The organism is Paenibacillus sp. FSL F4-0122 (assembly GCF_038002845.1).
GTDB lineage: Bacteria > Bacillota > Bacilli > Paenibacillales > Paenibacillaceae > Paenibacillus_AQ > Paenibacillus_AQ odorifer.
This window is the reverse complement of the sequence record NZ_JBBODI010000001.1, coordinates 2,768,235-2,825,905: the sequence shown is the minus strand read 5'-3', so window position 1 is coordinate 2,825,905 and position 57,671 is coordinate 2,768,235. Positions and strand designations below refer to the sequence as shown.

Genomic DNA, 57,671 nt, shown 5'->3' with positions numbered 1-57,671 from the left:
ACTTTGGGGATCATGCCACCGTAGATTTCCCCACTTTCGATCAAGGCTTCGATTTCCTGTACAGTAACGGAGGGAAGCACAATCTTTTCACCTTCCACTGTACTCATGATGCCTGGCACATCTGTGACGACGATCATTTTGGGAGACTCCACATAGGAAGCAACTGCCCCTGCTGCCGTATCTGCGTTAATATTGTAGCGCTGACCTGCTGCATCTACTCCGATAGGTGCAATGACAGGAATATAACCCATCCCAACAATACCAGTTATGATCTCAGCCTTAACTTCCGTTACTTCTCCTACCAAACCTACTTCGGCGCTGTTCGCCACTGGTTTAGCAATAATCATATTGCCATCGATGCCCGAAAGCCCCAGAGCTAGACCGCCGCTCCCTTGAATTCGCCGGACAATCGCCTTGTTTATACTCCCTGCCAGCGTCATCTCTACAACATCTAGTACTTCCTCGGTGGTTACTCGCAGGCCATTCACAAAGCTGCTTTCAATGCCCAGTTTCGCTAGATTCTCGGAAATGGCTGGCCCTCCACCATGAACAATTACTGGCTGAATGCCCTCCTCCTGCAAATCTCGCAAATCCTCAAAAAAAGAATCAGGTAGAGCCGCAAGCGTACTGCCGCCGCATTTCATTACAAACAATCCACTACCATCTAAAGCATCTATAAGTTCAAGCTCGCTATTTAGCGTCATATAATCGATATCCTTCCCTTATGGGCTTAACACGCCATAAATCAAGTGCGATATGCGGCGTTAATACGCACATAATCGTAAGTTAGGTCACAGCCCCAAGCCGTTGCTTTTCCGCTTCCATCATGCAGATCTACAGTGATCAGCACAGTTTCACTTTTTTGCAAATAGGCCAAAGCCTTTTCCTCGTCAAAAGCAATTGGCTTCGAGTGCAAAAGCACCTCAATATCCCCTAACGAAATATTCACATGCTCCGGCGATACCGGAACACCCGCGCGTCCAACCGCAGCAATAATCCGCCCCCAGTTCGCATCCGCTCCAAAAATAGCAGATTTCACTAGACTAGAACCAACCACTGTCTTGGCAATCGCTGCCGCCGCCTCATCATGAACAGCACCATTCACTTGAACCTCAATCAGGTGAGTTGCACCTTCGCCATCTCGAGCAATCGCTTTGGCAAGCGTCTGGCACACATAAGTGAATCCAGCAGCAAAAGCGTCCCAATCCGGATGCAGCCGTGTCAGCTTCTCATTACCGGCAAGCCCACTCGCCATCGACACTAACATATCATTGGTGCTAGTATCTCCATCGACTGTAATCATATTAAAAGTAACATTCGTAGCTGAACGTAAAAGACTAAGTAAATCCTCCGCTGCAATATCAGCATCCGTGGTCATAAAGCCAAGCATGGTAGCCATGTTAGGATGGATCATCCCTGAGCCCTTTGCAGCTCCGGCAATTGTAACTTCTACACCGCCAATGAGCACCTTCACGGCGATCTCTTTTTTAACTAAATCAGTGGTAAGTATAGCTTGGCAGAATTCTTCCGCGCCAATAGCTCCTCCGTCCAGCTTCTCTGGTATTGCAGTAATTCCGCTACGTACGCAATCCATCTTCAACAGTTCACCGATAACTCCAGTCGAAGCAACTGCCACATCATTAACGGCCACACCTAAATGCTTAGCCGCAGCAGCGCGCATCTCATAAGCATCTGCTTCACCTTGTTCGCCTGTGCAGGCATTGGCATTCCCGCTGTTCACGATAACCGCCTGCAATACTCCGTTCGAAAGGCTTTCCCGAGTCACTTTCAGCGGAGCCGCCTGAAAAACATTCGTCGTATACACAGCCGCAGCCGTTGCCGGAACTTCACACAGAATCACTCCGAGATCGTTGCGATCTGTTTTTTTCAATCCACAATGCAATCCTCCGGACTTAAAACCCTTAGGTGAAGTGATGCTTCCACCCTCCAAGGTGGTAAATAACTCAATCTCGCTCATATTATTTGTACCGCTGATCCTTATGGATACACAGGTGTGTAGCCGAGGCCAAGGGTTTCCTCCCATCCCATCATCAAATTAAGGTTCTGTATTGCCTGCCCTGCCGCACCTTTTACAACATTATCAATGACGGAGACTATGGTCACCCGCCCTGTACGAGTATCTGTTGCAAATCCGATATCACAATAATTAGAGCCGCTAACTTCTTTTGTCGCCGGAATCACACCTACATCACGCACCCGCACATATGGCCGGCCCGCATAATATTCACGGTATAAATTCACAAAATCCTGCTCCGTATAATTGTCCGTCATCCCTGCATACATCGTACTCATAATTCCCCGGCTCATCGGCACGAGATGTGTGGTGAACGTTACCGTTACCTTTTCTCCAGCAACCTCTGTTAGTGTCTGCTCAATTTCTGGTATATGTTGATGCTTATTGATTTTATAAGCTTTAAAGTTCTCATTAATCTCTGAGTAGTGCACCATCAGGCTTGTTCCGCGTCCTGCTCCAGTAACTCCTGATTTCGCATCAATAATAATACTGTCATGCTTAATCCAACCTGCCTGAATTGCAGGAATTAGTCCAAGAAGTGTAGCAGTAGGATAACAGCCTGGATTAGATATAAAATCAACCCCAGCCGCACGCTCTCCAAACACCTCGCAAAGTCCGTATACAGCCTGCTCTAGATATTCATCAGCCGGAGCGGGATGTTTATACCAGTGCTCATACTCTGCACCATCCTTTAATCGGAAATCACCGGACAGATCCACGACCTTAAGTCCAGCTTCCAGCAGCTGCGGTACCAGCTTTGCGCTCACACCCGACGGCGTCGCCGTAAATACCACATCCGCCCGCTCAGCCATCTGAGCCGGGTCAACGCCATCCAGCCTTCGATCAATGATACCCGTCAAATGCGGAAAACCTTCCTCTATAGCATCCCCTGCACTTGATGAGGAAATTACCGAAGTAATCTCTACCTTAGGATGACTTTGTAGCAGCCGAATCAGCTCTACGCCCCCATAACCCGTTGATCCAACAATCGCCGCTCTCAGCTTGCCTTCCACTGTCATCCCCACTTCCTGCTTATCATGAATTATAATAAATAATATAATGCATACCGTCTTAGAAATATGTATTATTATACGACTCAATTAATATAAATACAACACATAGTGTTAACTTTCTTTATTCCTAAATATAATTGTATTTACAAAAAAAGAGAAGCATAGCTTCTCCTTGAGGAGAAATTACACTTCTCTTTTAAACCCTTCACCCAGCACCTCATGCGCCTCAGTTATAATCACAAAAGCACTAGTATCTACCGATTGAACAATCGCTTTTAATCTGGAAACCTCATTCTGGCCTACTACAACCATCAACACCGTACGCTCATCACCAGTATAACCGCCATGTGCATCCAGCTTCGTCAGACCCCGATCCAGATCATTCAAAATCGCCTCAGATATTTCTTCCGTCTTGTCCGAGATTATGTAAGCCACCTTTGTATAACGGAAGCCTACCTCTATCGCATTAATGGCCTTACCTGTAACAAACAGACCGATCAGTGCATATAGTGCTTGTTCCATACCGAGTATAAAAGCAGCCAGCACAATGACCGTCCCGTCCAGCAGCACTACGGAAATCGAGAAGCTGAGACCGGATATCTTTTGAATAATCTGCGCCAAAATAGTAAGTCCACCTGTCGAGCCCCGTCCGCGGAACACAAGACCTAACCCCACCCCCACACAGATACCGCCATAAATGGAAGCTAAGAGTGGATTGGTGGTAGGTGCAGGCAAATCTTTTGTCAACAAGATAAAGAGCGGCAACACAAAGCTCCCAAGCAGCGAGCGAACTCCGTATTGTTTACCCAAGAAGATTACCCCGAGTACAAACAACGGAATATTAAGCGCCCATTGCGTAAATGCCGGTTCAGCCCCAAACCAAGCTTCAGCCAATACCGACAGACCGGATACACCACCAGAAGCAATATGATTAGGCAGAAAAAAAAGATTAAACCCCAGCGCTGTAACTAGCGATCCGAGCAAAATTAACATCGTATCCACCACATGTCGGAGTGGCCCATTCAGAGGAATCAGTGGGGGTTTATTACGTGAATTGACTTTTTGCATTTCAAAGGCTCTCCTTAAAGTGTCATCTTGCTCTACGAAAGAAGAAACGGCCATCCCATCCTAATCCATGAATGGTATCCGTTTCCCCCGAAACTCTCTCTTTTATTCTGCCTCAATCTTGATCTGGCTACGCAGGTAACCATCAATGAATACATCAATATCTCCGTCCATAACAGAACCCACATTCCCCGTTTCCACGGAAGTACGGTGATCCTTAACCATGTTATACGGATGGAATACATAGGAACGGATCTGACTGCCCCAAGCAATATCGGATTGCTCACCGCGAATCTCATCCAAATGCTGCTGCTGCTCTTGCAGTTTGCGCTCATATAGCTTGGAACGCAGCATTTTCATCGCTTGTTCGCGGTTTTTGATCTGTGAACGTTCGTTCTGACAGGTTACCACCACACCCGTAGGTAAGTGAGTAATCCGCACCGCAGAGTCTGTGGTATTGATATGCTGTCCACCGGCGCCGCTCGCCCGATACGTATCGATCTTCAAATCCTCAGTACGAATTTCAACGTCTACATCATCGGCAATTTCCGGAACGACATCACAGGATACAAAAGAAGTATGCCTTCTGCCCGAAGAGTCAAACGGAGAAATCCGTACTAGCCGATGTACACCTTTTTCAGCTTTCAGATATCCGTAGGCGTTGAAGCCTTTAATAAGTAGTGTAACACTCTTAATTCCCGCTTCATCACCCGGTAAGTAGTCCAGCACCTCAACCTTGAATCCACGTTTTTCAGCCCAACGGGTATACATCCGCAGCAGCATCTGGCCCCAGTCTTGGGATTCCGTACCGCCCGCACCCGGATGGAGCTCAAGAATAGCATTCAGCTTGTCATACGGCTGGTTAAGTAGCAATTGCAGCTCGAATTCATCCACTTTGCTGCCTAAACTGCTGATCGTCTCCCCAATCTCTGCTGCAAGACCTTCATCGCCCTCTTCATCCGCAAGCTCTGCCATCATCGCAGCATCGTCGTATTCTTGTTGCAGCTTCTCGTATTGATCCACGGACGATTTCACGGCATTCATCTCGCCGATCACGCTCTGTGCCTGCTCTGGATTATCCCAGAAGCCTGGAGCAGCCATTTTTTCTTCAAAGTTCGAGATCATCTCTTGCTTAAGATCTAAGTCAAAGAGACCCCCTAAGGTCAGTTAGTTTCTTGCCTATTTCACGCAGATCCTGCTTTACATTAGCTTCAATCATATGGTCACTTCACCTTTCAAAATAGGTTGTTACGGTCCTCGCTATTGGAAAGTTAGTAATGAGTGAATGTTCAGCCATTCCGAGAAGGATTGGACTTCCGATCGCTGTTGTTTCCAGATTCCTTGAATTGATAACCGCATAGCGGTTGGAATCCCGAAACAAAGGCGAACACTCCGTTTCTCCAGTTCCAAACCTTCTCTCCATTCCACATTCACTCAAGTGCTAGATATCCAAAAAAGCGACTGGGCCGTAAACGGGGGATACCCCCGGGCCCAGCCGCTCTTTATGGTTAGTATACCCATAGAGATCAGGGTTAAAGACTTACATCTTCAACACCTGAATATGAGCGCTACTAAACGTTTGTCTTATGCGTTTTGACCGTGGCAGTTCTTGTACTTCTTGCCGCTTCCGCAAGGGCAAAGATCATTACGACCAGCTGCCGCCTCAACATGTACCGGACGTTTCTCAGCAGGTTCGCTGTTAGTGGAAATTTTATTTTCCTCTACAACGGATTGACGCTCCTGATTTGTCTCGATGTGAGCCTTCATAATATAAGTAGCTACTTCTTCTTGAATCGTAGCCGTCATAGTATTAAACATTTCGAAACCTTCGAATTGATACTCGCGAAGTGGATCAGTACCACCGTAAGCACGTAGGTGAATCCCTTGACGCAATTGATCCATCGCATCGATATGATCCATCCACTTGCTGTCTACGGAGCGCAGCACGATTACCTTCTCGAATTCACGTACCAATTCTGAACCCAGGCGTTCTTCACGAGCAGCATATTTCTCAAGTACACGTTCAAAGATGTACTCAATAATCTCTTCTGCTTCCTTGCCCCACAGAATATCGCGAGTCAAAGCACCTTCTTCAAGCAGCTTGCTGTTTACGTAATCAGCAACTTCTTGCAGCTCCCAGTTCTCAGGAATATCGTCACTGCAGTGTGCGTGAACAATACGTTCAATAACTGGCTTGATCATTTCAAGTACGATATCTTTAATATTTTCAGACTCCAGAATCTCACGGCGTTGTTTATAAATAATTTCACGCTGTTGATTCATCACGTCATCATATTGCAATACGACTTTACGAATATCAAAGTTATTACCTTCAACACGTTTCTGAGCAGATTCCACAGCACGCGTAATCATGCGGCTCTCAATCGGCTGATCTTCCTCAAACCCAAGGCGATCCATCATACTCAAAACGTTGTCAGCGCCAAAACGCTTCATCAACTCATCACCAAGGGATAAGTAGAATTGTGTAGAACCTGGGTCCCCTTGACGACCCGCACGACCACGCAGCTGGTTATCAATCCGGCGCGATTCATGACGCTCTGTACCAATGATATGCAGACCTCCAAGATCTGTCACACCTTCGCCCAGAACGATGTCCGTACCACGACCTGCCATGTTGGTAGCAATCGTAACTGTACCTGGCTGACCTGCATGTGTAATGATTTCAGCTTCAGCAGCGTGATGCTTCGCGTTAAGCACTTGGTGTCTAACGCCTTTGCGCTTCAGCATTTCAGATACGAGCTCTGAATTCTCAATCGATACTGTACCAACAAGTACAGGTTGGTTCTTTTTGTGACGCTCTACAATTTCTGCCACAACAGCGTTGAACTTACCGTTCTCACTCTTGTAGACGACATCTGGCATATCTATGCGCTGATTTGGTTTATTCGTAGGAACTTGAAGAACTTCAAGACCATAAATCTTCTTGAACTCTTCTTCCTCAGTTTTAGCTGTACCTGTCATACCGCCCAATTTGCGATACATACGGAAATAGTTCTGGAAAGTAATCGTAGCAAGCGTCATGCTCTCATTCTGTACTTCGATTTCTTCCTTCGCTTCAATCGCTTGGTGCAAACCGTCACTATAACGACGGCCTGACATTAAACGTCCCGTAAATTCATCAACAATAACGACCTCACCCTCGTTAACAACGTAGTCTACGTCACGACGCATAATTACGTTTGCTTTCAGGGCTTGGACGATATGGTGATTCAAGGTTACATGACTGTGATCATACAAGTTCTCAATACCAAAAGCGCGTTCAGCAGTAGCTACACCTTTTTCAGTCAAGGCTACGGACTTCACTTTGATATCAACTGTGTAGTCTTCTTCAGCTTTAAGCTTTTTCACAAAACGGTCTGCTGCAAAGTACAATTCAGTAGACTTCTCAGCTTGTCCGGAAATGATAAGAGGTGTACGTGCTTCATCAATAAGAATGGAGTCCACTTCATCAATAATACAGAAATAAAGAGGGCGCTGAACCATTTGTTCTTTATAAAGCACCATGTTGTCACGCAAATAATCGAAACCAAATTCGTTGTTCGTGCCATACGTAATATCGCAGGCGTAAGCATCTTGTTTATCAGCATGGTCCATACCGCTTAGGTTAACCCCAACCGTCATGCCCAGGAAGTTATAGATTTGTGCCATTTGTGCGCTGTCGCGCTGAGCCAAATAGTCATTGACCGTTACTACATGTACGCCTTTACCAAGCAAAGCATTCAGGTAAACCGGCAATGTTCCTACTAGAGTCTTACCTTCACCAGTCTTCATCTCGGAGATTCGGCCTTCATGCAGAGCCATACCACCAATTAATTGTACATCAAAATGCCGCATGCCAAGCGTCCGTTTGGAAGCTTCACGTACGGTTGCAAACGCCTCAGGAAGAATTTCTTCCAAGGTTTCGCCTTTCTCAATACGGGCGCGGAACTCTTCCGTCTTAGCTTTTAAAGCTTCATCGGATAGTGCTACAAATTCCGACTCCAATCCATTAATTACATCGACTGTCTTCATGAGACGTTTAACGTCACGATCGTTTGTGTCTCCGAATATTTTCTTTACAAGTCCTAGCATGGTTAACCCCTTTCATGCAACACAGATGGTGGAACCGAGCCCATCCTCACAAAATTGAAAGGGCCATTTATAAATTCGATTCCGCTGCTTCATAAATTGTAACAGTTTGTAAGAGATGCCGCAATACAAGGTGTAACAGCCACATTTTTCATATATACGCACAAGAGCCCTATTCGCTATAAGCGAATAGGGGCTCGGTTTAAATTTCTTAAGTCCTGACTAACTCTCGAGGCCCTTTATACTTAGAGCATAACTGGCATCATCGTATCTTAGCCCTGTTCAATCAGTCCATATTTACCATCATCACGTTTGTAAACTACGCTAACTTCCGAGGTGTCGATATTGGAAAACACAAAGAAATTATGTCCTACCATGTTCATTTGAAGAATCGCTTCTTCCACATCCATCGGCTTCATCGTAAAGCGTTTGTTCCTAACCACTTCTAAATCATCATAATCTTGTTCTTCTACAGCAACAGCGGCACTAGCTCCATCCACAAACAGCGTCTTGAGTCCCTCTTGACGGAACTTACGGTTCAGCTTCGTTTTGTGTTTGCGAATTTGGCGTTCCAGCTTGTCCACAACGGCGTCTATGGAAGCATACATGTCATCGCTGCGATCTTCCGCACGAAGCGTCACGCCAGCAAGCGGAATGGTTACTTCCACCGTATGAAGGCCGCGAACTACGCCAAGCGTCACAGACCCTTCAGAGGTAGGGGGTGCTTCGAAATACTTCTCAAGTTTGCTGAGCTTCTTATCAACATACTCTCTCAAAGCGTCGGTCACGTCAATTTGTTGACCTCGAATGGTGAATTGCATGGCCACTCCTCCTTTAGTTACACCTTCATTATACCAAATTGTAAGCGCTAAGTAAAAAGCAATTCCTTACAGCCCTTACATTTAGATAACAAATGTTGTCATAGCGTTCACAAATAAAACAAGTCCGGTAAGAGCAACCAATCGCCCTACCGGACCAAAAGTAAACCTGTCGTTATTATAGTACGGATTCCACTCTTATATTCTCCGAATGAAATCACATAAGGTCAGGCTATTTGGTATGAATTTGAATAATTTCTACAGGAGACCATTGAGAACCCGATCCTGCAATAACATATACCTTATAGGCAGTATTTGCTGCTAAACCAGTTAAAGTCTGTGTATGCTTTACACCAGGAGCAAACGTAAGCGTGTTAGTCCATGGAGCAGCCAATGCAGTACCGCTACCATTTTGACCTAAGGCAATCTGCGCTGCAGTAGGTGCCTTCTCATTTGCCGGCAATACTACATATCTAACTGGGGTTGTATCGCCACCTGTTACACCATATTTAACATATACATCTGCTGTAACTGTACTAACTTGTCCCGGCTCAAAAAGCGAAATCGAGCTAGCAGTAGCTTGAGCAGTAGTCAACCGAACTGTCGTTACAGTAGATAAGTTACCAGCTGCATCCGCAAGCGTGATATATGTTGCATATTCTGTACCAGGATTCAATCCGTAAACAGAGAATGTAACCGTTGTGTTAGCTACAGTCGCAACACTACCATGGATACCACTTGCAGTCCCGTTACTAATTTGTCCTTTTTCCACCTGCAATGCAGTTGGAGCAGTTACATCAGCATTATAAGGAGCTACAACATAGTATACTGCACCAGTTACGGAAGGTGTCAGGTATACATCCGCTGTGACCGAACCAACATTACCGTAGGTTGCCCCACTTACTGTTGGCGCTGTGCTACTTCCGCCACCGTTACCACCGCCAGAACCTCCGCCAGTACTACCACCTGGAGCAGCAGTTGGGGTTGGTGTAGCTGTTGGTGTCGGAGTAGCCGTTGGAGTTGGTGTAGGTGTTACACCACCACCTGTGCCACTACCAGGATAATAGATAGCTGAAGTATTGATAATACCTACAGCCTCGGCACGTGTTAACGATCTCTTAGGACCGAAGGTTCCATCTGGATAACCGTTAACAATCTTCTTTTCCACTGCGGCTGCTACAGCACCTTTTGCCCATGCTGCAATTTGTGCATTGTCTTTAAATTTGTTCGAAGTTGTATTGGTGCTCAATTTAAGTAATTTTGCAGTAATTACAGCTGCCTCTTCTCTTGTAAGCGGATTATTAGGACGGAACGTATTATCCTCGTATCCTCCGATATATCCAGCTTCCACGGCTTTAGCCACTTCACTGTAATTCCAGTTTGTGCTCTTCATGTCTTTGAAAGTTACTGTTGCTTTAGTTGTAAACCCTAACAGGCGATTTACCATAGTCACATACTCACCACGCGTAATTGCTTTGTTTGGTTTCACCGTTCCATCTGGGTAGCCTCCAAGGTATCCTCTATCTAGCCATTCCTGCAGCTGACCTTGTGCCCAGTGGCCTTGAATATCCTTAGGTACAGTTGCAGCAGATACGCTGCCGAGAGACCCTAATAACATACTAGTACCTAATATTCCGGTCATAAGACCGCGCCACATCTTCTTCATCCTGCTAATCACCCTCCTAATTGTTTTGATAGCTTAGGCTATATTGAATTTTTTCGTGAATGTAGTAACCTAGGCTAACATAGTGTGTGTCGAGGTAAGATAAACAGCTCAACGTATATCTATTACCCACCTTTTGCAGAGTTCTAACATTTTCCATAAAATGAATTTACAAAATAGGCTATTTTCTTTACTAGGATTGGCTATACTAGACACATATGAACGCACAAAAAAAGGATCTTGGAAGATTCCAAGATCCCTGCTAGCGCTGTCTAAATTGCTAACCATCTACTTATATGTAGTTCGGCTTCGCCGGATGATTATAATTTGATTACGTTAGCTGCTTGTGGTCCACGTGCACCTTCAACGATATCGAATTCTACGGATTGACCTTCATCCAATGTCTTGAAACCATCAGTTTGAATCGCGGAAAAGTGTACGAATACGTCGCCACCGTCTGCAGTCTCGATAAAACCATAACCTTTTTCTGCGTTAAACCATTTTACTTTACCTTCCATTGATTAAACATTCCCTTCGTCATCAGATGAACGTGAGTCTTGCTCACAATTCGACTATACCACCGTAACTTCTTTATTGTCAATTGGAAAAGAAAATGTTTACATTCAATAATTTACCACGTAAAATAAACTATTAAATTTTCCATAAACAAGAAATAGATTCGGTACAATGATCAAAAAAAGGAGCAGACGGTATTTAATACCCGTCTACTCCTATAGTGAAACACCGATAAATTATTTTTTGCGATCCATAAGAAAACTGTCTGGGGTGTAGGCGGCCTCATAGGCGTTGCGTTGGGTTTTGGCCTGTTCTCTCTGTTGAAGCCACTTAGCTGCCTCACTTTTAAGTTGTTGCATTCTTGCAATTATCATAGGATCGGCTTCCAACAACTCTCGTAACTGATGCTGCTGGGTTACACCGATCGACTGTATTTTCACATGCTGTTCGAGTTGATCTATCAAATTTTGACGTTGTTCGACGAAATCAGTTAATTCTTCATATGAACAATTATCTAGTCTAATGATAATATCTTGAGTAATCTTATTTAACTCTAAGATACAATTATCCATGGGTTTTCTCATGTGTTGGTACCAGCTTTGACGCCTCTAACCAAGTTACTCGAAACTCAGTCAAATACTGTAGCGCCTCTTCTGCAGGTACCTTGTCTTTCTTCACATTAGCTTGAATCAACAAATGATTTATATATTCGTATAGATCATTCAAACTTTTAGATATGTCATAGGTAGGATCCAGTGTCGACATCAATTCACTAACAATTGTTTGCGCTTTCCCCAGGTTAATGTTTGTCTTTTGATAGTCAACTGAATCTATTCCTTCCATACCCGCCCTTACAAATCTAATCGCTCCATCAAATAACATAATCAGTAACTGTGAGGGGGTCGATGTTTTTACCGATGACTGACGGTATTTTTCATAAGGAGAATTTATCATTTGTGTCACCCTTTACTAAAAATTAACTAAAGCAATCAAATAAAGCAATCAAAAATCGACTTAACATCTGATGAGTATCTCAATTGAATTAAAATTGCCAACTCTTTTACTCTGATTATCTTCGGTGTAACTTCATTTAAATTAGAACCTTCAGAAACTCTTTATATAACATCTCATCTGATAATTTCAATTTTTCTAAAAAACTATGTGCTAAGGAAGTTTCCCCTACCATAGATAAAGCGTAAGTAAGATTATATAAAACTTCCGCGTTACTACTATTTAGATAATATGCATTTTTCAAAAAAGCAATTGCTTTTGCCGATTTTCCTTCTTCAAAAAATTTAGCTCCTAACTGGTTGAATATTTCTTCCTTCATTTCATTTTCCCAGTTCTTAGTAACAATTATTTCGATAACTTCTTCTACAGAGAAATGATCCACCTTTTCCCAATGTGTTAGATTTACTTCCTCATCTAAAATAAATAAATCTATAAGATCAAACACCTTATTCTTAGAAGCAGAAATCAAATATTGATACACATTAAATTGATCCTTCAAAGCGTCATTGTCATTAATTGTAAGTAATTTCCGAACAAAATCTTCGCTGTCTTTTGATGAACCGATAGAATTCCCACTTAAGTGATCTATTTTGTACCCCGTACTTATGATCATTTTTTTTAATTCATAAAGAGTAAAAAAGCGCATGTGAGTTTTGTCCAATATTCCAGCATCAGTGTAAGTCCAAAAACCATTTAGTAATCCTTGAATAACAGAATGGTGCATGATGTTAGGAATACTAATAAGAATACGTCCAGATGGTTTCAGAGATTTCCTCAGCTTTTCCAATACTGACCATGGGTCAACAAGATGTTCAAGTACATCGGCTAAAATTATATAATCGAATGTATTCTCCTGATAAGGAAGGGCTTCCTTCTCGATATTAACAGTACTGACATCTGCAATTAATGATGAAACCTCTGCAGCTTCTTTATTAATCTCGATTCCGAATACAGTACTATTTTTATAACGATTTTTCACCTCCAATAAAGTCCCACCACATGCGCAGCCTACTTCCAGAATAACAAGTTCAGTATCAGGGGAGTCCTGAATCATATTTAAGACATCAAATCGAATATGTTGCGAATAAAGAGGACTAAATCCCCATTTTTTCTCGAAGAGGACAGCATTTCTGTTTAATAACTTAGCATACTTTTCTTTTTCCTCAATAAAAGAAACACTCCCAAAATGATGAATAAATGTATCTTTGCAAAGTAACAACCGATATCCGGCTTTTCTAATTCTTAAGGAGAAATCATCATCTTCAAAGTTACCTGGAGAAAACTGTTCATCCAACATACCAATTTCATTAATCACAGATTTTTTAATTAAATAGCAAAATCCGATTAATTTAATTCTCTCGTTGTACTCCCCGAGATTATTTGTATTAAAATTCTTAGAAAACTCATGCATTTCTTCTATATTTGCATAACTATAGGGTACACTCTGTGCATATGAACAGTTATTAGTTACACAACTAACCGCACCCACAGAAGGGTCTCCATTTAATGCAACCAATAGATTATCCAACCAATTGTAAGTTACAATAGTATCATTATTTAGTAAGAGAATATTATCCCCAGTCGATATCTCGATTCCTTGATTACAACCCTTAGGAAAGCCCAAATTACTGTCATTCTCAATCAACTTTATATCACTTTGTATTCTTAACCAATCACGAGTTCCGTCACTAGAATTATTATCAATTACAATTAACTCGTATGAATTAAGGTCTGTATATTCCCTTATACTCTCAATACACATCTTAGTATACTCAAGCTGGTTATACGCTAGTATGATAATACTTGTCATCATAAATTGCCATTCTCCATTCTCTACCTCAAGTGAAACTTCAAGTTAACCATTTATTATGCATATCTAAAAATCCCTATAACTATATATATCGGTCAGAGTTTATTTCTTTTTAATCCATTAGCAGAAGTGAAAAAATGAAAAATCTAGAATGCTATTTTTCTATCTTCAACGATCATAACGCTTTATAAATTCATTAATATTATTACTTTGCAATAGTGGAACTGCATTTGCTATTTCCTTAACATCCCAATCCCACCATTTTAATTTATTCATTTTTTTAATTTCATCTTCTTTAAATCTATATTTAATAATCCTTGCAGGATTACCCGCTACCACTGCATAAGGGGGGATATTTTTACTTACTACAGATGATGCACCTATAACAGCACCATCCCCTATACATACTCCAGATAGTATAGTTACTCCTGATGCAATCCAAACGTCATTACCAATGGTGACATCGCCTTTAGTTCTCGGATGCCCTTCTATATAGGAATAATGTTGACTTAATACGTTAAAAGGATAAGTTGTGATCCAATCTGTCCGATGTTCACCTCCTAAAAATATAGTTACTCTATCCGAAATCGAACAAAATTTACCTATTTTCAGAAACGTATTTTCTCCGAAACTTTTCACTTCTGGGGTCCCATATGTAAATGGTCCTATTTGAACCCTACTATTTCCGACTCCAGGATAAGCGTTTTCTAATTCCATTATAGCTTCTTCCTGTTTCAAAAGATTAATCATAAATTCCACCTTTGGAGTCAGGGACTTTGTAAAAATCACCTTTGCTTTTGTGATATTATGATCATTAAAGGCCTCAATTAAATCAACGAGAGTTTCAATAAACTTTTCGACACTATCAGTCAAATTTTTTCCGAAATGGTCTTCATTCATTGAGTTATTAAGTATAACGGCATACTCTGCAATAACATTTATGTTGTCGATAACTTCATTATCAAATTCATTTTCAGCTATTTTATTATAGGTACGGTTTATTAAAGGGATAATTAAGCTAATAACTTGGCCAAACGTTTCGTTGTTACTTTTCATTCATTCATCTCTTTTCCCAAGTTTAAGAGCCACCCTTACAATAAAATAATAATTAAAAACCGAAAGCAGCATCTTATACGCTAGCATTCGGTAGTAATATTTTTTATTAAATATATAGCGTAGCTATCTTTTACAGAAGTTTATCAATATTTCGCATAAATATTTATAGATTAAATTATCCCGATATAAAATTAGTCAAGCTTGTTGATTGTGCATTATACTTACTCATTGCTTGTTCCATGGCAGCATACTGTTTATAGTATCTTGTCTCTAGATCATTCATACGTTGAGTCATATCATCAATCCGTTTATTATAATTCTTCAACATATCTCCCATAATACTGTTTGTTTTAAACACATCTGTAACACTCGTTGAAAATTTAGATGTACCAACTTTGTCAACTAGCTTTTGAAGCTGTCCATCAATTTTAGTGGAAATTTGTGAGAATATACCTTTTTGCTCACCCGAACCTTGAAATAACTGAGTAACAAAGGTAGGATTGTTCTCCAATATTTTATTCAGGTCATCTTCACTTTTAAGAACTAATTTACCGCCTTCGAAATACTGACCAGTATCGATTCCCATTTTACTAAGGTCACCCAAATTTGCAGAAATAATCTCACGCATACTTGCGACCGTTGCCGCCAGAATTGTATCGTTTTTAAGAAGACCACTTTTAGCCTTTGCATCCCAGTTTTTGATATCATCCTCTGACATTTCTTTTCTTTGTTCATCCGTTAGAGGAGGGAAGTCTCTATAAGTTTTCTCACTAGTTTTTTTATTCATCAATTCAATTAACTCATTGTAGTCATTTATAAATGATTTAATTGATTCAATTGCTTTGGTAGGTTCCACCTGAACTGATATTTTAGATGAAGTCGCTTCAGTTGAAGTACTTAGAAGCGAGATGCTTATTCCGTTAATACTAGTTTTATTACCATTGAATTCCACTTTTTGAAAGGAAGCTTCACCTTCAGATTTAACATGTATAATTCCTTTTTTTCCATCAGTTATACTTAATGTATCCGTAGGTGCTGCATTGAACAAACTCAATAAATTCCCACCTACAGCTCCAATCTGTTTGTCACCATATTCTTTTGCAGAGAGAATCAATTTACCTGTCAGTTCATCAAAACTTGCAACTACATTCGCTTTTTTTTCACCTGCATCAGCATTAATTCTCGATAAAACCTGAGATATTGAATAATCCTTGTTAAGGATAAATTCAGCATCACCAATTGTTAATGTATAATTGCCTTGTGCATCGGCATTACTTGTTCCTCCTGGCAAGGCACTTAACAGAGTACTTGATTTATACCCGTTGGCATAACTACCTGTTATACCTGTAGTAGTGATCGTAGTACGCGTAGAAAGTTGTTCTACATACAGTTCCATAGGAACAGGTGTTGCATCTGCATTCGCCTTCGCACTGATAGCCGTACTATTTCCAGTTAATACTGCTTTTTGAGGATTCATCTCTTCGCCCTTATTATATTTAGCTAATTTATTTATTTTGAAATCCACCAGTTTGCTATTGATCTCACGATAACTTTCTCTCTGCCATTCAAAGGTTTGCTTCTGCTGTTTAAGCTTATCCAGTGGAGCCCTTTTGGCCGTCATAATCTCCTTAACAATTGAATCAATATCCATACCGGATCCAAATCCAAAAACCCGCATCTTTAAACCTCCTCTTTATACTTTTTCATCTACTAATATCCCAGCGATCTCCATCATCTTAGCCACTAAATCCAGCGTTTTTTCTGGAGGTATCTCACGTATAAGTTGACCTGTTTCCTTGTTAATAACCTTCACCATAATAGCATGTGTTTTTTCATGAACACTGATTTCTAAGGATGTAGAGGGTCCCTCCAGTGCTTTAACAGCCCTATCTATATTACGTATCAGTTGCTCTTGTCCTACCGGAATCTGAACCCCCTGCTTCTCCAGAACAGATAGTTTCTCTCCACTCTTCACTGCGTTTACTAATCTAGTGTCCTGGTTTTGAATATTACGTTCACTAACCTGGCGCTGATCAATAACAGAATTATCATATTTGTTACTGGTCAAGGAAAATTGCAGATTCATAGAACAACCTCCGATGCATATTTATATTATTTTTATCGGTTAAATATTCAAAATATTAAGAGTACATCAATACGAGAATTTAAATCACCCACAAAGATCTAGGAAATTTAATCTTAATGCTATCTATCGTTCTAGACATGCCAACACGATCGTTCATTTTTTCATATAATCTATAACATCTTTCATAAGAACCGTAATCTGACGCTAACTCTAAAAGCTTGGAATAAAAAAGCTGGGCATCCTCCATATAGTTGCAGGAAAGACACAAATCGCCTAATAATCGTATAATCTCCACATCATTAGGATTATTTTTAAATAGCTTAACAAAAAGATCAATAGCAACCTCATTGAAGCCATAAGATATCAAGAGACTGTAGCTATTAATTTTACTCTTCAAAGAAGTCTCCTCAATGTATTCTAATAGGGTCTGCAAACACTCATATTCCTGAAGCTTAAGTAAATGAGAGGCAATATCCCCGAGAATTTTTTCTGTATAGGAAGTCATTTTATTAGATGAAATCACTTCTTTTCTTATTATTTTTCTAAAGAGTTTTTCTTCCTTTTCACTGAAGTTTAGATGAGGCTTAGCCAGATTAAATAATTCCTCATTATCTAATACAAACGACAGTAAAAGAATGTCTACTGCATTTTCAATCTGTATATCTTCCATACTCAACCACATATCTTTAGCTTCAATATATTTCTTATCATATTGCATTGCTGAAGCTGCAACATTCGGTTGAGCAGTAATGCTATACACTGATATAAATCTATTCAATAAAGGATGTCGTAATCCATACAGAACATCTAGTAAAAGCTGTAAATCATTAATATTCGATATATTATACAGCTGTATAATATTCTGGTACACATCGTCTAGTGGTATATTTGATTTAGTCACAATCTCGAAGTATTTACTTAATCCAGGCGCAAAAGTCTTTTTCTCCTGAAGAACCTCTACTATATATTTATAACTTTCGTCTAATTGATTTTGGTCTTCATATAGTTCCGCTAATACAAATCGGGTCATATATCCCCCGGTTCCTTCTGTAACACTCACACCCAGGTCACCACCGAACTCTAAGCATGATTTAAGAGTTATTTCAGCATCCTTGATGTATCCTGCATCCATGAATATTCTACCCTGCATATAGCGCATATCCGTCTCAAGTGGATATACTTTCACTGCATCATTTAAAATTCTCAAACTATCGTCATATTGATTAAGTTCACCTAAGCAATAACACAGTTTAGTAATAAGCTCAGGTAAAAACATACGTCCAGAGCTTAGTGGATAAGCTCTCTGAAAATATTCAATTGCTTTTGCATTTTCATTAATAGATAAATAAGTTTTTCCCATATTATACAGGTTGTAAGCTCCAGGGTTTTCCTCAACTTCTTGTAACATAAGGGGTAAATTCCGTTTTGTTTTTTCCTTCTCTTGCATAATTTCATCAGTGTATCCAGTATGATGAATAATTACTTCTCCATATTGGCTTTTATAATTCGTTTTAGCATCCAATATGTTTAAATGTTCATGTAGACGGTTATTGTAGTGTAGTCCTCTATTGTTAGCAAAGAGTCGTACCGCAGTATGTGTAAATGCCCTGCCATAGGAAACATCATTATATATTTTCAATAAAAAATAGTCATAGTCAGGCTTTATATCTTTCTGCAAATCTGCATCTGACTCTAAGTATTCGTCTGCATCCAGTACCAAAATATATTCTGAAGTAGCATATTTTAAAGATTCATTTCGAGCAGCTGCAAAATCATCAACCCATTTAAAATGGTGAATCTTCGTAGTATATTCTTCTGCTATTACTAGAGTCCCATCCGTTGACCCGGTATCAACAATTACGATCTCTGACACTTTATCTTTTACACTCTCAAGACATCTCTTCAAATATTTTTCTTCATTTTTTACAATCATGCATAAAGTAATTGTCTTATCCATATCATTATCCTCTCAAACTCATAAATTCTGTTATCTTATATATCGGCTTTGTCATAATCAAACATTAGAATGATAGGAAAAAGGGACCCCTTATGGAGTCCCTTTTTCCTATCATTCTGCTTACTATTAACGAAGCAATTGAAGTACAGCTTGAGGTTGTTGATTAGCCTGAGCCAACATCGCTTGAGCTGCTTGGGCAAGAATATTATTCTTAGTTTGATTCATCATTTCTTTAGCCATATCTACGTCACGAATACGGGATTCAGCTGCAGACAAGTTCTCAGAGGTAGTGCCCAAGTTATTAATCGTGTGATCTAGACGGTTTTGGTAGGCACCTAATTTTGAACGTTCGCCAGATACAGTCTCAATTGCAGAGTTAATAGTCTCAATAGCTGCATCTGCATTTGTTTGACTAGAGATATCAATACCGTCAACTGTAGTAGCGCCAGCACCCGCAACCGCTGAGCTATTGGCTGTCGATGCTCCATTTACTTTAAGCGTTGTAGCATCCATTGCTTTAATGGACAATGCAATGTTTTGGCCTTTATTCGCACCAATATGGAATGTAAGGTCAGAAGCACCTGTAACACCTGATCCAGTAGATGCAGAACCATCCAGCAATTTTTTGGTGTTGAACTCTGTAGTATTGGAAATACGAGTAATTTCTTTAGCCAGTTCATTTACTTCTTTTTGAAGTTCGCCACGGTCTGAAGCGGTATTAGTATCATTTGCAGACTGAACAGCCAATTCACGCATACGTTGTAGAATGCTGTGGGTTTCATTCAGTGCGCCTTCAGCCGTTTGAATCAAAGAAATTCCATCTTGTGCGTTTTTAGTAGCCATATCCAAACCGCGAATTTGACCGCGCATTTTTTCGGAAATCGCCAAACCTGCAGCATCGTCACCTGCACGGTTGATACGCAAACCGGAAGATAGTTTCTCAACGGATTTGTTTGTGTTGGCGGTATTTACACCTAGCTGACGGTGAGTGTTCATTGCTGCAATATTGTGATTGATAATCATAATCTTATTTCCTCCCTGAAATTAAATGATTCCACATCCTTGTGGTGATATTGTTTCCTCAAGGTCGGCCGCCCTTCAGAAACAACCCTACTACTAATATCGACACATGATATTACATAGTTTATAGTGATTCAAATATTTTCCTATAATTTAATGGAATCTAATATTTTGAAGAGTCACATTTCAAAAAAAGGGAAGAGCTTATATAAAGCCCTTCCCTTCAATTCAAATATTAACGAAGCAATTGAAGCACAGCTTGTGGTTGTTGATTAGCTTGAGCCAACATCGCTTGCGCTGCTTGTGCAAGGATGTTGTTCTTCGTTTGGTTCATCATTTCTTTTGCCATGTCTACATCACGAATACGGGATTCAGCTGCAGACAAGTTCTCGGAAGTCGTTCCCAAGTTATTAATCGTGTGATCTAAGCGGTTTTGGTACGCTCCTAATTTGGAACGTTCGCCTGATACAGTTTCGATTGCAGTATTGATAACAGTGATTGCAGCATCTGCAGCTGTTTGTGTAGAAATATCAATACCATCACTTGCTAATGCATCTACTGTCGATGAAGTCGCTGCGTTACTTGCTCCACCACCAGCTACTTTTAGTGTAGCAGCATCCATAGCATTGATATTCAAGGTAATATTTTGACCTTTGTTAGCTCCGATATGGAATGTAAGATCCTTTCCATCGGCACCTGCACCACCAGTACTAGCAGAACCATCCAACAATTTCTTCGTATTAAACTCAGTCGTATTAGAAATACGAGTGATTTCTTTTGCCAACTCATTTACTTCTTTTTGTAGCTCACCACGGTCAGAAGCTGTGTTAGTATCATTCGCAGATTGAACTGCCAATTCACGCATACGTTGCAGAATGCTATGAGTCTCATTCAAGGCGCCTTCTGCTGTTTGAATTAATGAGATTCCATCTTGTGCATTCTTAGTAGCCATATCCAAACCGCGAATTTGACCGCGCATTTTTTCGGAAATCGCCAAGCCTGCAGCGTCATCGCCTGCACGGTTAATACGCAAACCGGAAGATAGTTTCTCAACGGATTTGTTTGTGTTGGCAGTATTTACACCTAGTTGACGGTGAGTGTTCATTGCTGCAATATTGTGATTGATAATCATAATAAATTTCCTCCCTGAAAATAAGTTAATCCACATCCTTGTGGTAATGTTGAACCCTTAAGGTCGGCCGCCCTACCCGTTCAACATCTACAACTTATATCGACTTGAAGCCACCTATAGTTTAGAGTAATTTAATTTTTTTCGAACTTATTTCTCACAAATCAAAAAACCTGAGTCTGCAATTTGCAGCTCAGGTATACTCGATCACATATTAGTGACTATTGGCTTTACGTAACCGATCCATCAATGCGTTCAAATCAGATTGGACAGGGGCAGCAGATTCCCGGTTAGCTTCCTGAATGGACAGATATATCTCTTTCCGAAAAATATCCACATGCTTAGGTGCGGAGATACCTACCCTTACTGTATCTCCTTCTACACTTAAGATAGTCAGCTCAATTTGATCTTGAATGATGATAGACTCTCCTTTTTTACGAGAAAGTACAAGCATATTAGTCTCCACCCTTTCCATCTTCAACAGATTTCTCTGATAATAAGGTATGCTTGGTGAGATAGGATGATTTATGAAGAACGACCTGCTTGCCCTTTCGATTACCAGGATTAAGCACAATTGGGGCCAATAAATTAATAGTAGACTTATCAACTTGATCCTTCAATGTAATAATACAACGAACAATAATATCAGATTGGATTTCCAGTTCCTCAGTCTCATCATCAGGTAGTTCAAATTCGTAAGATGGATAAAAGGCAAAGGGATCTCCAAGCAAAAATGATAACTTCTTTTCTTTCATAGATTGCAAATACCAGAAAGGAGTATCTTCCATAGCAATCAATGCAAAATCAGTTTCTTCATCAAAACCGGGGATTCCTTTATTGAAATGATATACCTGTTCTTCAGTTACTTCAAGTTTACCCCAAGACAGTGTTTCTATAATCAAAATTACCCACTCCTTTAACAAAAATCAACTTCCCCCGAAGACGAACAGTTTAATCTCAATTGCTCTGTTAGCATTTCTTATAGCAATATTCTTTCACCGACCTAGCATGAAAAAACTAACTTTTTCAAAAAATTCTATTATAGTAAAGACAACAGACCGTCTTCCGAAGACGGTCTGTCCAAGTTGCTACGGCATCTCATATTACATCTGAGCATCCACTTCTGGAGGAATAAATCTCAAAGATGCATATTGCTGCATATAGATATCCAGTTTACCACGAGTATATTCTATTTCCGGACGATGAATGTTTACCTGAATATTTACCTTGCTAGGCGAAAATTCGATTTGAGGCGCTCTAGTTTTCACACGCACATCGACATTGTCAAAGGATGCCGGACCACGCATTTCAGGAAACGAGTTGGGTTCAGTATCAGTACCATACACTTCAGCAATTGAGTTACCAGGTTTAAAAAATTCTGCCATTTGATTACCCTGTTCTACTTTCCTTGCGATTCCTTGAAGATATAGTTGCTGGATACCAGAATAAATTCGTTTGTTCATTTCGAGCATATTACCACCATTATATGCCGCCCAAGCTCGAGATTGATCAATAGAAAGCTCAGGTTTAAACGTTTGGATATCCCATTTCCCCGCTGTTGTAGATATATTAACTTCCGCTTTAGGTTGAGTAATAGAAAAAGCACCCAAGTCTGCATCAATACCAATAACTGCGGGAGTCTGACGAATTTGCAATATCGGCTGCAGCAACGAGAAGCACCTCCGTTATCTTATAAAATCCACCAAAGTTGTAGATATAATCTTTGCACCTACTGACAAAGAGGCATTGTATATATTCTCTTGGATTTTCGACTGCATAATCAATCCCTCGTAATCCGCATCCTCTGTCTTAGCTTGCAGATCCGTCAGATTGACATTCAAGTCACTTAAGCGCTCCTGCATGAGTTCCACTCGATTGGTTTTGGCACCAATTTCAGAACGGGCCGTCAAGATGGTTTCCATACGCGTGTCGATGTTATCTAATTGACCCGATATGGCTCCAAGATCACCAGCCTTTAATCCCGCAGAAATACTATTAATGATTGTATACAGATTATCTGAATCTCCCGTATTACCGAATACATCATTACCGGTCATACTAATCGGCATACGTACACCTTCACCGACAATAAATTGAATCTGCCCAGGATCCGTAGTAACCGGCTTAGACACATCATAGGTACCATCTGCACCTTTAGCAAAATCATAAGGTTTGGTGGAGTATTGCTCACCATTAAAGATATATTTACCGTTCAGTGTACTGTTAGCGATATCCACAAGCTGCTCTTTTAGCTGCATCACTTCTTCATTAATACTATCAAGCGCGGACTGCGGATTAGTCCCTGTCGCTGCTTGTACGGACAGTTCGCGAATCTTTTGAACAACATCTCCGGCCTGTCCTAGAACTGTATCATTGTAATCAAGCCATGAAAGTGCGCTATCTACATTCTTAGTATATTGTTCATTAGAGGAAAGCTCCGCACGGTAGCGCAGGGAATACGTGATCCCTACCGGATCATCAGAAGGTTTGTTGATCTTGCGTCCGCTGGAAAGCTGTAACTGTGTATCGTTCATCGTACGTGCATTGCGATTTAGGTTAAGCAGAAGCTGTGAATTCATCATGTTAGAGGTTACTCTCAACATACGCTATATCTCCTTTTTATCTGCCGACTGTGCCGGTGGAATTGATCAATTTGTCGAGCAGTTCATCAAAAGTAGTCATAAAACGCGCTGCGGCACTATAAGCATGCTGGAATACTAGCATATTCGACATTTCTTCATCTAGTGATACACCGCTGACTGATTGACGACGGGAGTTAACTTGCTCTACGAGATAATCTGAGTTATCCGTCTGACGTGCAGCCTCTTGGGATTGAATACCAAGTTGACCAACCATAGAGCTGAAAAGCCCACCAACAGTGTTGCTCACACTACCGTCTGGCTTAGTAAATTTACTATCCTTCAGGTTCGTCAATAGAAGTGCCAAGGTGTTATTTCCTTTAACGACTTGCGTATTTCCATTCGCATCAACAGTTGTACGTAATGAAGTTGTAAATAGGTTTACGTCAGCTGCAATTTCCGGATTCAGCTTGATCGTTCCAGCCTCGCCTGATGTTACAAAGAAATCGCGTCCGGCGCTTCCATCCATCGCGTAACCTAACTTGTGAAGTCCGTTAAACCCTTTGACAATGGTCTTGACTTCCTCATACATTGTTGCGCCCTTAGGCATGGCCTGACCAGCGGTCAAAGTAACTACGGTACCGTCAGCTTGTGTAATCTTGGCATCACTAGTCAACACTGTGCCCTCAGGAAGATTGGAGCCAGCTGGCACTGTAATTTCAACGTCACCTGTAGCAATAGTGCTCGCCAAATCATTGAGCTGTTTCTTGTAATCGGCAACATAGGTATTATTGGAAAAAATCATTCCGTAAGCCTCGCCGCCCTTCAAGGTTCCGGAGGCATAAGCATTATTAAGAAACGCGCCATCTACGGTTGCAGTTACTTCTCCACCCTCTACGAGAGGTTGTCCCCCTAAAGAAATGTTATAACCTGCTTCCGTCTCTACAACAGTAATATTAGCAATTTTGGAGAGCTTGTCCGCCATCAGGTCGCGTTGATCACGTAGATCGTTCGCATGATCCCCCATACCCTCAATCTTATAGATGGATTTATTTAGATCTGCGATCGCGGTCAGGTAACCCTGAGCTTCTTTTGCTTTAACATCTATATTAGTGGTTAGATCCCGCTCCAGATTATTCAGTTGCGTGCTCATATAGTTCATAGCATCCGTCAAAGATTGTGCAGTTTGCACTACAATCTTACGGGCTGTTGGATCTTCAGGGTTCTTACTTAGATCCGACCAAGATTTCCAGAAGTTATCCAGAACTGTACGAATGCCTGTATCCGATGGCTCATTAACGATAGCTTCCAGCTTAGAGAGCGTATCTGCTTGAAGACTCCAGTTGCCGAAAGCAGCGTTCTCACCACGGTACTGATCATCCAGAAACATTTCTCGAATCCGATCGATAGATGAGAATTCCACCCCTGTACCCATTTGACCTGGAACGGTAGATTTTAACAATCCGTACGCTTCAATAGGTAAAGAGGCTTGCATATTAACACGTTGACGAGTATAACCTTCGGTATTCGCATTAGCGATATTGTGTCCAGTTGTATTAAGAGCTGCGGTCTGAGTAAAAAGGCTGCGTCTCGCCGTCTCTATCGAGTGAAATGTGGATGTCATGCTTCTTACTCCTCCTTATGTTCTGCTCCGGCAGAACACTTCATCAGTACAATTCTAACCTCGTGCATCAAAAATCCCCGACCGATTTACGTTGTTACCTTTGTCGGACGGACGATGATAAGTGATATCCTGATTTGGTCTTCCGACCAACAGATCCAAAGAATAATCTATAAATGTAAGCGACTGCTCTATCAGCTTCTGATTTAGGTCATTGGCTTCTTTCAGGCGATGCAAAGTGCCCGAAAGCTTCTGCTGAATATGCAGCAGTCGTGCCTTGTCTTCAGGGTCAAAGATAAGCCTGGACAGCTCCGTTAGATTCAGGTTTAGGTTGGAACGAATACCCACGCCTTGCAAAACGGTATATGCGGCTAATATTCGCTCTTCCTCGAGCTGCCCAATTACCTTCATTAGTTTGGACTCACGGTTAAGGATGTCTATTAACGCATCCACCTTGTTATCCATAATTGTCTGTTTCTTCTCAGCGGCCAGATCCAGCATTTGAACATGCACTCCATCTAGCCGCTCCAATAGTTCTATTAATGTCGTCAATGCCATGGATGTTTTCACCTAATTCTCGGAGGATTGCTTAAAGTAAGGGGCGAGTTTCTCTGCTAGCTTAGATGCATCAACTTGATAGGTACCTGCGGAGACCTGCTGCTTTAGATTGTCGATCTTAAGTGCGCGTTCTGGATCATTCTTGCCAGTGTTTTGTGCTTGCAAGAGTTGAATCGCTTCATCAGAGATCGAAACCTCATCCTTGCGTGTGCTTTTCTTCATTTGTTCCTGCCTTTGCGCTTCCGCGCTGCGTTGATACGGATTAATCGCGTTAATTCGTCCGGTCTCGTTAATTTTCATAACTTCCACCTTCCTTCTAATATAAAAAAGCCGATAATCTTTACTAAGTTTATCGGCGTAGACTGAAACATTCTTTATAGCTGCAAACGTTTTTTTGCAGATTTTATAGGTCACGCAGCTTATCTATGGCACGATATGCACCATCAGATGTCTTTTTAGTAGTATCCTCAGCAGAATTTTCCTTGACAGCATTCGTGAGATCTTTCCTGAGCCGACTACGACAGCTGTCACACATATGGCCATCCCGAATCAGTGTACCACACACTTCGCAAGGGTACATCATATTGGGTGCATTAGCTATAGAAATCCGGCCTTCTCGAATAAAGCGGGTAATCTCTTTAATAGAAATCCCCGTAGCATCGGAGAGCTCCTGAATGTTGGTTCCTTTGTTTTCCCGTAAATAATTCACGCAGATCTCATATTCATGCTCCAGCTCTTTGATACAGGCCTGGCACAACCCCATAAGATTCTTGACAAACAACCGGCCGCACCTTGGACAATTGTCTAGATTCATAACAAGCAGCCGCTCCTCTCCGTACATTCTGTGCAATGCATAATATTCTTATGCTCCTAGATTACATGATTGCAAGGAATTCGTCTATGGGACAGAAGAAACGCTACCAACCGCAACTAATCCTTAATGAAATAGATATAGCTGTTCACAATCATGCATTTTCGCTTTAGGAACGCGCCCAGGTTAGGCTATAGATTTCTGTAGCATAATCATAGTTTGAAACCATTTGTTTTAGAATTTCGGCGCAAGCACGAATCGTGCTTCCCGTTGTATAGATATCATCAACAATAATAATTCGAATAGGACGGCTTATAGGTGAGTTATCTTTCAGCCAATCCTTAAATGGTGTGGAGACTGCCGGATTCGCTCCAAAAGCATTCTTCATATCTGCCAGTCTCTCCGCACGTCCTTTAAAGCTCTGCTTAACCGTATGATGCGTACGAATTAGTAGCGGTAGCTGAGGAATCTTCCTATGATGAGATAGAACATCGGCCAATCTTTCCGCTTGATTGAACCCCCGTTCTAGAAGCCTTGAATCACTGACAGGTACCGGAACTAATAAATCAGCTGACCAAAGGCTGTTTTTTTTGTACCTTTTATGTTGAATAAGATGAAAAAACGATGCCTTCTGGGATGAAAGAGCCCCCTGCTGCTTTTCCTCCTTTAGGGTTAAATATGCCCTATCCAGCATGAGTCCAAGCAGAGGGGCATATCGTTCATTCCCGCGATATTTATATTGACCGAGCCATTCTCTCATCTCATTAGTGTAGGCTACCGCACTCCGGTTACATACAATGGGTGAGGGCTCAGCGCTGCGAGTGCAGTCTGGACAGCCTACATGCCGCCCACATATCAAACAACGTGGAATGCGTATCCAAGGAATGGATTCCGCACAATTCTTACAGATACCAGGCAACTGTGAGGACTGTGGGCTGTACTTCCCGCAGGTTAGACATTGAGGCACGGAGGGGGTAAGGAGGAAAGACAGAGATTTTCGTAACCCTGTAAGCTTGGTATTCATATAGCCCCACCTTTACGAATATATCCTTGGCGGCGAGCGATGATATTCATAGTACGAATCTGAGCAATCGCTCCACGCTGGGCTCGGCTCCACTGAGGGGAGGCAAATACAACATGCCCGTCAGGATCGTCTTTAGAACGACCAGCACGGCCTGCCATCTGAACCAAAGAGGCTTCGTCAAAAAGACCACTGTCTGCATCCAAAATAAATACGTCACTGCGTGGCACGGTAACTCCCCGTTCCAGGATCGTAGTAGTTACTAACAAAGAGATGATATGGTTGCGAAAAGCAGTCACCTTCTCTGCCCGAAATGAATCCTTGGACGAGGTGCCTTCAATAACCACGCCAGGAAAGCTCCGACGAAGCAGTACCAGCAAACCTTCGATATGAGCTATGCGAGACACAAACAGAAAAATTTGTGCTTTTCTGTTCAGTGACTTTCGAAGATTCTGTATAAGGGATCTTGGCATACTTCCACGCTTCAGACAGGTTAGAACAGAAGGCATATTCAAATGCTGCGGGATAGGCAAGGGATGACCATGGAAGCGGACAGGCACTCTGGCATGTGGAAGTTTGCCTAACCGGACCAAACGCTGCATTTCTTGTGGTGGCGTAGCTGATAAATAAATGAAAGAGCCGTCCACTTTACAGGCTTGTTCAGCGGCATAGGCCAACATAGGATCATTGTGGTAGGGAAACGCATCCAGCTCGTCGATGATTACGAGATCAAAACCTTGATGGAAGCGCAGGAGCTGATGGGTGGTCGAAAGCGTTAAGCGACCGCTCACCCAGCGATCTGCGCTGCCGCCATAAAGTACGGCGAGAACCTCCGCCGGAAAAGCCCGGGCGAGCCGCGGCGCGAGCTCAAGTACGACGTCGCGGCGCGGCGTCGCTACCAGCGCCCGCCCTCCGGCGGCGAGCACGGCCTCTAGGAGCGGGAAGATCATCTCCGTTTTCCCCGCTCCCGTTACCGCCCAGAGCAGAAACCGCTCTGGGCACGTACTGGCGGAGCGCTTGCGCGCCTCCGCCAGAAAACCCAGCGCAGCGCCAGCGGCTCCCGCCTGCGCTGGGCTCAGCCCCCACCGGCCTGCGGCCGCGGCGGGGTCAAGGGCGGCCGTGCACCGCACGGCCGGAAGTGCTGCGCTGCGCAGCAGCAGCGCACAAGCCCGGCTGCGCCCAAGCGCGAGGCAGGCCTCGCAATAGGCGCAGCCCATAAGCCCGCACGCGGCGCATGCCGTGCGGCCGGTGGGCACGCTGCCGCAACGCAGGCAGCGCGAAACCGCGCGGCGAGCGACAGCGCCGCGCCGCAATGCGTGCGGCAGCCTAGCCGCCGCACGCATCATAACGCCAGCACCCGCAGGGAGCTGGCGGGCTCGCGCCCCGTGCGCAGCCGGGGTCGCACTGCCTACGGCGGCTGTAAGCATCAGCCGCCCCTGCAGATGCGCCAGTTGTGCCGCCTGGCGCCAGCAACCCCCTAGCTCTGGCAATTCTTCTGCCAGCAGCGCTTCTACTTCCGGCTCCAATAAAGAGCGCCCGGCCACAGCCCGCAATAATTGTTCTGAATCCGATTCTAGTAATCCAGATTCAAAATCCTCTTTTTCACACCAATCGTATCTTTCATTCTTCTTATTGTCCTGATCTATTCCGAAACTTGATTCATTAGGATTCCATATGAATATTCCATCATTTAACCACTGTGCCTCCCACAGTCCCCCTGCCTCTTTCTCCTCTCTCAACTCAGCCTCAAGCATACTATTAATATATTGCCCCCACTCCTTAATCCCCCAGGTGCCCATTACGCTTCTTTGTTTAAAGTTGTCCCGGAGCTTCACAGCCCAACCTAGCGGCAACGCAGAAGAAAGCAGAACCAAACTATTCGCCGCTAAGGAACTCCCAGCTTTCTTCTCCGGTCTAGCTACAGACCACCACCATCTATCCACGCTAAGATCTAATGAAATTTCAACCCTCCAGCTCCCCTTGCATTCCAAAGCATATACAGCGACTTGCATAATAATCCCTCCTACCTCTCGCTTGTACTTAGCAACTCCATATTTGATCCCAAATTCACGACTCCGTCTCCCCAAACGCAAAAAGCACACTCCCCCAGTTCTTGGAGAGTGTGCTTCACCCGTTACTTACATATTTACTTAAGATCTGTTGCGCTTTGATTCGCATCCCCTACTTCCTGCCATCCCCATAAAAGGCAGCGATACAGACTGCCCTGACAGCCGCAAGTCTACTACAATTCCTTCATGCTGCAATTCTTCACTCATCTGAAGAGAGTACATAGATGTTGCAAGATCGATAGAACAGCCGCTAGCGGCCATTTTGGAAACTATCCCAAGTGTTCCATCGCTCGAACCATCATCCATGAACGTTACTCGCAATCGTTTTCCGGTTAGAAGAGCTTGAAATGTCAGTGCCCGAATGTACCATTCCACAACAGATTCATGATTGCGGGTAATAAAAATATAATGAATCCATTTTCCGGACTGCGGTGTTTTACGCACCTTCTGCCGGTTATGCAACATATGAATCATCACTGCAGCGGATACATAAACAACCGCAATCCATATCAACTGGGCTACCATGGAGATGCACCTCCTCTGTATACCAACACTATATGCCGGCATTAAAAGGTCGGTGACTGCCTAGAACACCCATCAGGGAAGCAAGCTGTGTCTACTTAATTTCTTTCCTATATGTAACGTATTACCGTGAAGCTTCTACAAGGTTACCCAGCCATATTTAATCGAATTAATAACGGCTTGAGTCCGATCATCCACTTCCATTTTTTGCAAAATACTGCTAACATGGTTTTTAACTGTTTTTTCACTAATGAATAAATATTCACCAATCATTTTGTTGCTCTTACCTTCAGCCATTAGACGCAGCACTTCTGCTTCACGACGGGTCAGAGGATTGTTGTCGCCAGCAATAAATTTGACACCAGCTTCCTTCACCACTGTATCTGTAGTTACACCAGTCTCGTTAAGGTAAGTCATACGCCGCAATTGATTGATAAGCTTTCCAGTAACCTTTGGATGGATAAAGGCATGTCCTTCACAGACCGAACGAATGGCATTAATAAGGGATTCGGCCTCCATATCCTTCAATAAATAACCATTGGCGCCCTTACGAAGGGTCTCAAATACATAACTCTCATCATCATGAATGGATAAAATAATTACCTTAACCTCCGGGAACATTTCCCGAAGTTTTTGAGTGGCTTCTACGCCATTCTCAACAGGCATATTGATGTCCATCAATACGATGTCCGGTTTAGTCCCGTTACAAAACTCTAATACCTGAATACCGTCGCCGCACTCCCCTATGACCTCGATATCCTCCTCCATATTCAAAATGCGTTTCAGCCCTTCACGAAAAAGCTGATGATCATCCGCCAAAAGAACCTTAATGGGCGTTTTACTAGAGTTTAAGTTCTCCATCACACTACTCCTTCCCCTTCTCCACATTCGTCGGAATATGGATCACGATTGTTGTCCCCTGATTCTCGGCTGATACAATTTCCATTCTTCCTTCAAGCAGCTCTACACGTTCCCGCATACCTACTAGCCCGAAGCTTTCCCGATTACCTTGCTGATTTTTTAACTTTTGTACATTAAAGCCTAATCCGTTATCTTTAATCACAATCTTAATTAACTGCGCTTGGTATGTAATCTCCACCAATACGAAGCTTGGGTAGGCATGTTTTGCTGCATTAGACAATGCTTCCTGAACCAGACGATATACCGCCGCCTCCATCGCTGAAGATAGTCGGTGTTCCTGTCCCCGGGTTTCCAGAGTCGTCCGCAGTTTCGTCTTTTCTTCAAAATCATGCACATATTTCCGCAAAGTCGGAATCAAGCCCAAATCATCGAGAGCCATCGGTCGTAAATTAAAAATAACCTTACGCATTTCTTCCAGGCTGTTACGAACCTGCCCTTTTAAATCTACTACTTCGTCCTGCACCAGCCCAAATTCCTGCTTTACCAGCATTCTTTCTACAATTTCCGTCCTAAGGACTAGATTTGCCAGCATTTGAGCGGGACCATCATGAATTTCCCGGGCAATTCTCTTCCGTTCTTCTTCTTGAGCCAGGATAATTTTGAGTCCGATCATCTGTCTGTTCTTCGCCGATTCGACAATTCTCGTCACTTGGCCTAGTTCTCCCGACAAATATTCGAGCACTACGCTCATTTGCGAACCAATTGACTCTGCACGCTCTACAGAATTTTCGACACTGCGCACTCGCATTTGTAATTCATCACGTCTGCTTCGAAGATAGACCTCTCGCTCACGCGTCATCATGAGTTCGAGCTGAAGCTCTGTAGCCTTCTCATAAGCAATACGGATATCCTTCTCTGAGTAGCGGACAAAGTCCCGGCTGACCTCTGTCAGCCGGATTCTGGAGCGGTGATACTGTAACTCCAGCTTGTCTACCTTTTTCAACGTTTCATCCGTTTCGTCCATGACCCGCTGCAGTTCCTTGTTGAGTGCAGCAAGTTCATCACGTGCAACCTGCAATATTTCAAAAATCTGATACTTGCTGCTCTCCATCACGTCGATGGTATTTTTAATAACGCGATCAATCGCATCGGCTTGAAATTCCACGGATGCTTGCCCCTTTTCTATCGGATCGTATTAAGGTTTTCCTTATATATTAACATATCACGATTCGATAGTTACGGTCTTCGTTTTCTGTTCCCATTTTACAGTTAATCCTAACTGTTCAGAAACCAGTCTCAGAGGTACTAAAGTCCTACCCTGTAAAATAATAGGTGCTACTTCAGCACTTTGTCGCTTACCATTTAACAGGTATTCCTTTTTATTTACCGTCAGATCCAGTGCCTTGGCTCCGCGCAACACCATGATCTTCTTATTCACCTGATCCCAGGTAGCATTCCCTCCAAAAGCATCCAGCACATAACGGATCGGCACATAAGTACTGCCGTCTTTCACAATTGGAGCTACATCAATAGCCTTCTTATTTCCGTTTACGGTCATTGCTTTGGAGCCGATGCTCATCGAAGCTGTACCCTTTGGTAACCCTGCATCACTGGAAAGTGAAGGCATTGTGAAGGTGATATTATCAAAAGCAACGGTACCTGTCTTCGCCCGTTCATCTTGGCCTTCCTCTACGTTGACTACATAAAGTCTCTTCAGCGTAGCCGGGAATTTAATCCCTGATCCTGACAAGTCGATGTTTATGTTCTTCCAACCGTTCCAATCGATAATCTTCGCAAGATCTACATAGGCTGTAGCTCCACTATTGTCTACAAACTCAGCACGCAGCCAATTTAAGCTCATATCGCCCATCACATCAACTGACATCGAAGTTGCAAGCGCTGGAACGGCTTTTCCACTTGTGCCGTTAAGTTGAGCATAAGCGTACATTTTACCGCTGCCAGCCGTCATATCATAACTGAGTGACAGCACCTTGGAGCCTACTCTTTCAGCCGATCCGTCTACTATCGTTGCAGTCCCCTGCACCGCTGGCACATTGGTAGTAAAGTTGACTGGATAACTTACCTTCTCGAAATCTTCCCATGTTGTAGCTGCTGCTGTCGATAATACAACCGCTGTGCTAAATCCATCATAACGAGCAATAGCGTAACCTGTAGTAACCCCTGCATCCACAGAGTTTACAGTAAGCTTGCCATTTTGCACGACTCCCTTAAAGCCTACAAACTCCCACTTCAGCGCTGAATCTGGAACGCTTATGGTTGCTCCACTCTTCGTAGAGGCCTTTACAGGGACAGATACAGTTGTCCCAGCTGTCAGTGGCGCTGTAGCAGTGCCTACACTCATGCTGGATAGATCATCTCCACCCAAGACTGTAAGGGTTGTAGAAGCGCTTGCTACGCCGCTTTTAGCCGTTAAGGTAACGGTGCCTGGCTTCACTGCCGTTACTTCTCCTGCACTTACAGTTGCGCTTCCTCCGCTTGATGTCCAAGTAGGATTGCCTGCTGCTACATCTATAGGGTTATAGTAAGTGTCATAACCTTTTAACGAATAAGTAGCCTTTTGTCCAACTAATAGCGAAGTGCTTCCGCTAATTTTAATTCCTTTTACTTCACCTTGTGGTGCGTTAGTATAAACACCAAGCGCGTTAACAATGCTGCGCTGCTCTGTGCCATACTCTGTATTAAAGGTTAGTGTGGCTGAGCTTTCACCAAGAGGCCGGTCTACCATCGTTGTAGAGCCGCCTCCGTCTAAGTTAAGCCCTTTCCAGACTCCAATATTGGTCATAAAAGATTGCAGCTCGGTCAATGACATTCCTGAGCTGTTGCCATTTTTTTCAGTAGCTATAATATAAACATAACGTCCATCCTGAGAGTATCCTAAAGCCGTACGTGCACGATAACCGCCAATGCTGCTAGTCGAGCGAGAGAACGTTGCAGCTTTTCCGTTATTTACAAGAATCGTATGTCCACCAATCATTGTTTGCAGATTAGCAGGATCTAGCGATTGCTGCGTAGTCTTGGATTTCAGGGAGTACACACTTGTTACCGGTTGTCCTACAGTCAGATGGGCAGTAACATACCGTGCGGCTAAGCCATGGGCCCGCAAAATATAAGCTCCCTTTGGAACCGCTGTAGGAAGCGCAGCATTTTCAGATATTTGAGTAACTACGCCGTTCTCAACGAGCACCTCTGTCGGTGTGGTTGAGCTGTTTTTGGGACGATCGAGTGCGGTCCATACATCCGTATAGATGTACATTGCATTAGCATGGCTATAAGTAGAGCTTCCACCTTCAGGACTATAAGCACCTTTATTGATACCGGATATCTCAAACTGTGCGCCGTCAGGTGCGGTTACCATTCCTTCAAAGCTGAACTCATCAATAAGAGGCTTGCGGTCCTTAGTCACTGCAAAGGCATACATTCCATCCAATTGCGAAGGGGTGGATACCAATACTCCACTGGATACTTGTCCACCAATCGGAGCGCCTTCCCCGCCTGTATTAAAATAATCTCCGTTTACTGCAGCCACGGCTCCAGTTTCCTTAGCCATCCCGCCAGTACTTTGACGTGTTGTCAGGTTTCCACCTTTACCTGTCATAACATCTAATGAAACATATGGATTGTTGAGGTCAACGCGAATAACATCCGCCAAGCCAGAAGCACTCGCTCCTGAACGTGTAGCCGTATATTTGTATTTCATCATAATGGCGCCCGAAGTAATTACTTCTTCTCCCAGCTTGCTTACTTTAAAATTAGATGTGGCTGCGGCAGCAATTGGTGTGGAACTATGACCAAACATTGCTAAGCCTTCACTGCCAATTACCGGCATAATCCACAACACACCTGCTAATGAAGCGGCAACCCATTTTTTAGTAGATGATAATTTTATTCCCCGAACAACTTCTCTACTCTTCTTCTCCATGAAAACTTCATTCATTTCGACGTAACTCTCCCATCTCTTTTTTACTCTTCAAGTCCGTTATCAAAAGTCTGGAAACTGGTTCCTATTTTTCTAGTACTCTTTTAATAGACTGAAAATAAGCGAAAAAGTTGCGAAATTGAGAGATTTCAAGCTTTATAGAGTCTCGTAGCACAAACTATTAACATAAAAAAAAGCCCAGCAGAATGCCAGGCTTTACCAATCAATTTATTCTACAAATAATCTGTTTGCTTCAGCATCCGATGCAACATCACAGCAGCTTGTGCACGAGTGGCATTACCCTGAGGTTGGAACTCACTTGTGGTCATTCCCAAAATAATCCCCGATTGCACAGCTTTAGCTACGAATTCTGCACTTTGATTCTGAATTTTGGACTTATCCTTAAAGCGAGCCAGTGTTGAGGCAGAAGTGCCGCTTAATGTAATAGGATGTTTGGTGTATTCCATTGCCCGAATCATCATGATTGCCATCTGCTCACGAGTGATATTATCGTTAGGCCGGAAGGAGCCATCCGTGTTCCCTGTAATAATACCAGCCTTAGCTGCTGCACCAATATAGTCTCCAGTTTGTGTGGAAGGCTGCACATCCCGGAAGCGCTGTGCGGTCTCGCGATCGCCTAGCAAACCAAGTCCCCGGCTAAGCATTACTGCAAACTCTGCACGGGTAATCTTTTTTTCTGGACTAAATGTAGTCCCGTAACTGCTATCGATGATAGTCTTTGCACTAAGCTCAGCTACGATCGAATTACTCCAATGCTTACTCATATCTGAGAAGGCCCGGGTTGATATAAAGGTTCCTAACACCTGATTACCCTCCGTACGAGCACGAATAATCGTATAGCTACCTACCGTACTTACTTTTGTTGGCAGATAAGCTGCATCGTAATAGGAAAGATCCAGTCTAGCAGCAGATGTCTGCGCATTGTTCAATGAAGAAGTTGTACGCACAGTGTATTCTCCAGGTACCGATAATGCCTTAGCATTAGAATAATTGCTGCTTACTATCGCAGTCACCCGGACATCCATAAGACTAGTAACGCTCTGCATCCCCATAGTTTTTAGCTTTTGCTCAAATGGGGAGAACGTACCTGCCGGAACCTTTTCTAAGCGGAACACCAGCGAGATATTTTTACTGTCTGCAATCAAGCTAGTCGCTAATCCGTTCATATCGATATCGTCTAGTCCTACGCTATATAAGTGATCGCCATAACGTATCATAAATTTTGTGGTTTTACTGCGATTTACAGCATCAAGCAAAGGCTTTAAAGGAACAGTCACATAGGCCGATTGTTCTGTAGCAGGCACCTCAAAAGCTAATGTATCACTACTTGCCTTATACAGATATTCATAACTGGCCGTCAGGCGATCTGTGTTTAAGGTATATCTTTTTACAGATTGATTGTATAACGAACGGTCATCCACGATTTGTGAAGAGTCACTCTTCAGCAGCGCGTATTCTTTTCCAAACTCACTTGTTGCAAGCGTCCCTAGATAGGATGGACGATTTCCCGTTCCGGTGCTCACGCCGGTTAGGTTCTTAACAGAGAGAGAAGAGAATGAGGACAGTACATTACCGTTCAGATCCTTGATCGTACCTGAACCTGACATATAGGACAAATCGATAGTTTGCCCGGTCTTTACTACTGAGGATGTTGTTATTTTTAAAATATCCCCTGACAAAGTGTAGTTTTGTACACCCATACTGCTTCCATCCGCTCTAACTCCGAACTGATTGGCGTAGAGGGAACCAGATGCCTGCATATTTTTACTGAATGTAACCGTAAGCTCATCGCCATTGATGGTGGCAGAACTAATCTCAGGTATGCTAGTGCCGCTATTTTCCGAGATGGACACAGGCTGCAGGTTAATATAAGCTGCACGGTTTCCATTTAAATCGCTTATTCCGGTAGTCCCTGGAACATAGGATACAGTAACATTCTGATTCACCGTCAAAGCACTCTGGAGCGTTAGCGTGACCTGTGAGCCACTGACTGATACATTCGTAACATAGTTAGGAGTGCTGCCAACAAGCACAGAGAACTGGCTGTTCATCGGGAGGTTTGTCGTTGACAAGCCTTCATTGTAATTCAGAAGGATTTTATTTCCACCTCCGGTTGCACTTTGGAACACGGGTGGAATTGTATCGTTGCTGTTGCGAATGTAGAAATCTGTGAAATCCGCAATATTTTGTCCAAAAGAATTCTGCAAAGGATAAGAGCCTGCATAATAGGAGACACGAACGGTCTGGCCATTAGAAGCATCGCTATTTAACCCTAAATATACAGTGTTCCCGCTGGAGCTTATGGAGTTGACCCCTAGGGATCCCCCATCTGAAGTCACTAGAAACTGACTATGTGCGTAAGAGGAAACTGCCTTTAAGGAGTCATTGAAATTCAACGCTACAGTTCTACCTGTGATCCGTCCATCTTTTGGTGTAGGCATGGAGGACTCGATAGTGTTAGTAACCTGCTTTGAGCTAAAGGTGCTGGCTGCATTTCCGCTTGGATCTTGAATGGTCCGCAGGCCACCTGTATAGCTAACCTTCACGTTCTGTCCAACCGCTACCCCTGTACTGAGTACCACATAGGCGCTGTCTCCCTGGATATAGACACTTTCAATTGTACGGTTCTCATCATTCACCGTAGCACCAAAGCTGGAGATCAACAGTGCAATGGAAGAGTTGAGACTCTCATTGTATTTTAAACGAATGGTCCGATTGTTCTCGAGTGATACAGATGTGAGCTGTGGAGCTGTTTTGTCCTGAGACAAGGTCCGGAAGCTCCATGAATTTTTGCCGCTTAGTCCATCATAGATAACATTAGCATCAATAGCGTCTACAAAAGCTCCTTTAGCAATATCAATATAATAGGTTGAGTCGCTATCTAAAGCTGTTTTAGGCGTAATTACATATTCGTTTGCAGCAGTTGTACTCCGGTTAACAGTAACCGGAACCTGTGCGCCACCACTTTTATAAAGCGCTACACCATTTTCCACAGCACTGTTATAATTCACATTACGATTGAATGTGACAGAAAATGATCTGTTGTTAGCTATGGATTCACTCCGGTCAGCTGGATTTAGCGCGCTTACGTTAAGTCCTGTCAAAGAAGCCGTTGTAAATGTCCAGGTATACGCACCCGAAGCTGGAAATACATTTCCGTCTTGATCGTAAAAAGCTCCCTGCGGTATCGTCACCGTATACTGCGTACTGTTTAGCAAGGGTGATGCTGCTGATGCTGGAAGCAATGTTATAGTTCTGCTGCTTCCTCCTGTAACGGCCGGGGAGTTTACATTGAGCCATCTCGTTCTAGCATCGTTAGCAGCACCTGGAGATACTGTTATGGTTCCAGCTGCAGGCATCATAGGACGATCAAATGTAAGCTGTAGGGCACCAGTGGTAGATACCCCACCTGATCCGTTTACCGGTGCAGGAGTCACTGGAATCTCTGCCACACCTTTAGTAGAGAAGCTCCACACTTCACCGCTTGAAATCCCGGAATACGTTCGATTATCAACATCCTTAAAAGCATAAGAATCTATAAGAACATAATAGTTACTTCCGGAGGCCAATGTTTTATCCAATGTTAGTTTAACTGTAGTAGAGTTAGCATCAGTCTGAACGTTGACTCTAGTATCATCATCCTTAATTTTGAACTCTTGTACGGTTGCATTATCTGCAGATGACAAAATCCGTATGGAACCTCCACCTTTTAACAGGTTTTTATTTAAGGTTAGACTTAGCTCCTTAAGGGCTCCTGCATCCACTCTTGTATTATTAGCAGGTGAAAAGTTACCTGCCGTAATCGCTGTATTACTCTCAGGCGCAGTGGTAAATGCCCATGAAGTAATACCTGACTCATTACCATCATTATCCTTGAACAACCCCTTAGGGATTGTCACTGTATAAGTCTTGTTTGAAGTAAACTGTTGATTTAGCTTAAGCTCGTAATCTTTTGAACTACCAATTAGACCATAACTACCAATAGGAATCGTTAAAAAAGGTGAGCTATCACCTTGACCCGTAATAGTAATTTCACCTGACTGCGGGTTTACTTGACGATCAAAGCTCAGTCTAAGAGATGATCCGATATTTACATAACTTGCTCCAGGCGCTGGCGAGACTGTTATACCAAACTCTGATGCAGCGTACACTGCTGAATTCCCTATTCCAATAGCAGGATAACCCGAACCAAGTACTAACTCTCCCGCTAGAATAAGTGCCGTCCATATTGAAATTTTTCTTTTCATTCCGTGATAGACTCCTCTCAAGCCATACTATCGTCTTTATGTATATTCTTATATTTCGGCTAAAAGGCTGGCAAAGTTTAGTAGTCTACTTCTCTATGGTTAGATTCACTAGCCCTGCTCGTTTTCGCACGCAAAATAGCCCGCAGAGCTGACACCATGGCCAACTTGCGGGCTAACATATTATAAGACCGTATGATTGAATTACAACCCTGCTTGATCTCTTAGCAATTCTGCTTTATCTACGCGTTCCCATGGAAGATCAACATCAGTACGTCCGAAATGACCGTAAGCTGCGGTTTGTCTGTAAATCGGTTTACGCAAATCAAGCATAGAAATGATGCCCGCAGGGCGAAGATCAAAGTTGTTGCTGATCAGTTGAACCATTTTCTCTTCACTGATTTTACCTGTTCCGTATGTATCCACATTTATCGAGACAGGAGTAGCTACACCGATGGCATAGGCAAGTTGGATCTCACATTTGTCGGCCAAACCAGCAGCTACAAGATTCTTAGCTACATAACGAGCTGCGTAAGCCGCAGAACGGTCCACTTTAGTTGGATCCTTACCTGAGAATGCTCCGCCGCCATGACGAGCATATCCGCCGTATGTATCGACGATAATCTTACGGCCAGTTAGACCAGCATCCCCTTGAGGACCCCCAATAACAAAACGTCCGGTTGGGTTAATAAAGTATTTGGTTTCTGCATCAAGCAGTTCCGCAGGAACAACAGGCAAAATAACATGTTCTTTAATATCCGCCTGAATTTGTTCAAGAGAAATTTCCTCTGCATGTTGTGTAGATACTACGATAGCGTCTACGCGTACAGGTTTTTCATCTTGATACTCAATCGTAACTTGTGTTTTGCCGTCTGGACGAAGATAGTCCAAGGTTCCGTTCTTACGAACTTCAGATAAACGACGTGCAATACGATGTGATAAGGCAATCGGAAGTGGCATCAGTTCAGGTGTCTCGTTCGTAGCAAAACCAAACATGAGCCCTTGATCGCCTGCACCAATATTAGCTGTTTCTTCAGCTACTTGAGCAGGATCACGGTGTTCTAAAGCAGAGTTAACACCTTGGGCAATATCAGCGGACTGCTCGTTAAGAGAACTCAACACAGCACATGTATTATAGTCGAAACCATACTTTGCACGTGTGTATCCAATTTCTTTGATGGTATTGCGTACGATGGCAGGAATATCAACATACTCTGATTTGGTACTGATTTCCCCGATCACCAGTACAAGACCTGTTGCTACTGCTACTTCGCAGGCTACACGTGCATTAGGATCATTAACTAAAAATGCATCCAATACTGCGTCGGAAATCTGGTCACAGATTTTATCCGGATGCCCTTCCGTAACGGACTCAGAAGTAAACAAATGACGCCCTTTAATAGACAAGTATAACAACCTCCCATATGGTTAGTCTGACACTGTATAAGGGATTCCTTAATGATAACAGGCCAAATAATAAAACTAAATAATATAAATAATTCAGGTTTGCCTGATTTCTTTTTATGAAGGATTTTCGCAAAATTTAATGCCTGCATTCACTAAACTCTTCAAAAAATGAACCTTTTCCATATGGAAAAGGTCTAAGGCTTTCCTCAAAAGTCATATTATCTTATTTAGGGGGTGGTGTCAATTAAACACAGAGCCCCCCGTGAGAGTATGAATATTGATTTCACGCTATAAAAAAGCAATATCAGATAAGGAATAAGGGTATCCTAACCCCTGATATTATTGAAAAAGAGACTGTTCAGCTTGCTTAATGAGTCTCTTCGTAATTTCTCCTCCAACAGACCCATTATCCCTTGAACTCAGATGCCCAAGGTACTGACTACGGCCAGAACCACTACCTCCGACTGCTCCTAACTCAGAAGCAAACTCCGTGTCTGCCCCGCCTCCATAATGAGCCCCATATAAACCAAATTCAGCTGCAATTTCATATTGCATTTGTTTCAGCATTGTCCGACTTTCAGGTACGACTGTACGATTATTACGTGCCATGTTACAGCACCTCCTGTGAATTTGTAAGATTACAGGAATATTGTGCGTCCATCACTTAATCTTCAATCGCGCCAATGATTTGTAACTTTGGAAAACAGTTTGAAGGTATGATTAAGTCCGTTTACGGGCATTATGAATATATATCATTACACATTATTTCAAGGTATATCCACCACGAACCATCACAACAAGACCAAGGGTTTGACCCTCTTGAACAGCTATACCACGACCATCACGAGGGAAGGACAATAAGTGGTTAGATGGTGCAGCTAGTCCATTTGTAAGATCTTTACCATCTGTTAAATCGGCCACACCATTCGCATCTTGTGAAACGATTACTGCTTTACCCGCGCGAACGATAAATTCAGCGCCTGCAGAAGCAATTAAAGTTTGGCCAGGCTTCACATCAACAATCACAGATTCATTACTACTATTTTGACCAGGTGTAGCTACTGGCGCTGTGGTTGCACTAGGCGCAGGTGTAGCAGTCGCTACCGGAGTCGTCACTGCACCACCTGAAAGTGCTTTCTGAATTTGCTGATCGACGTAGCTTTTAGTAACTACAGGATCATCCGTTGTGCCAGGCTGAGAACCAACACCTGCACCTTCAGCAGTAATGTTTAGCAAAGACCCAGCCCATATACCACCAGCCAGCAATACAGCAGCGGTTGTTACTTTCCATACCGATTTCAAAGAAGTTCCTCCTCATTATTGGGGATAAAAACCTATAAAAAAAGAATAGCCTCCGAAGAGGCTATTCTGTGCTTCGGTAATCGGAGATTACTTAGCGGAGATTTCTGTTTCGCCTTTGATCTTGTTGCCATCAGCATCGAAGATTGCAGCGTCTTTCTTAACTTTAACAATGATTCTGTTAACACCGTTGGCGTTAAGATCAAGTTCTTCTTTAGCACCAGCAGCGGAATCAATGATTTTCTTGGAGAATTTAACAGACCATTTTCCTTTATCAGATCCGTATTTAATCGGAGTGATAGAAAGAATGTTATCTGATGAAATTTTGTTGCTAGAATTAACATCAGTGTTGATGTAGAATTCCAGGTTCGCTTTCAAGTCAGCTTCAGTTGTAGCTTCATTCAGGTCTTTGGAGAATCCGAGAATCAGTTCAGTTGAACCTCCGCTGGATACTACAGCTGAATCAAACGCAGGGCTAATTCTGCTAGTCAGCTTACCTTTTTGTTGTGCAACTGTACCATCGATTACGTTACCAGCAGTATCAGTAACACCATTCACAGCAAAGACATAGTCTTTAGTTTCTGTGATGCTGGAGCTAGGGATATATACATATGCACGAGCACGAGTTGGGTTAGTAGCAGATGATACTTCTTCGCCTTTTTCGTTCAATGTTTTAATTGTAACGTAAGAAGTGCTTGGAAGACCAGCATTGTTCAATGTGTAGCTGTTTTTATCAAGAATTGTGGATGATTTCAAACCGCTAGCATCAAACAGATCAACAGTGATCAAAGCATCACCATAAGTGTCATCACCAACAGATTTGCTATCATAGAACTTGATAGGAGCAGCGCCATTAACAACCAACAATTCTGGAGCTTTATCGTCAGTTGAAGTAGATCCGATTGTTACAGGCAATACTGCAGCAGTCAGTTCATTTGCACTGTAGGATTTATCTACGAACAATCCTGCAGGAATACGCAATGTGTAGCTACCAGCAGTTGGTACACTTACACCAGTGATAGTGAAAGTACTTCCGCTACCTTTAACAAGACTAGAATTGTGAAGTACAGTTGTAGCTTCACCAGTAGTATCATTAATCAGTTGCAGGGTGCCTTTACCTTTGTATACAACATTTTCAGAGAATTTCAGAACCAGACCTTTATTAACAGCTGTAGTTGTGTAAGTAACACCAGTTACAGTAGGAGCTACAGTGTCTTTAGTAAAGGTAATTGCTTGGCTAGCAGCTGTTCCCAAAATGTTACCCAGAGTATCTTTTACAGAAGCTCCGAATACTACAGAACCAGTGAAAGTTCCAGTTGAAGGGAAGCTAGTCAATGGGCTTTGAAGGGTGAACTTCTTGCCATTGTCAGTAGTCAACACTTGGAACGTACCTTGGCTTTCACCAACGGAGTTCAACAAGCGAACATTACCAACCAAAGAAGCACGATCAACTGTTTTGTCGAACTCAACTTCAACATACTTGTCACTTACTGGAGTTACGCTCTTGATTACTGGAGCAGCAACGTCAGAAACTACAGTTACAGTAGTTTTGATTGGGTTAGGATTAGCTACATTACCTGCAAAGTCAGTAACGTTAAGCAACGATACATCGTAAGTTTTGCCGCTATCCAATGTTCCTGCAGACAATTTATACTCAGTGTAAGTATCATTTGTTACAGTTACAGTAGCAACTTGACCATTTACGTAAGCAACAATACCAGTAGTTTTAACTGGTTCGCTGAATTTCACGTATACATCTTTAGTAGTTGCTTTTGCAGTAGAGCTAGCAGAAGCAAGTGTTGGAGCAACTGTATCAGCAACAGTGATCAGTTGTGTGTAAGCTGGGATAGCTTCAGCAGATGTTGTTGTTACAGCATCGTTAAGAACTACAGTGTAGTTACCTTTAAGGAATTTAACTCCTGGCAGGGTAATAACAGCTTCAGTGTTGTCAGCGTTGAAGGTAACATTAGCATTAGCTACTTCGTTAACATCACTACCCACTTTAGTTACTTTTACTACGCCGTCGATAACTTTGCTGGATTCAGCCAGTGTATCAACATCGATTGAACGGTTAAATTTGATTACTACTTGTTTAGCATTTGGAGCTTCTGCGGAAACAACCTTAGGAGCTGCCAAAGTTACTTTTGTAGTGTAATCATGATCATTGTGTTTGAAGTTGATTGTAGTTTCAACGCCTGCTACAAGAGCAGTTGTCAATTCAACAGTTGTAGTAGTTTTGTCAGAGAAAGTAACAACTACTTTAGTTGGGCTCAATGCTTCAGCAGAAACGATTGTAGCTGCTTGGCTCAATTGATCAACAGCATAAGCTGTTTCAACTACCAAAGAACGGCTAGCGTTAGCTTTGAAGTTAGTGTCTTTAGCAACCAAACCTGCATTGATTACTGCTTGAGCATAACCTTTAGCCCATGCGGATGCAGAGTTATCAGTTGTAGTTGGTTGTTCCAATTTCAAAGCGCGGAACAATACAGCCGCAACTTCTTCAACTGTTACTTTACCGTTGTAATCGAAGATACCTTTAACAGTATCTTTACCTTGCATGTAGTTTACTGCAGTAACAGCTTCGATGTAAGGCACTGCCCAGTTCGATGCGTTGTAACCTTTGTCTTTGTAAGACAATTTGTTACTTACTTCAGTAAGGTCGAACAATTTAGTAACGATCTTCGCGAACTCAGCACGAGTAAGATCTTTTTCAAGGTGAGCTTGACCATCTGGGTATCCGTTGAGAATACCTTTCGCTGCCAAAGCATCAAATTTTTGTTGCGGAGTTGTTGCTGCGTCACCAAACGCTACAGAGGCAAACATCGAGAATGCCATTGCTGTAGATAATGCTACGGATAAAATTTTCTTCATAACCTTTTTTTCTCCTCCTTGGACGTTCATAAACTGAGATTTTTCTTTAGTTGAGTAGCTCATGTCACTCATTAGCCGATGCACCCCCTTTCCCGAGTTGAGCAAATTAAGTATAAATAATGTCTGTGACGGGTATCACAGAAACTGGTAAACGATTTTAGGACATGACAATACTAGATTCCTAATTATACCTAAGTATTATACAATGTGCCTCAAGTCACGTAAAGCTAATTTTTCCATTTTGTTAAATTGGCTTTACCAGCGGTTAATTTCAGCCTCTGTGTAAATGACTCTACACCTTAAACGCAGAAGATTTGAAAAAGTTGCGGTTTCTCAAAAAAAATCTTCTTTTTTATATTTTCCGGTGTGATCCCATTAGAAGATACATATGTATGTTCTACTAACTATTGTTAATCATGGGTGCCTACGGAAAACAGTATATCATAGTCGCTTTCTAAACGTCATTATGCAATATTTACTAAGAATCATTAACACTTGTACTATTAATTTAAACATTCCTACAAAAAACAAAAAAAGCGCCGTTGCCGACGCTTGCTTCTATTACATTGTTTCTAACGAATCTTCATAGATAATTGGATCAATTCCTGACGCTTCTCAGGACTCGAGTTCACATTGTCATACATTGCATCAATAGCTGCGCGGTTCTCGCGGTAGCTCTTCTCATGCTTGATTGTAGTATGAGACCATTCGATCAGAGCATTCTCAGTAACAACAAGCTCGTTGTATGAATCGTGGAATCCTGTTGCTTGCACCAGTTCTTCCATAACCTCTTGAGTGATCTCCTGTAGTGCCCGTTTAGCTGCAATTTCCTTCTCCAACACTTTTGCTCTATTCTCAAACATATTCTTGGCTTTCATGTAATCCAACTGTGCTTTTGATAAAATCGGTTTCATCGATGGCTTTCACCTTTCAGAAAATAATATTTTCTACATTATTGTATCGTAAATCGGTGCAGATTACAAAATTTATGTCGCTGGTAATTGTTATCTTTACATCAAAACTCCGACCTACGAATACTTTTCGCAAGCCGGAGCACTTTTTTTTATTCTTTAGTTAAAGTTCTTAGGGAAGATGCTTGTACTCTTCTGTAAGAGTGCCACAGTAATCTTACCGGCCTCTGCTCTAGTCAACTTACCCTTCGGGTTAAAGTTATAGACGGGCTTCTTTTGGCCTGTAACGGTCACAGCGCTTCCTTCCATAATCTTAGCTTTAGATATAGCTTCAATTGCAGGACGTGAGTAGAAATCCATGTTACTTGTATCAACAAATGATTTGCTTAAGCTTGCTAGCAGTTTACTGTCATTCAAAGACATCTTGAGTTTCAACGCCCTAGCTATCATTACTGCGGCTTGTTCACGTGTTAAGGCTTGATCAGGCCCAAAGAAGCCATCACTGAGGCCTGTAACAATACCTGCCCTAGCAGCTGTCTCAATGTGTTTGAAATCCCATGTGGCCGCGACGGCTTCTGGCACAATATCAAAGAAGGTTTGTTTATTAGCATCATAGTTCAAAGGAATACTTAATGATTTCACCAACAATGTTGCAAATTCACCACGAGTGGTCAAATCATCGGCTCCGAATGCATCTGCTCGAAGATTAGTCATAAATCCTTTGGAATACAATCCATTCATTATATTTCTGCCCCATGGATGATTCGTAATATCAACAAAACCACGGCGCAGCTTCATAACAGTGTAATAACCAAATTCATCGAATGGAACGGTGATGGTATGTTTCTTCGTATCTACGACACCGCCCAAGTTCTCCCACTTACCTGAATCTGTATATCGGAATACTGTAATAGTCGATCCCACTTCATCCACTATGCTGGAGTTGAAAGTAAGCGTCAATTCACCACGTTGGGAAGGTACGATTTTTCTTGTTTGACTATACTGTGTAAAATATCCAGTCTTTCCACTGGCATCCACGAAATGTGGGGTAACCCCGTTAGTCTCAAGATTAACGCCATCATTTCCTAGACCCCCACTAAGCCAATAGATATCCGATACTCTCGAAAAGTTATTAGTAGAGACGGTTGATGTAAAGCGCAGAGCAAGATCCTGTGGAATCACAAGCTGCCCGCCCCCGCCTTCGGTTCTGTCGTCACTACCCGTTACATTGATAATGTTCCCGTAATCATTCTTACGTTCAACAACGCCATCAGCGGGATCCGCAATACCAAACAACAGTTTTGTATTAGGATAATATTTTGCAGCACCAGAGCTAGTATATCCCTTCATAATCGTACCTTTAGGGAAGTTCAATTCCAAGGTTTTATTAAAGACACTATACTTCGTAGCTACCTTCTCCGCCATATATTGTGTATCAATCTGCACAGCACTGGCATAATACACATTTATGGTATCGCTTATTGTGGAGTTAGCACGAACCACTTGTATCTTAATAGGATTCGATTTGTCTGCTTTTAAACCCACATAATCATAGGTGAAGCGATCTTGATTTGGCAAATCCGTACGTTTAATTGCTTCTTCTTTGCCAATTATTACTTTAGTGGCACCTTCAGCCTCAATATCAAAACGAACAAAGTTTTTGTTAACAACAATTTGCTCACCTACCGTCGCTACAGGTGACAGAAGACGATATGGAGCAACTTCCCGCACTACTTCAAGACGTTGTGTAGTTCTTGCTCCTGTTTTGTTAATAAGCTCTAGGGTATAAACTTGACTTCCTGGGGCATCAAATTTAATGTCACGTAATCTTAAAATAAAGTTTTTAGCACTGCCAATGTAGTCATAATACAGACCATTTGCAGCCACTTCATCAGGATAACGTTTAGGACCAATAGGTCCAGCGGATTCCGTACCGTCAATTAGCAGCTTATCTTGCCCCGTCGAAGTAAACACCAAAGTAGAGCCCTGATAAAGATTCAGCGTTGTAGCACCACTACCTTGTAGTACCAAGTCGAATTTATCTTTGTTTGTTGTATATTTTTCATCCTTATATACAATCTCAGCCGGCAATGCCAGCATGGCATTACGCTCGACTTCATTAGAAAGGGTTGTAGTTGTAAAAGGTAAACGATTATCCCCTAAAGTAGGATGGAATTGTTTTATCCCAGAAATGTTGGTATCAATGATGTAAATTTTAAGTTCTTTTTTGATAATACGTTGGTTACCAGCATTATCTCTTGAGACTCCAGTAAACACGATTTTATTCTCACCGTATACCAGTGGTCCCGTCTGACTGATTGTCACAGTGAAATTAAAAGTTGTTTTATTTACTGTTGAGTTTTTTTCTACTTCAAGCTTAAAAGGATTGCTAGATAATGAGTTACTGTCTGTACCGTTAATTTGCACTTGTGCATTTTCTATATTTTCGAACCCGATATATTCCCCAGCGACATTAAGTTTTTTTTCTACACTGGAATCGAATTCGTAGGTCTGACCATCTTGCAGATTACTTACATATATATAGTTTTTCGATACATATGAAATATCAGCATTATAGAAGGATTCTGATCCTTTATAACGGAATTGTACCTTTTGTTGACCATTAGAGAACCCTGATATTTTATAAATATATTCATTTGTTCCTGTGCCTGCAGTTACATAATCTATGGATAGTGGTTTATTACTCAAAGGCAAATAGTTTGCAGTTATATCTGCTGGGGTTGTTGATCTATTTGTCTTCGCCATTATATAGAAACTATCCGTCTCTAACTGTTGGCCATTCAAAGGCAATTTAGAGATATTGGTAAGATCACCTGAGCCTGTATATCCAGGAAGGTAGTACATTTCTGTTATAACAGTCTCATTTTTCAAAAATTTATATGAATAAAGATGAGAACTGCTGTGGCTGCCATAATCTACAGACAATTTAAAGTCATTTACACCCGCCAAGATTTCTAAATCAGCTGCAGTCTTAAATTTAACCAATTTATACGTTGGCGTAACGCCATCAGGACCAGGAATTGTTAATTCTTCTGTCACAGCACTAATCGTTACAACTTTTTCGGAACTATTACCTTTATTAAGAGTTAGCACAGCATTTGTTGCAAACGGAGCCACGTTATATGGAACTAAGATCTGTCCAGTAAAACCTGCAACACTTGGAGTCAAATCAGCAGTCAACGTAGGCACATTATCATTTAAGATATTATAGTCCGCATTGTCGTGGTTGATGTTCAAAGAAGCGTACGGTTGATCCTTATCAAAGAAATATACGGATCTGTCTATTGTTATTGAATCCGAAGCATTTTGAATAACAATCTTAAGCGTACTTAATCCCGGACTCAAGTTCAGCGCGGGGGTGAAAAATGTTCCGTCTTCCAATAGGGAAGTTTGTAATGCAGTTCCTCCATTCACGGAGACACTGACTTTAGTGGCATTCGTTACTTTACCTTGAAGAGTAACTGTAGATACTGGTACGACAACTTGTGTTCCTTCATTTAAATTAAGCGCAGAAGGACCACCCAAAACTTTTAATTCTGTTACATAGGGAACTTTATCATAAAGAACATAAAATGATTCTGAACGTTGGAGATTCCCTTGCATACCAGAAAAGGTCACCTTATTAAAACCTGTATACAAAACAAGACCAGATGCTACAAAACGGTTATCCGGGCTATTGGTATCTGTTGTTACCGCTCCCGTAGTCAGGTGAGTAGCATCTGTTACCCATTTATTAGATTGACTATCTTTTGTAAGCTGCTCTACAGTAACCTTCATCGTGGAAGATGTTACCTGAGAGTAGGTTCCTGTAATTGAAAAGGTAGGGCTACTTACTTTGTAAACACTAGAACGGTCAATAAGTCCCTCAGGATTAGGATTAGCTGTTGTTGCTACAACATCCTGTTTCAACAGAACAGTATTCCGTAATGTGAGATCATCCGGACTGAAGAAAGTCGTGGAGCTCGTGGTAGCCGCTGCCGCTATGGGCGTGTATTTACCTGGGAACATAGAAACGATCAAAGCCGCCAGCATCAGCCAAACGAACGGTCTCTTAAAGCGTTGCATGTGTTATATCTCTCCTTTGAGTATAAATTCTCGTAAACCTTCACTTTGTTCTTTATCGGTCATAGGAAGCGATATTTTTAGGGAAAACAACAAAAAACTCATCCGAAAAGGGATGAGTTTTGTTAGTTATAGAAAATATTAGAATAATACCATTAATAAATTAAGATTTGGAACCTCTTTCCGGATTAGCTTTCATACGAATTCTTAAAAAGAAATCAATCAACGGACGTTTAGTCTTACCGATCAAACCTGTAACTTCCGCACCGATCTGCAAGAAGAAGAGCATGATGCAGATGACTACAAAGGTAACCCAGTTCGCCTCGTAAAGAGCGGCAGAGGATTGAATAACAGCTAAAACTCCGAAAAATGCAGCAATACCATAAATAATGAGCACAGTCTGACGATGACTAAAGCCTAGCTCGCGAAGGCAATGATGCAAGTGACCTTTATCTGGTGCAAAGATTGGTTTCTTCTGCAGCTTACGGCGCACGATCGCAAAGAACGTGTCCGACAACGGTACACCAATAATAAGCAAAGGTGTAATAAACGAAACCACGGCAATCTGTTTAAACCCTAGCAAAGCAAGTAAAGCTAAGCAGAAGCCTAAGAACAGCGATCCCGTATCCCCCATAAAAATCTTGGCGGGATGGAAGTTGAAGAACAAGAATCCGATTATGCTACCCAGAAGCAACAGGCATAACATTGCAACCATCGTGTTACCCATCAAGAAAGCCATTACCGCAATCGTAGCAATCGCAATCCCTGATACACCAGCAGCAAGCCCGTCCAACCCGTCAATCAGGTTAACAGCATTGGTGACACCAACAATCCAGAAAATCGTAAGCGGGATAGCAATCCAGCTTTCCAATGAAGAATACGTATTGTTAAATGGAATATTCACAAAATCTACAGTAATACCAAAACCGAAAACTACAATACATGCTGCGACAATTTGGCCCAGCAGCTTCAACTTTGCTGATAATTCAAATCGGTCATCCAACCCTCCGATAAGTACAATCAGTCCGCCGCCACACAGCAGCGCTTTGATGAAGTTGGCCTCCCGCGGAGTGAACTCATATGGAATAATCGGCAATACGGCAAGCAGGCCTAACACAAACGCCAGAAAAATAGCTAATCCGCCAAGGCGGGGCATAATTTTCGTGTGCACTTTACGAGCATTCGGCACATCTGTCGCACCAATCTTAATGGCGAATTTTTTCACCAAAGGTGTGAGGCCAAGTGCGAGTCCCATGCATACGATAAATCCAGCGATGTATATGATTAACATTTGATCAGTCGACCCCCATTTCTCTACCGCATTGAATTATACGCTGTTACAAAAACAAATTCCAATCCCTTTTTTAGGCTATTCATCTGATTTTCTAGGTGAATATCGGCATTTGACTAGACTTTTGTTACTTTATCTTTCTCACGCACCACTTTTAATGCGAATTTCGGCAACGCAAGCATTCTTTTGTACCGCGTAGGCTCTTTTAATAAACGGTACAACCATTCAATTCTCATTTTTTGGAAAACTTTTGGCGCTCTCTTGCTCTTGCCAGAAATTACATCAAAGCTGCCGCCGACCCCCATCATGATCGGAACACCTAACTTGGATTTGTGTTTTGCAATCCATGGTTCCTGACTATCCGCGCCTCTGGCCACAAATAATAAGTCAGGATTGGTTTTAACAATTCCAGCAATAATTTCATCGTCCGATTCCGGACCAAAATAACCGTCATGATATCCTGCAATAATAACACGCGGATATTGCAATTGTAACCTTTCAGCGGTTTCCTGAATCACCTCAGGTGTAGAACCAAGGAGATATACCTTCCATCCATATCTTTCACCCTGTTGCATCAATTCATGTAACAGGTCAAACCCAGCTACCCGTTCGGTTACAGGCTCCTTACAATAATTAGCAGCCCATACCACACCGGTTCCATCTGGGACAACCAATTCAGCTGACTTCATTATCTCCATATAAGCTGGATCTTCCAAAGCAGCCATAACCATAATCGGATTAGCTGTAATCACTTGATGCGGGATACGGGTATGAACCGCCTCTGTCAAATAAGCAACAGTTGCTGCCATATCCACCTTGGAGACTCTAATCCCAAAAATAGGAACTGTAGGTACCGCGCTTTCTGCTTTCACTTTAGATCATCCTTTATGGTGGAAATATTCTACGATTTGCCGTGCTGGAGCCCCTGCTTCTTGAATCAACGAGGAGAGGATCGTCTCCCGCTCATTTCTCCATCCCTCTGTTGTTTCCAAAAGATGGCCTATCTCAGCAGCAACTTGTCCAGCATCTAATGATTGGGTCGTGCCCACAGGCTGACACCGAACTCTGTCTAGAAAATGATCAATTTTCGGATCATAAGAGATACCAATCAGCGGAACTCGCCGCCCTGCGGCATAAATCAGGCTATGAAGACGCATTCCGATCAGCACTTCACATTGCCCTACTTCCCGCAGCATGTGTTGCGGATGACTGGCATCTTCACAAATACTGACCTGCCCCCCATGCTGGCTTATATTTTCTTCCAGCTTCTCCATCACATAACGTGAGGCTTCAATATCCGATGGAAGATGAAACGGAAGGAATCTTAAATGCAATGGTTTCTCAAGATTCGCCTTAATCAAGCCTTGAGCAAGAGCGTCCAGCTCCTTGCGATCTTGTTCCCAATAACGTACCGAAATACCTACTACCGGAAGTGAATCTGAAGACTCTGGTAATTCAGCAGCATCAGTATCATCAGGTAAAGATAAGCCCATCACCGGGTCAGGAACAACCTCTATGTTCTTCTGTTCTAATCCCATAGAAAGTAAAAGCTCGCGGGATTGTTCATCCCGCACAGAGATATAGGTACATTTGCGAAACACTGATTTGATTAATGGGTGGAAAAGCTTACGATTCACAGGTCCGATTCCTTGAGCATAAATAAAGGTCGGTTTACCCATCCACTGCGCAAGCTTGATAATACCTAAATAGTAAGGAATACTCTTGCTTCCTGTTACATCTTGCAGCAAGCTACCTCCACCGCTGATCAGACCAGAACTCTCATAAATAGCTTGACGGACTTCAACCAGCTTCATCCGGTGCACAGATTTCACTCCATATGTGGCGCTAGTCCACTCAGGATCGATGGACAAGACAATGGGTTCGATCTCTATACCTGCAGCTTGAGAATGTTGTTGCAGTGCAATCAATATAGATTGCAGTACCGCCTCATCCCCGCTGTTATGGAAACCGTAATAACCGGAAATAACTATCTTTTTAGGAGTGGCGACCATCGTTTCCAACACCCTTCTGCAATTTGCCATACGATTACGGCAATCACACCAATGATCAGTCCTAATCCAAGACCGAGCAAGCCACGAATGAGCGAGATCAGAACTGGCGAGTGAATATGTGCAAAGGTATCCACCATGGAGAGCTGACCGATTACAGCAATAATCATGATAAACGCTGCATTCCGGTATCTAAAGGCCAAGAATGCACCAAGAATTAATAACGGATGCGCTAGCAAAAACTCTTTATTACGCGGTCGAACGCCAACCGTATTTTCCAAGAAGGTACGTAAAACCATTTCCAGCGGACTCACACTGCCACCGTTACCTGTACGGGTCATGTAATAATAGCCAACAACCGCCAAAACAAAGGCAATGATAATCATCGCAAATGTGATTGGTGTCCGCAGCAGCTTACCTGTCTTGTTAAAGACAAAATCCCCGCGATACAAAAGTACGTAAAGTGCCACAAGACCGATAGGCGCCATATGAAGCAGACTGACACCACGGAACTGGTTGAGAACCAGGCTATAAGTAACATTATTAAGCAGTGCTATCATAAACGGCACAGCGCTCAAAGAGATCAGTGAAGTCTTAAAATAAAGCACTAAGCTATGTGTAAACCGGCGTTGCGGGCTCATAGCCTTATAGGTAAGGGGATTGCTCCGTAGAGGTGGCCCCATTTCATTAACCTTACGAATGGCAAGCACAACGGCAAGCGTTGGTGCACTTATCGCAGCGGCAAGCGCGAGCGCTTGTTCAAACATTTCAGGCTTCACTAGCATCAGGCCTGCACTTCCAATCAGACCTAACACCCAGGCAGCAAGCGTGAGCTGTGGAATGAAGTAAGAGACCAGCAGAGCCACTAAAGACACTGCTCCAACCACCGCAACTAACTTAAAGTAACGTTGATAAGAGGAATCTACAACCTCAAATGCCGTAGCTTGTCCCAACTTAAATCCATTATCTTCAATCTGCTCAACAGCTCCGCCTGGTTCGCTTAGGCTGGTAATAAGATTATCTAATGTATCTGTTACCTGTGCCTTAGCAGTATTTCTTGCAGGAATCGTGTTTAAGTAGATCATGCGGATATTCCGATCCTTTGTTGCCAGAGCGAAACGGTCCGAAATCACTTTTGGATCTAAAGCAGAATCACCCTCACTAAGGGAATATAAACGCGTCACATTATAATCCAGCAAATAAGCGAGCCTGTTAAAGCCCTTTTGCTGTTTCTTAATATTCTCAATTGCTGCAATCCCCATTCCACGTTCCTTAAGGAGATTAGCAAAGTCAGTGATACTGCCAGTATCGGCATCATCATTAAACCCTTTAACAGACTCACCTTCAAATAGAATCCGTTTAACACCCAATTCCTCATAACGATCCAACAGCTTCTTTACCGTGGCTTCATTATAAGTCAGAGAATCCACAAGACGAGGTACAATACTGAATCCCTTGTTGTGCAGCATCTCCAATGTAAATGGATCGGGCTGGAGCGGCTTCAATGTAGCATCTTCTAGCGGGGTCTCAATGATAAGACCCTGCTGTCCGCGGAAACTCCAGTCTCTTGAATTAATCCCAAGATTACTAAATGCTTCTTTAATTACAGGCGCTAAAGTATCGCTGTAATCAGCACTGGTAAAAAGAATATAGGTATAGTTCTCATTTTCAGGAATGATCGTGTCCGTAAGATTAGCTATATCAGCCGCACCCCATATCATCAGACGACGCGCCTTACGATAATCTTCCAATGTGCTTTCGTAAATCGCCATACTCTGAACACCCGCGTCTTTAAGGCGATCTAACTGCTCGGAAATATAATCTTGTGGATTTGCACGATAGCTGGCTACATCAACCAGATCACGATAATCAAATACAAATTCTACTGTCTTGGAAGACTTCTCCGTCTGCAGTCGATCATAGACCACAGGCAAGGCTGCTATAACGCCAACCACAACTATGATCCACAGCCACTTTCGGGAAGTAATATTCCAACGTTGCCATTTTTGCCGCACCAAAAGTACCTCCTCTTTCGCTTTAAAAACTCTTTTAACAAAAGTAGAAACGGATCGTCATCCTTTTAGAGACGGTACCCGTTTCTACATAAAATATAATTCACAATATAGAAGGCACTCTATATTTATTATTGTCCCCCGTCAACGCGAGCCATAACCTGTTTCGACAGTGCAGCAACCTTATCCTTAGCATTCTGCAGGGAGTCACCCACTACTGCAAAATAAACCTTAATCTTAGGCTCTGTGCCGGAAGGGCGCAGGCAGAACCAAGATCCGTCAGCCAGCAAATACTTCAGTACATTTTCCTTCGGCAGTCCATTTAAGCCCAGAGAATAATCCTGAATTTCTGTTACGGCAGATCCAGCAATTTCTTGTGGTGCATTAGAACGCCAATCATTCATGATTCCTTGAATTTGCGCAACGCCATCTTTGCCTTTCAGCGTACGGGACTCCAAGCTTTCCAAGAAGTATCCGAACTGCTCGTACAATTCCTGAAGAACATCATATAATGTTTTGCCTTGAGCTTTATAATAAGCACCTGCTTCAGCGATAAGCATAGCAGCAAGAACAGCATCCTTATCACGAGCATAATTGCCTGCAAGATAACCATAGCTTTCTTCATATCCGAAAAGATATGTGTATTCTCCGGATTGTTCGAACTGCGTCATCTTTTCTCCAATATATTTGAAGCCAGTCAGCGTATTAAATACAGTTGCACCATAATGAGAAGCTACAGCAGCCCCCATTTCGCTAGTAACGATAGTCTTTACAACCGCACCATTGCGAGGCAGCTTTCCTTGTTCCTGCAAACGACTCAAATAGTAATGAATCATCAGTGCTCCGGATTGATTGCCGGACAGAACAACAAATTTACCTTCATTGTCGCGAACTACCGCACCCATACGGTCTGCATCAGGATCTGTACCAATCAAAAGGTCAGCATTCAACTCTTCGCCCAGCTTCATAGCCAGCGTAAAAGCTTCACGTTCCTCCGGGTTCGGAGATTTCACTGTAGAGAATTCAGAATCCGGCTGCTCTTGCTCAGGTACAACATGCACCTGGGTGAAGCCGATTTTCTCAAGTACACGGCGGACTGGCAAATTACCTGTACCATGCAGCGGAGTGTATACGATTTTGAAGTCTTTTCCAAGCGTAGAGGCAATCTCTTCACTTGCAAGACTGACCGCAGCAACAGTATCGGTAAACGCTTCGTCATCCTTCTCTCCTAGCCAGTGCAACAGTCCTTGAGCTTCAGCTTCTTCTTGCGAAATCCGCTTCACACCATCAAAAGTGTCAACCTCTAATATGTAAGAAATGACCTTTTCGGCTTCGTGTGGTACAAGCTGTCCGCCTTCCGAATTATAGACCTTATAACCATTGTATTCAGGAGGGTTATGGCTCGCGGTGATTACAATACCACCCGTTGCTTTCAAATAACGCACACTGAATGACAGCTGTGGTGTTGAACGAAGGGAAGTAAACAAATGCGCCTCGATACCATTAGCAGCCAGTACGAGAGCAGCCTCAAGTGTGAATTCAGGCGAGAAGCGGCGAGAGTCATGCGCGATAACAACCGAAGGTCTGCCTTCTCCAGTATGCTTTTCTAGAATATAATTAGCGAAGCCTTGTGTAGCTCTGCCAACAGTATAACGATTGATACGATTGCTGCCCGCACCAATAACCCCACGCAAGCCGCCTGTACCAAACTCTAAGTCTCTGTAAAAACGCTCTTCAAGCTCCTGTGGCTCATTCTCCAGAGCGCGAAGCTCTGCCTTTGTAGCCTCGTCAACAGAAGGGTCCTGCAACCAGCGGGATAATGTGTCTGCCGCTTTTGCACTTAATTGAGTCATATGAATCTCTCCTTTAGATATATTTATAAAAAAATAAAATATTTAGCTCAGAGCAAACATAATTTCTCCAGAGGCTACAACCTTACCTTCAACGGAAGCAGTAGCTTGTCCTTTTCCGATGCTGCCCTTAAGACGGGTGATCTCTACTTCAAGAGTAAGTGTATCGCCCGGTACCACTTGACCACGGAAACGGAATCCGTCCAGCCCAGCTAAAAAACCGATTCGGCCGCGATTAGCCTCTACTCCCAGGATAGCAACCGCACCCACTTGTGCAAGGGCTTCTGTAATCAGTACACCCGGCATTACCGGATAGCCCGGAAAGTGACCTACAAAGAACGGTTCATTGATCGTTACATTTTTGATTCCTACAGCTTTTTTGCCCATTTCAATCTCGATAATTTTGTCCACCAGCAGAAATGGAGG

The 57,671-nt window shown here is 42.6% G+C and carries 45 protein-coding genes (2 of these 45 cut by a window edge); all 45 read right to left on the bottom strand.

Annotation, left to right across the window (positions count from 1 at the left end; translation table 11 throughout):
- Positions 1-704, bottom strand: partial view of an acetylglutamate kinase gene (argB, locus tag MHH49_RS12060; protein ID WP_076205654.1) — the 5' portion only. The gene continues 127 nt to the left of window position 1, outside the view; only the first 704 of its 831 coding nucleotides appear in the window; it begins with the start codon at positions 702-704; its stop codon lies off the left edge, out of view.
- 41 nt (positions 705-745) lie between these two features.
- The gene (gene argJ, locus MHH49_RS12055; protein WP_341138159.1) at positions 746-1,978 is read right to left on the bottom strand and encodes a bifunctional ornithine acetyltransferase/N-acetylglutamate synthase; all 1,233 of its coding nucleotides are present in this window, start codon (positions 1,976-1,978) and stop codon (positions 746-748) included.
- A 20-nt stretch (positions 1,979-1,998) separates the two neighbouring features.
- Positions 1,999-3,054: an N-acetyl-gamma-glutamyl-phosphate reductase gene (gene argC / locus MHH49_RS12050; protein ID WP_076099671.1), complete on the bottom strand. Its 1,056-nt coding sequence runs from the start codon at positions 3,052-3,054 to the stop codon at positions 1,999-2,001.
- 177 nt (positions 3,055-3,231) lie between these two features.
- Positions 3,232-4,116, bottom strand: coding sequence for a YitT family protein (locus MHH49_RS12045; RefSeq protein WP_036678511.1), 885 nt, complete (start codon positions 4,114-4,116; stop codon positions 3,232-3,234).
- Positions 4,117-4,218: 102 nt separating this feature from the next.
- Positions 4,219-5,332, bottom strand: a protein-coding gene (prfB, locus tag MHH49_RS12040) for a peptide chain release factor 2 (protein WP_341138158.1) whose coding sequence is annotated in 2 segments (ribosomal slippage) — positions 4,219-5,259 and positions 5,261-5,332 — 1,113 coding nt in all. Because the reading frame shifts where the segments join, the coding sequence is not laid out codon by codon here.
- A gap of 365 nt (positions 5,333-5,697) precedes the next feature.
- Positions 5,698-8,205, bottom strand: a complete 2,508-nt coding sequence (gene secA / locus MHH49_RS12035) for a preprotein translocase subunit SecA (RefSeq protein WP_341138157.1) — start codon at positions 8,203-8,205, stop codon at positions 5,698-5,700.
- A gap of 269 nt (positions 8,206-8,474) precedes the next feature.
- The gene (gene hpf, locus MHH49_RS12030) at positions 8,475-9,023 is read right to left on the bottom strand and encodes a ribosome hibernation-promoting factor, HPF/YfiA family (RefSeq protein ID WP_036678506.1); all 549 of its coding nucleotides are present in this window, start codon (positions 9,021-9,023) and stop codon (positions 8,475-8,477) included.
- Between the two features lie 229 nt (positions 9,024-9,252).
- Positions 9,253-10,686, bottom strand: coding sequence for an S-layer homology domain-containing protein (locus tag MHH49_RS12025; RefSeq protein WP_341138156.1), 1,434 nt, complete (start codon positions 10,684-10,686; stop codon positions 9,253-9,255).
- Between the two features lie 317 nt (positions 10,687-11,003).
- Positions 11,004-11,201 (bottom strand): cold shock domain-containing protein, encoded by a 198-nt coding sequence (locus tag MHH49_RS12020; protein ID WP_019915069.1) that lies wholly within the window; start codon positions 11,199-11,201, stop codon positions 11,004-11,006.
- Positions 11,202-11,435: 234 nt separating this feature from the next.
- Complete coding sequence (locus tag MHH49_RS12015) at positions 11,436-11,783, bottom strand: hypothetical protein (RefSeq protein ID WP_244886401.1); 348 nt, start codon at positions 11,781-11,783, stop codon at positions 11,436-11,438.
- Positions 11,764-12,153: a flagellar export chaperone FliS gene (fliS, locus tag MHH49_RS12010; RefSeq protein WP_036678499.1), complete on the bottom strand. Its 390-nt coding sequence runs from the start codon at positions 12,151-12,153 to the stop codon at positions 11,764-11,766. The genes MHH49_RS12015 and fliS overlap by 20 nt, the downstream gene beginning before the upstream one ends.
- 136 nt (positions 12,154-12,289) lie before the next feature.
- On the bottom strand, positions 12,290-14,023 hold the full coding sequence (locus MHH49_RS12005; protein WP_341138155.1) for a bifunctional glycosyltransferase family 2 protein/class I SAM-dependent methyltransferase: 1,734 nt from the start codon (positions 14,021-14,023) through the stop codon (positions 12,290-12,292).
- A gap of 165 nt (positions 14,024-14,188) precedes the next feature.
- The gene (locus tag MHH49_RS12000; RefSeq protein ID WP_076220649.1) at positions 14,189-14,737 is read right to left on the bottom strand and encodes a CatB-related O-acetyltransferase; all 549 of its coding nucleotides are present in this window, start codon (positions 14,735-14,737) and stop codon (positions 14,189-14,191) included.
- Between the two features lie 514 nt (positions 14,738-15,251).
- A complete protein-coding gene (gene fliD, locus MHH49_RS11995; RefSeq protein WP_326058504.1) occupies positions 15,252-16,754 on the bottom strand; it encodes a flagellar filament capping protein FliD in 1,503 nt (500 codons plus the stop codon).
- Between the two features lie 15 nt (positions 16,755-16,769).
- Entirely contained in the window at positions 16,770-17,162 is a 393-nt protein-coding gene (locus MHH49_RS11990; protein ID WP_076107013.1) for a flagellar protein FlaG, read from the bottom strand.
- A 79-nt stretch (positions 17,163-17,241) separates the two neighbouring features.
- Entirely contained in the window at positions 17,242-19,119 is a 1,878-nt protein-coding gene (locus MHH49_RS11985; protein WP_076273699.1) for a glycosyltransferase family 2 protein, read from the bottom strand.
- Between the two features lie 126 nt (positions 19,120-19,245).
- Positions 19,246-20,142 (bottom strand): flagellin Hag, encoded by an 897-nt coding sequence (gene hag / locus MHH49_RS11980; protein ID WP_076220360.1) that lies wholly within the window; start codon positions 20,140-20,142, stop codon positions 19,246-19,248.
- Between the two features lie 232 nt (positions 20,143-20,374).
- A complete protein-coding gene (gene hag, locus MHH49_RS11975) occupies positions 20,375-21,271 on the bottom strand; it encodes a flagellin Hag (RefSeq protein ID WP_076273698.1) in 897 nt (298 codons plus the stop codon).
- Positions 21,272-21,482: 211 nt separating this feature from the next.
- A complete protein-coding gene (gene csrA, locus MHH49_RS11970; RefSeq protein ID WP_076107006.1) occupies positions 21,483-21,722 on the bottom strand; it encodes a carbon storage regulator CsrA in 240 nt (79 codons plus the stop codon).
- Position 21,723: 1 nt separating this feature from the next.
- On the bottom strand, positions 21,724-22,170 hold the full coding sequence (gene fliW, locus MHH49_RS11965; RefSeq protein ID WP_076273697.1) for a flagellar assembly protein FliW: 447 nt from the start codon (positions 22,168-22,170) through the stop codon (positions 21,724-21,726).
- A 201-nt stretch (positions 22,171-22,371) separates the two neighbouring features.
- Positions 22,372-22,938: a DUF6470 family protein gene (locus tag MHH49_RS11960; RefSeq protein WP_076107002.1), complete on the bottom strand. Its 567-nt coding sequence runs from the start codon at positions 22,936-22,938 to the stop codon at positions 22,372-22,374.
- 15 nt (positions 22,939-22,953) lie between these two features.
- Positions 22,954-23,871 carry a flagellar hook-associated protein FlgL gene (gene flgL / locus MHH49_RS11955; protein ID WP_076107000.1) on the bottom strand — a complete coding sequence of 306 codons (918 nt, stop codon included), beginning with the start codon at positions 23,869-23,871 and terminating at the stop codon, positions 22,954-22,956.
- 16 nt (positions 23,872-23,887) lie between these two features.
- Positions 23,888-25,471, bottom strand: coding sequence for a flagellar hook-associated protein FlgK (gene flgK / locus MHH49_RS11950; RefSeq protein ID WP_341138154.1), 1,584 nt, complete (start codon positions 25,469-25,471; stop codon positions 23,888-23,890).
- 54 nt (positions 25,472-25,525) lie between these two features.
- A complete protein-coding gene (locus MHH49_RS11945; protein WP_036678457.1) occupies positions 25,526-26,026 on the bottom strand; it encodes a flagellar protein FlgN in 501 nt (166 codons plus the stop codon).
- Between the two features lie 12 nt (positions 26,027-26,038).
- The gene (gene flgM, locus MHH49_RS11940) at positions 26,039-26,326 is read right to left on the bottom strand and encodes a flagellar biosynthesis anti-sigma factor FlgM (RefSeq protein WP_036678454.1); all 288 of its coding nucleotides are present in this window, start codon (positions 26,324-26,326) and stop codon (positions 26,039-26,041) included.
- Positions 26,327-26,429: 103 nt separating this feature from the next.
- The gene (locus tag MHH49_RS11935) at positions 26,430-26,840 is read right to left on the bottom strand and encodes a TIGR03826 family flagellar region protein (RefSeq protein WP_038574933.1); all 411 of its coding nucleotides are present in this window, start codon (positions 26,838-26,840) and stop codon (positions 26,430-26,432) included.
- Positions 26,841-27,006: 166 nt separating this feature from the next.
- On the bottom strand, positions 27,007-27,861 hold the full coding sequence (locus MHH49_RS11930) for a ComF family protein (protein ID WP_341138153.1): 855 nt from the start codon (positions 27,859-27,861) through the stop codon (positions 27,007-27,009).
- A complete protein-coding gene (locus MHH49_RS11925) occupies positions 27,858-29,870 on the bottom strand; it encodes a helicase-related protein (protein WP_341138152.1) in 2,013 nt (670 codons plus the stop codon). Before MHH49_RS11925 ends, MHH49_RS11930 begins: the two co-directional genes overlap by 4 nt.
- A 138-nt stretch (positions 29,871-30,008) precedes the next feature.
- Positions 30,009-30,452 carry a glycosyltransferase family A protein gene (locus MHH49_RS11920; protein WP_076123908.1) on the bottom strand — a complete coding sequence of 148 codons (444 nt, stop codon included), beginning with the start codon at positions 30,450-30,452 and terminating at the stop codon, positions 30,009-30,011.
- Positions 30,453-30,587: 135 nt separating this feature from the next.
- Entirely contained in the window at positions 30,588-31,310 is a 723-nt protein-coding gene (locus MHH49_RS11915) for a response regulator transcription factor (protein WP_036681509.1), read from the bottom strand.
- A gap of 4 nt (positions 31,311-31,314) precedes the next feature.
- On the bottom strand, positions 31,315-32,475 hold the full coding sequence (locus tag MHH49_RS11910; RefSeq protein ID WP_036681511.1) for a sensor histidine kinase: 1,161 nt from the start codon (positions 32,473-32,475) through the stop codon (positions 31,315-31,317).
- A gap of 57 nt (positions 32,476-32,532) precedes the next feature.
- Entirely contained in the window at positions 32,533-35,265 is a 2,733-nt protein-coding gene (locus tag MHH49_RS11905) for a stalk domain-containing protein (RefSeq protein WP_081383173.1), read from the bottom strand.
- Positions 35,266-35,480: 215 nt separating this feature from the next.
- Positions 35,481-39,515, bottom strand: a complete 4,035-nt coding sequence (locus tag MHH49_RS11900) for an Ig-like domain-containing protein (protein ID WP_076212563.1) — start codon at positions 39,513-39,515, stop codon at positions 35,481-35,483.
- 201 nt (positions 39,516-39,716) lie between these two features.
- Positions 39,717-40,919: a methionine adenosyltransferase gene (gene metK, locus MHH49_RS11895; protein ID WP_036681514.1), complete on the bottom strand. Its 1,203-nt coding sequence runs from the start codon at positions 40,917-40,919 to the stop codon at positions 39,717-39,719.
- Positions 40,920-41,258: 339 nt separating this feature from the next.
- A complete protein-coding gene (locus MHH49_RS11890; protein WP_036681516.1) occupies positions 41,259-41,528 on the bottom strand; it encodes an alpha/beta-type small acid-soluble spore protein in 270 nt (89 codons plus the stop codon).
- 153 nt (positions 41,529-41,681) lie between these two features.
- Positions 41,682-42,221 (bottom strand): hypothetical protein, encoded by a 540-nt coding sequence (locus MHH49_RS11885; protein ID WP_038573625.1) that lies wholly within the window; start codon positions 42,219-42,221, stop codon positions 41,682-41,684.
- A gap of 87 nt (positions 42,222-42,308) precedes the next feature.
- On the bottom strand, positions 42,309-45,161 hold the full coding sequence (locus tag MHH49_RS11880) for an Ig-like domain-containing protein (protein WP_052097368.1): 2,853 nt from the start codon (positions 45,159-45,161) through the stop codon (positions 42,309-42,311).
- 500 nt (positions 45,162-45,661) lie between these two features.
- Positions 45,662-46,003: a hypothetical protein gene (locus MHH49_RS11875; protein ID WP_036681520.1), complete on the bottom strand. Its 342-nt coding sequence runs from the start codon at positions 46,001-46,003 to the stop codon at positions 45,662-45,664.
- A gap of 156 nt (positions 46,004-46,159) precedes the next feature.
- Complete coding sequence (locus MHH49_RS11870) at positions 46,160-50,086, bottom strand: S-layer homology domain-containing protein (RefSeq protein ID WP_076099679.1); 3,927 nt, start codon at positions 50,084-50,086, stop codon at positions 46,160-46,162.
- A gap of 160 nt (positions 50,087-50,246) precedes the next feature.
- Positions 50,247-51,374: a glycosyltransferase family 4 protein gene (locus MHH49_RS11865; protein WP_036681523.1), complete on the bottom strand. Its 1,128-nt coding sequence runs from the start codon at positions 51,372-51,374 to the stop codon at positions 50,247-50,249.
- Between the two features lie 116 nt (positions 51,375-51,490).
- On the bottom strand, positions 51,491-52,246 hold the full coding sequence (locus tag MHH49_RS11860) for a WecB/TagA/CpsF family glycosyltransferase (protein ID WP_036681526.1): 756 nt from the start codon (positions 52,244-52,246) through the stop codon (positions 51,491-51,493).
- 6 nt (positions 52,247-52,252) lie between these two features.
- Positions 52,253-53,386 carry a polysaccharide pyruvyl transferase CsaB gene (gene csaB, locus MHH49_RS11855; protein WP_036681529.1) on the bottom strand — a complete coding sequence of 378 codons (1,134 nt, stop codon included), beginning with the start codon at positions 53,384-53,386 and terminating at the stop codon, positions 52,253-52,255.
- On the bottom strand, positions 53,362-55,398 hold the full coding sequence (locus MHH49_RS11850; RefSeq protein ID WP_036681532.1) for a DUF5693 family protein: 2,037 nt from the start codon (positions 55,396-55,398) through the stop codon (positions 53,362-53,364). The genes csaB and MHH49_RS11850 overlap by 25 nt, the downstream gene beginning before the upstream one ends.
- A gap of 128 nt (positions 55,399-55,526) precedes the next feature.
- A complete protein-coding gene (locus tag MHH49_RS11845) occupies positions 55,527-57,248 on the bottom strand; it encodes a phospho-sugar mutase (RefSeq protein ID WP_036681534.1) in 1,722 nt (573 codons plus the stop codon).
- Positions 57,249-57,290: 42 nt separating this feature from the next.
- On the bottom strand, positions 57,291-57,671 hold the 3' portion of the coding sequence (gene fabZ, locus MHH49_RS11840) for a 3-hydroxyacyl-ACP dehydratase FabZ (protein ID WP_036681536.1). The gene runs 42 nt beyond the window's last position; only the last 381 of its 423 coding nucleotides appear in the window; the start codon falls outside the window, past its right edge; the stop codon is at positions 57,291-57,293.

Bases quoted from the DNA above. Each gene is read 5' to 3' on its own strand.
- argJ (WP_341138159.1), bottom strand. From the start codon at position 1,978: ATGAGCGAGATTGAGTTATTTACCACCTTGGAGGGTGGAAGCATCACT.
- argC (WP_076099671.1), bottom strand. From the start codon at position 3,054: ATGACAGTGGAAGGCAAGCTGAGAGCGGCGATTGTTGGATCAACGGGT.
- MHH49_RS12045 (WP_036678511.1), bottom strand. From the start codon at position 4,116: ATGCAAAAAGTCAATTCACGTAATAAACCCCCACTGATTCCTCTGAAT.
- secA (WP_341138157.1), bottom strand. From the start codon at position 8,205: ATGCTAGGACTTGTAAAGAAAATATTCGGAGACACAAACGATCGTGAC.
- hpf (WP_036678506.1), bottom strand. From the start codon at position 9,023: ATGCAATTCACCATTCGAGGTCAACAAATTGACGTGACCGACGCTTTG.
- MHH49_RS12025 (WP_341138156.1), bottom strand. From the start codon at position 10,686: ATGAAGAAGATGTGGCGCGGTCTTATGACCGGAATATTAGGTACTAGT.
- MHH49_RS12020 (WP_019915069.1), bottom strand. From the start codon at position 11,201: ATGGAAGGTAAAGTAAAATGGTTTAACGCAGAAAAAGGTTATGGTTTT.
- MHH49_RS12015 (WP_244886401.1), bottom strand. From the start codon at position 11,783: ATGAGAAAACCCATGGATAATTGTATCTTAGAGTTAAATAAGATTACT.
- fliS (WP_036678499.1), bottom strand. From the start codon at position 12,153: ATGATAAATTCTCCTTATGAAAAATACCGTCAGTCATCGGTAAAAACA.
- MHH49_RS12005 (WP_341138155.1), bottom strand. From the start codon at position 14,023: ATGATGACAAGTATTATCATACTAGCGTATAACCAGCTTGAGTATACT.
- MHH49_RS12000 (WP_076220649.1), bottom strand. From the start codon at position 14,737: ATGGAATTAGAAAACGCTTATCCTGGAGTCGGAAATAGTAGGGTTCAA.
- fliD (WP_326058504.1), bottom strand. From the start codon at position 16,754: ATGCGGGTTTTTGGATTTGGATCCGGTATGGATATTGATTCAATTGTT.
- MHH49_RS11990 (WP_076107013.1), bottom strand. From the start codon at position 17,162: ATGAATCTGCAATTTTCCTTGACCAGTAACAAATATGATAATTCTGTT.
- MHH49_RS11985 (WP_076273699.1), bottom strand. From the start codon at position 19,119: ATGGATAAGACAATTACTTTATGCATGATTGTAAAAAATGAAGAAAAA.
- hag (WP_076220360.1), bottom strand. From the start codon at position 20,142: ATGATTATCAATCACAATATTGCAGCAATGAACACTCACCGTCAGCTA.
- hag (WP_076273698.1), bottom strand. From the start codon at position 21,271: ATGATTATCAATCACAATATTGCAGCAATGAACACTCACCGTCAACTA.
- csrA (WP_076107006.1), bottom strand. From the start codon at position 21,722: ATGCTTGTACTTTCTCGTAAAAAAGGAGAGTCTATCATCATTCAAGAT.
- flgL (WP_076107000.1), bottom strand. From the start codon at position 23,871: ATGTTGAGAGTAACCTCTAACATGATGAATTCACAGCTTCTGCTTAAC.
- flgK (WP_341138154.1), bottom strand. From the start codon at position 25,471: ATGACATCCACATTTCACTCGATAGAGACGGCGAGACGCAGCCTTTTT.
- MHH49_RS11945 (WP_036678457.1), bottom strand. From the start codon at position 26,026: ATGGCATTGACGACATTAATAGAACTATTGGAGCGGCTAGATGGAGTG.
- flgM (WP_036678454.1), bottom strand. From the start codon at position 26,326: ATGAAAATTAACGAGACCGGACGAATTAACGCGATTAATCCGTATCAA.
- MHH49_RS11935 (WP_038574933.1), bottom strand. From the start codon at position 26,840: ATGAATCTAGACAATTGTCCAAGGTGCGGCCGGTTGTTTGTCAAGAAT.
- MHH49_RS11930 (WP_341138153.1), bottom strand. From the start codon at position 27,861: ATGAATACCAAGCTTACAGGGTTACGAAAATCTCTGTCTTTCCTCCTT.
- MHH49_RS11925 (WP_341138152.1), bottom strand. From the start codon at position 29,870: ATGCAAGTCGCTGTATATGCTTTGGAATGCAAGGGGAGCTGGAGGGTT.
- MHH49_RS11920 (WP_076123908.1), bottom strand. From the start codon at position 30,452: ATGGTAGCCCAGTTGATATGGATTGCGGTTGTTTATGTATCCGCTGCA.
- MHH49_RS11915 (WP_036681509.1), bottom strand. From the start codon at position 31,310: ATGGAGAACTTAAACTCTAGTAAAACGCCCATTAAGGTTCTTTTGGCG.
- MHH49_RS11905 (WP_081383173.1), bottom strand. From the start codon at position 35,265: ATGAATGAAGTTTTCATGGAGAAGAAGAGTAGAGAAGTTGTTCGGGGA.
- MHH49_RS11900 (WP_076212563.1), bottom strand. From the start codon at position 39,515: ATGAAAAGAAAAATTTCAATATGGACGGCACTTATTCTAGCGGGAGAG.
- MHH49_RS11890 (WP_036681516.1), bottom strand. From the start codon at position 41,528: ATGGCACGTAATAATCGTACAGTCGTACCTGAAAGTCGGACAATGCTG.
- MHH49_RS11880 (WP_052097368.1), bottom strand. From the start codon at position 45,161: ATGAGTGACATGAGCTACTCAACTAAAGAAAAATCTCAGTTTATGAAC.
- MHH49_RS11875 (WP_036681520.1), bottom strand. From the start codon at position 46,003: ATGAAACCGATTTTATCAAAAGCACAGTTGGATTACATGAAAGCCAAG.
- MHH49_RS11870 (WP_076099679.1), bottom strand. From the start codon at position 50,086: ATGCAACGCTTTAAGAGACCGTTCGTTTGGCTGATGCTGGCGGCTTTG.
- MHH49_RS11865 (WP_036681523.1), bottom strand. From the start codon at position 51,374: ATGTTAATCATATACATCGCTGGATTTATCGTATGCATGGGACTCGCA.
- csaB (WP_036681529.1), bottom strand. From the start codon at position 53,386: ATGGTCGCCACTCCTAAAAAGATAGTTATTTCCGGTTATTACGGTTTC.
- MHH49_RS11845 (WP_036681534.1), bottom strand. From the start codon at position 57,248: ATGACTCAATTAAGTGCAAAAGCGGCAGACACATTATCCCGCTGGTTG.